This is a genomic window from Prevotella sp. 20925_1_30 (genome assembly GCF_041433025.1).
Lineage (GTDB): Bacteria > Bacteroidota > Bacteroidia > Bacteroidales > Bacteroidaceae > Prevotella > Prevotella vespertina.
This window is the reverse complement of sequence record NZ_JAPWAR010000015.1, coordinates 1-57,671: the sequence shown is the minus strand read 5'-3', so window position 1 is coordinate 57,671 and position 57,671 is coordinate 1. Positions and strand designations below refer to the sequence as shown.

At 43.5% G+C, this 57,671-nt stretch carries 53 protein-coding genes and 2 tRNA genes (1 of these 55 running past the window's edge); 43 read left to right on the top strand and 12 right to left on the bottom strand.

The genetic code is table 11. The features are described from left to right. From O3603_RS07915 to O3603_RS07885, 7 genes are all read left to right on the top strand, one after another. A protein-coding gene (locus O3603_RS07915) for a tetratricopeptide repeat protein (RefSeq protein ID WP_288954252.1) crosses the window boundary here: on the top strand, nt 1-1,465 show its 3' portion. Its footprint begins 272 nt before the window's first position; only the last 1,465 of its 1,737 coding nucleotides appear in the window; its start codon lies beyond the left edge, outside the window; it ends in the stop codon at nt 1,463-1,465. After that, entirely contained in the window at nt 1,462-2,370 is a 909-nt protein-coding gene (locus O3603_RS07910; RefSeq protein ID WP_371522024.1) for a DUF4292 domain-containing protein, read from the top strand. Before O3603_RS07915 ends, O3603_RS07910 begins: the two co-directional genes overlap by 4 nt. Then, nucleotides 2,371-4,398 (top strand): peptidoglycan DD-metalloendopeptidase family protein, encoded by a 2,028-nt coding sequence (locus O3603_RS07905; RefSeq protein ID WP_371522022.1) that lies wholly within the window; start codon nt 2,371-2,373, stop codon nt 4,396-4,398. A 287-nt stretch (nt 4,399-4,685) separates the two neighbouring features. Further along, nucleotides 4,686-6,494 carry a long-chain fatty acid--CoA ligase gene (locus tag O3603_RS07900; RefSeq protein ID WP_371522020.1) on the top strand — a complete coding sequence of 603 codons (1,809 nt, stop codon included), beginning with the start codon at nt 4,686-4,688 and terminating at the stop codon, nt 6,492-6,494. Between the two features lie 59 nt (nt 6,495-6,553). After that, complete coding sequence (gene prfB / locus O3603_RS07895) at nt 6,554-7,672, top strand: peptide chain release factor 2 (protein ID WP_371522018.1); 1,119 nt, start codon at nt 6,554-6,556, stop codon at nt 7,670-7,672. 105 nt (nt 7,673-7,777) lie between these two features. After that, entirely contained in the window at nt 7,778-7,918 is a 141-nt protein-coding gene (locus tag O3603_RS07890) for a hypothetical protein (protein WP_004384556.1), read from the top strand. Continuing rightward, nucleotides 7,918-8,415, top strand: coding sequence for a CYTH domain-containing protein (locus tag O3603_RS07885; protein ID WP_004384557.1), 498 nt, complete (start codon nt 7,918-7,920; stop codon nt 8,413-8,415). The genes O3603_RS07890 and O3603_RS07885 overlap by 1 nt, the downstream gene beginning before the upstream one ends. Here the strand turns inward: O3603_RS07885 and O3603_RS07880 are convergent. Next, nucleotides 8,375-8,758: a VanZ family protein gene (locus O3603_RS07880; protein ID WP_371522016.1), complete on the bottom strand. Its 384-nt coding sequence runs from the start codon at nt 8,756-8,758 to the stop codon at nt 8,375-8,377. The two genes, O3603_RS07885 and O3603_RS07880, sit on opposite strands and share 41 nt — an antisense overlap. 80 nt (nt 8,759-8,838) lie before the next feature. Here O3603_RS07880 and O3603_RS07875 point away from each other — a divergent pair, with 80 nt between their 5' ends. From O3603_RS07875 to O3603_RS07830, 10 genes are all read left to right on the top strand, one after another. Further along, the gene (locus O3603_RS07875) at nt 8,839-10,200 is read left to right on the top strand and encodes a sodium-dependent transporter (protein ID WP_371522014.1); all 1,362 of its coding nucleotides are present in this window, start codon (nt 8,839-8,841) and stop codon (nt 10,198-10,200) included. Nucleotides 10,201-10,254: 54 nt separating this feature from the next. After that, a complete protein-coding gene (locus tag O3603_RS07870; protein WP_371522011.1) occupies nt 10,255-11,226 on the top strand; it encodes a helix-hairpin-helix domain-containing protein in 972 nt (323 codons plus the stop codon). A gap of 504 nt (nt 11,227-11,730) precedes the next feature. Next, nucleotides 11,731-12,129 carry a hypothetical protein gene (locus O3603_RS07865; RefSeq protein ID WP_371522009.1) on the top strand — a complete coding sequence of 133 codons (399 nt, stop codon included), beginning with the start codon at nt 11,731-11,733 and terminating at the stop codon, nt 12,127-12,129. Nucleotides 12,130-12,426: 297 nt separating this feature from the next. Then, the gene (gene tnpA / locus O3603_RS07860) at nt 12,427-13,362 is read left to right on the top strand and encodes a transposon Tn4555 protein TnpA (RefSeq protein WP_004292844.1); all 936 of its coding nucleotides are present in this window, start codon (nt 12,427-12,429) and stop codon (nt 13,360-13,362) included. Nucleotides 13,363-13,503: 141 nt separating this feature from the next. Next, nucleotides 13,504-14,622, top strand: coding sequence for a site-specific integrase (locus O3603_RS07855; protein WP_004338318.1), 1,119 nt, complete (start codon nt 13,504-13,506; stop codon nt 14,620-14,622). A gap of 247 nt (nt 14,623-14,869) precedes the next feature. Beyond that, complete coding sequence (gene tnpC, locus O3603_RS07850) at nt 14,870-15,727, top strand: transposon Tn4555 protein TnpC (protein WP_004339687.1); 858 nt, start codon at nt 14,870-14,872, stop codon at nt 15,725-15,727. A gap of 199 nt (nt 15,728-15,926) precedes the next feature. Continuing rightward, nucleotides 15,927-16,301 (top strand): excisionase family DNA-binding protein, encoded by a 375-nt coding sequence (locus tag O3603_RS07845; protein ID WP_004338328.1) that lies wholly within the window; start codon nt 15,927-15,929, stop codon nt 16,299-16,301. 5 nt (nt 16,302-16,306) lie between these two features. Then, complete coding sequence (locus O3603_RS07840) at nt 16,307-17,404, top strand: AAA family ATPase (protein ID WP_004348225.1); 1,098 nt, start codon at nt 16,307-16,309, stop codon at nt 17,402-17,404. Nucleotides 17,405-17,407: 3 nt separating this feature from the next. After that, nucleotides 17,408-18,523, top strand: a complete 1,116-nt coding sequence (locus tag O3603_RS07835; protein ID WP_004292742.1) for a DUF6371 domain-containing protein — start codon at nt 17,408-17,410, stop codon at nt 18,521-18,523. A gap of 282 nt (nt 18,524-18,805) precedes the next feature. Then, nucleotides 18,806-20,209, top strand: coding sequence for a mobilization protein (locus O3603_RS07830; RefSeq protein ID WP_371522005.1), 1,404 nt, complete (start codon nt 18,806-18,808; stop codon nt 20,207-20,209). A gap of 92 nt (nt 20,210-20,301) precedes the next feature. Here the strand turns inward: O3603_RS07830 and O3603_RS07825 are convergent, their stop codons facing one another. Continuing rightward, a complete protein-coding gene (locus O3603_RS07825; RefSeq protein ID WP_004339683.1) occupies nt 20,302-21,267 on the bottom strand; it encodes a CfxA family broad-spectrum class A beta-lactamase in 966 nt (321 codons plus the stop codon). Nucleotides 21,268-22,110: 843 nt separating this feature from the next. Here O3603_RS07825 and O3603_RS07820 point away from each other — a divergent pair. The 3 genes from O3603_RS07820 (at nt 22,111) to O3603_RS07810 (ending at nt 24,203) form a co-directional block, all read left to right on the top strand. Continuing rightward, nucleotides 22,111-23,226, top strand: a complete 1,116-nt coding sequence (locus tag O3603_RS07820; RefSeq protein WP_371522044.1) for a leucine-rich repeat protein — start codon at nt 22,111-22,113, stop codon at nt 23,224-23,226. 14 nt (nt 23,227-23,240) lie between these two features. After that, a complete protein-coding gene (locus O3603_RS07815) occupies nt 23,241-23,435 on the top strand; it encodes a hypothetical protein (protein WP_371522003.1) in 195 nt (64 codons plus the stop codon). Nucleotides 23,436-23,726: 291 nt separating this feature from the next. After that, a complete protein-coding gene (locus O3603_RS07810; protein WP_371522001.1) occupies nt 23,727-24,203 on the top strand; it encodes an HU family DNA-binding protein in 477 nt (158 codons plus the stop codon). Nucleotides 24,204-24,424: 221 nt separating this feature from the next. Here O3603_RS07810 and efp read toward each other — a convergent pair whose 3' ends face one another. Further along, nucleotides 24,425-24,991, bottom strand: a complete 567-nt coding sequence (gene efp, locus O3603_RS07805; RefSeq protein WP_004384562.1) for an elongation factor P — start codon at nt 24,989-24,991, stop codon at nt 24,425-24,427. Nucleotides 24,992-25,207: 216 nt separating this feature from the next. On the opposite strand from efp, the gene rpmH reads away from it, so the two are divergent. The 4 genes from rpmH (at nt 25,208) to O3603_RS07785 (ending at nt 28,467) form a co-directional block, all read left to right on the top strand. Further along, a complete protein-coding gene (gene rpmH / locus O3603_RS07800; RefSeq protein WP_004354441.1) occupies nt 25,208-25,363 on the top strand; it encodes a 50S ribosomal protein L34 in 156 nt (51 codons plus the stop codon). Nucleotides 25,364-25,489: 126 nt separating this feature from the next. Further along, complete coding sequence (locus tag O3603_RS07795) at nt 25,490-26,269, top strand: PASTA domain-containing protein (protein ID WP_371522042.1); 780 nt, start codon at nt 25,490-25,492, stop codon at nt 26,267-26,269. 6 nt (nt 26,270-26,275) lie between these two features. Next, nucleotides 26,276-27,373, top strand: coding sequence for an RluA family pseudouridine synthase (locus tag O3603_RS07790; RefSeq protein WP_371522040.1), 1,098 nt, complete (start codon nt 26,276-26,278; stop codon nt 27,371-27,373). 95 nt (nt 27,374-27,468) lie between these two features. After that, the gene (locus O3603_RS07785) at nt 27,469-28,467 is read left to right on the top strand and encodes a D-alanine--D-alanine ligase (protein WP_009433968.1); all 999 of its coding nucleotides are present in this window, start codon (nt 27,469-27,471) and stop codon (nt 28,465-28,467) included. Between the two features lie 123 nt (nt 28,468-28,590). Here the strand turns inward: O3603_RS07785 and O3603_RS07780 are convergent, their stop codons facing one another. Beyond that, nucleotides 28,591-29,493 carry a hydrogen peroxide-inducible genes activator gene (locus tag O3603_RS07780; RefSeq protein ID WP_371521997.1) on the bottom strand — a complete coding sequence of 301 codons (903 nt, stop codon included), beginning with the start codon at nt 29,491-29,493 and terminating at the stop codon, nt 28,591-28,593. A gap of 297 nt (nt 29,494-29,790) precedes the next feature. Here O3603_RS07780 and ahpC point away from each other — a divergent pair, with 297 nt between their 5' ends. Further along, entirely contained in the window at nt 29,791-30,357 is a 567-nt protein-coding gene (gene ahpC / locus O3603_RS07775; protein WP_018910995.1) for an alkyl hydroperoxide reductase subunit C, read from the top strand. 283 nt (nt 30,358-30,640) lie between these two features. Here ahpC and O3603_RS07770 read toward each other — a convergent pair whose 3' ends face one another. The 7 genes from O3603_RS07770 to O3603_RS07740 form a co-directional block, all read right to left on the bottom strand. After that, the gene (locus O3603_RS07770) at nt 30,641-31,870 is read right to left on the bottom strand and encodes a glycoside hydrolase family 27 protein (protein WP_371521995.1); all 1,230 of its coding nucleotides are present in this window, start codon (nt 31,868-31,870) and stop codon (nt 30,641-30,643) included. Between the two features lie 74 nt (nt 31,871-31,944). Continuing rightward, a tRNA-Gln gene (locus O3603_RS07765) sits at nt 31,945-32,015 on the bottom strand. A gap of 73 nt (nt 32,016-32,088) precedes the next feature. Continuing rightward, nucleotides 32,089-33,321 (bottom strand): nucleoside recognition domain-containing protein, encoded by a 1,233-nt coding sequence (locus O3603_RS07760; RefSeq protein ID WP_371521993.1) that lies wholly within the window; start codon nt 33,319-33,321, stop codon nt 32,089-32,091. Nucleotides 33,322-33,326: 5 nt separating this feature from the next. Next, a complete protein-coding gene (locus tag O3603_RS07755) occupies nt 33,327-34,088 on the bottom strand; it encodes a L,D-transpeptidase (RefSeq protein WP_371521991.1) in 762 nt (253 codons plus the stop codon). A 4-nt stretch (nt 34,089-34,092) separates the two neighbouring features. Continuing rightward, nucleotides 34,093-35,085 (bottom strand): L,D-transpeptidase, encoded by a 993-nt coding sequence (locus tag O3603_RS07750; protein ID WP_371521989.1) that lies wholly within the window; start codon nt 35,083-35,085, stop codon nt 34,093-34,095. A 177-nt stretch (nt 35,086-35,262) separates the two neighbouring features. Continuing rightward, nucleotides 35,263-35,907, bottom strand: a complete 645-nt coding sequence (locus O3603_RS07745; RefSeq protein ID WP_371521987.1) for a zinc-ribbon domain-containing protein — start codon at nt 35,905-35,907, stop codon at nt 35,263-35,265. A 252-nt stretch (nt 35,908-36,159) separates the two neighbouring features. Next, nucleotides 36,160-36,230, bottom strand: a tRNA-Gln gene (locus O3603_RS07740). Between the two features lie 214 nt (nt 36,231-36,444). Between O3603_RS07740 and O3603_RS07735 the strand changes: the two genes are divergently transcribed. The 6 genes from O3603_RS07735 to O3603_RS07710 all read left to right on the top strand — a co-directional run bounded on the left by O3603_RS07735 (nt 36,445) and on the right by O3603_RS07710 (nt 43,402). Further along, nucleotides 36,445-37,176, top strand: a complete 732-nt coding sequence (locus O3603_RS07735) for a helix-turn-helix domain-containing protein (protein ID WP_371521985.1) — start codon at nt 36,445-36,447, stop codon at nt 37,174-37,176. A 120-nt stretch (nt 37,177-37,296) separates the two neighbouring features. Continuing rightward, a complete protein-coding gene (locus O3603_RS07730) occupies nt 37,297-39,360 on the top strand; it encodes a hypothetical protein (RefSeq protein WP_371521983.1) in 2,064 nt (687 codons plus the stop codon). A 450-nt stretch (nt 39,361-39,810) separates the two neighbouring features. Then, nucleotides 39,811-40,029 (top strand): hypothetical protein, encoded by a 219-nt coding sequence (locus tag O3603_RS07725; protein ID WP_371521981.1) that lies wholly within the window; start codon nt 39,811-39,813, stop codon nt 40,027-40,029. A 40-nt stretch (nt 40,030-40,069) separates the two neighbouring features. After that, nucleotides 40,070-41,680, top strand: a complete 1,611-nt coding sequence (locus O3603_RS07720; RefSeq protein WP_371521979.1) for a hypothetical protein — start codon at nt 40,070-40,072, stop codon at nt 41,678-41,680. 261 nt (nt 41,681-41,941) lie between these two features. Continuing rightward, on the top strand, nt 41,942-42,400 hold the full coding sequence (locus O3603_RS07715; protein ID WP_371521977.1) for an HU family DNA-binding protein: 459 nt from the start codon (nt 41,942-41,944) through the stop codon (nt 42,398-42,400). 537 nt (nt 42,401-42,937) lie between these two features. Then, nucleotides 42,938-43,402 carry an HU family DNA-binding protein gene (locus O3603_RS07710; protein WP_371521975.1) on the top strand — a complete coding sequence of 155 codons (465 nt, stop codon included), beginning with the start codon at nt 42,938-42,940 and terminating at the stop codon, nt 43,400-43,402. Nucleotides 43,403-43,551: 149 nt separating this feature from the next. On the opposite strand, the gene O3603_RS07705 is transcribed toward O3603_RS07710, so the two are convergent. Next, the gene (locus O3603_RS07705) at nt 43,552-43,827 is read right to left on the bottom strand and encodes an HU family DNA-binding protein (protein WP_009433913.1); all 276 of its coding nucleotides are present in this window, start codon (nt 43,825-43,827) and stop codon (nt 43,552-43,554) included. A 223-nt stretch (nt 43,828-44,050) separates the two neighbouring features. Here O3603_RS07705 and O3603_RS07700 point away from each other — a divergent pair, with 223 nt between their 5' ends. The 12 genes from O3603_RS07700 (at nt 44,051) to O3603_RS07645 (ending at nt 57,478) form a co-directional block, all read left to right on the top strand. Beyond that, on the top strand, nt 44,051-44,992 hold the full coding sequence (locus O3603_RS07700; RefSeq protein WP_371522038.1) for a rhomboid family intramembrane serine protease: 942 nt from the start codon (nt 44,051-44,053) through the stop codon (nt 44,990-44,992). A 57-nt stretch (nt 44,993-45,049) separates the two neighbouring features. Then, a complete protein-coding gene (locus O3603_RS07695) occupies nt 45,050-46,153 on the top strand; it encodes an endonuclease/exonuclease/phosphatase family protein (RefSeq protein WP_371521973.1) in 1,104 nt (367 codons plus the stop codon). 105 nt (nt 46,154-46,258) lie between these two features. Then, entirely contained in the window at nt 46,259-49,279 is a 3,021-nt protein-coding gene (secDF, locus tag O3603_RS07690) for a protein translocase subunit SecDF (protein WP_371521971.1), read from the top strand. Nucleotides 49,280-49,942: 663 nt separating this feature from the next. Further along, the gene (locus O3603_RS07685) at nt 49,943-50,599 is read left to right on the top strand and encodes a hypothetical protein (protein ID WP_371521969.1); all 657 of its coding nucleotides are present in this window, start codon (nt 49,943-49,945) and stop codon (nt 50,597-50,599) included. Between the two features lie 156 nt (nt 50,600-50,755). Next, on the top strand, nt 50,756-51,574 hold the full coding sequence (locus O3603_RS07680) for a bifunctional hydroxymethylpyrimidine kinase/phosphomethylpyrimidine kinase (RefSeq protein ID WP_018910983.1): 819 nt from the start codon (nt 50,756-50,758) through the stop codon (nt 51,572-51,574). 25 nt (nt 51,575-51,599) lie between these two features. Next, nucleotides 51,600-53,261 (top strand): putative transporter, encoded by a 1,662-nt coding sequence (locus O3603_RS07675; RefSeq protein ID WP_009433937.1) that lies wholly within the window; start codon nt 51,600-51,602, stop codon nt 53,259-53,261. 7 nt (nt 53,262-53,268) lie between these two features. Further along, on the top strand, nt 53,269-53,979 hold the full coding sequence (locus O3603_RS07670) for an ABC transporter ATP-binding protein (RefSeq protein WP_371521967.1): 711 nt from the start codon (nt 53,269-53,271) through the stop codon (nt 53,977-53,979). Nucleotides 53,980-54,039: 60 nt separating this feature from the next. After that, the gene (locus O3603_RS07665; protein WP_371521965.1) at nt 54,040-54,585 is read left to right on the top strand and encodes a hypothetical protein; all 546 of its coding nucleotides are present in this window, start codon (nt 54,040-54,042) and stop codon (nt 54,583-54,585) included. 379 nt (nt 54,586-54,964) lie between these two features. After that, entirely contained in the window at nt 54,965-55,174 is a 210-nt protein-coding gene (locus O3603_RS07660; protein ID WP_371521963.1) for a hypothetical protein, read from the top strand. Between the two features lie 33 nt (nt 55,175-55,207). Further along, nucleotides 55,208-56,779, top strand: coding sequence for a hypothetical protein (locus O3603_RS07655; RefSeq protein ID WP_371521961.1), 1,572 nt, complete (start codon nt 55,208-55,210; stop codon nt 56,777-56,779). Nucleotides 56,780-56,794: 15 nt separating this feature from the next. Next, the gene (locus O3603_RS07650) at nt 56,795-56,986 is read left to right on the top strand and encodes a hypothetical protein (RefSeq protein ID WP_371521959.1); all 192 of its coding nucleotides are present in this window, start codon (nt 56,795-56,797) and stop codon (nt 56,984-56,986) included. 24 nt (nt 56,987-57,010) lie between these two features. After that, entirely contained in the window at nt 57,011-57,478 is a 468-nt protein-coding gene (locus O3603_RS07645) for a DNA-binding protein (protein WP_371521957.1), read from the top strand. Nucleotides 57,479-57,671: the final 193 nt, after the last annotated feature.

Genomic DNA, 57,671 nt, shown 5'->3' with positions numbered 1-57,671 from the left:
AGCACGTACTTACTTTGAGAAGGCAGCGTCACTGGATCCAGAGAATGCCACTTATCAAGAGAAGCTCGGACAGTTATATATCACGCAGAAAGACTATCCGAATGCCATAAAGGCATATGAGCTTTTGTATTCCTCCAATAAGACTCGCGTTGATGTCTTGCAACTTCTCCTTCAGTTATACGGCTCTCAAAACGACTACAAGAAGATGATTAACGTCCTTGATCGTATAGAAGTTCTTGAGGGGAGTAGCGAGCAGATCTCATTGAGTAAGATGCAGATTTACGAGCAGATGGGCGATAAGAAGAAGGAGTATGAGTCGCTAAAGTCACTCGTTGATGAGCACCCGCTTGAGCTTGACTATCGTGTGATGTTCGGTAATTGGCTACTGCAGAATGGTAAGAAGAACGATGCTTTAAAGGAGTATAAGAGTGTTTTGAAGGAGGAACCCAATAATGCACTTGCAAAGCTATCAATGCTTGATTACTATCGTTCCATTAAAGATCAAGCAACCGTAGATGAGCTTACCAACGAATTACTACAGTCTCCTAAGACAGAGAAAGAGACGAAGATGACACTCCTAAGAGACATCATTTCGAGTGACCAACAAGCGAATATCTCTGATAGTGCAAAGGTCATGAATCTCTTCTCACTGGCACTTTCTACGAAACAGGAGGATGCTGACTTGATTATGATGAAGGCTGCCTATATGGCAATGAAGAACATGCCTAAAGCAGAGATTAATCATGTTTACGAGCAAGCCATTGAGGTGGAACCCGATAACTCTCGTGCTCGATTGGCATTGATACAGAATATCTGGGCAACAGAAGATTATGATAAGGTAATAGAGATATGCCGCCCTGCCATTGAATATAACCCTGATGAGATGGCTTTCTATTACTTCAAAGGCATGGCAGAGTTCCAAAAGCACGACATTGATGCGGCACTTGAAACATTTAAGAAAGGTGTAGGACAAATAAAAGAAGATAGTGATCCAGAGATTGTGTCAGACTTCTATGCAATCCTTGGAGATATCCTTCATGAGAAAGGAAAGGCGTCTGAAGCCTTCGCTGCATACGATAGTTGTTTAAAGTGGAAAGCGGATAACTATGGTGCTCTGAATAACTATGCTTACTATCTAAGTGTGGCGAATAAAGACCTTCCAAGGGCTGAACAGATGAGCTACAAGACGATAAAAGCAGAGCCCAATAATGCTACTTACCTTGATACCTACGCTTGGATTCTCTTCCAACAGCAACGTTATGAGGAGGCAAAGATATACATTGACCAGGTACTACGCAATGACAAAGACCCAAGCGGGGTTGTGCTTGAGCATGTGGGAGACATCTATATGAAAACTGGTGATACACAGAAAGCATTGGAGTATTGGCAGAAAGCAATAGAGAAAGGCAATGATAGCAAAGTATTGAAGGATAAGTTACAACAAAAGAAATACATAGCAGGATGAAAAGAACTAAGATATTACTAGCAAGCATGGCAACGTTAGTGTTGGCATCGTGCGGTACACATAAAGCCATAGTAAGGCAACAACCAGTCTTGAAGACGACTCCCAGTGAGACTCCTCATGCGTCGGTTGATTCCACGAAGTATAAGTTAGCCTTTGTGCAGAATATTGCTGACTTGGCTCTCTACCAAAAGAACGTGGTGTCAAACCTCTCTTTTACTATTAACAATGGGCGTAAGGACATCACAGTTCCTGGTATCTTGCACATGAGAAAGGATGAGGTTATACGCTTACAACTGCTTATTCCACTCCTTCGCAGTGAAGTGGGACGCATTGAGTTTACGAAAGATTACGTTCTTTTCATCGACCGCATCCATAAGCAATACGTAAAGGCTAGCTACGATGAAGTGGGCTTCTTGCGCGATAATGGTATTAACTTCTATACCCTCCAAGCGTTGTTTTGGAACCAATTATTCATTCCTCGTCAGCAAAGAGTTGCCGAAGCTGATATGTCGAAGTTCTCTGTTGATGCCAAAAGGTGGGAAGTTGATGGTAGTGCGCACATCCGTTTGAAGGATGGGAAGATGTCTTATGACTGGGTAATACCCGCTGAATACCGTTACATCTACACCACTCTTATAACGTATAAGAGCTCAACTCATGGAACATCAGAACTCTCTTGGCTTTATAGAGACTTCAAACCCTTTGGCTCAAAGATGTTCCCTGCTAGACATTCAGTCACAATCGAAACTCCAGCTATTGGTTCGCGACCAGCTAAGGAACTATCAGCTACATTTGAACTAAACGACTTTAGCGATGCAAGCGATTGGGAAGCTTTTACCCAACCATCAGATAAGTACACTAAAGTAAGCGTGGAAGAGATACTCGGCAAACTAATGAACTTTTAAATGAAACGTCTTTATCTTTTATTCTTATTATCGACAATGGGTATGTTGACAAGCTATGCGCAACATACTAAAAAGCATAAGGTGCAGCAGAAAACGGCTGTAACTCAACCCATACAAGCCAAACCTTCTGGTGTTAAAGAGCAGAAACAAGTTCCAGCGAAGGGGGGGCATCAGTCCGTGAAAACGCAACCTTCCCCTATGAAAGGGCAACAGGTACCAGCTAAGGGATATCAACTTCCCGTGAAAGGACAACATCCTATGCCTGTAAAAGGGCATCAAGCTGTACCAGCAAAGGGACATCAACCAACTCCTGTAAAGGGTCAACAGCCTGCTCAAGTACCAGCTAAACAACCTTTACATGGCAAGTTGAATCCTCGTAATGCACATGGTGCAAAGCGTGGAGCGAAGTCTCCTGGATATGTAACAACCGAAGAGATTAAAGGTTTGCAACAGCAGAATCAGAAGTTGCAGAATGAGATTAAGGAGCATGAAGAGGAGATGAAGGTCAAGCAAAAGGATGTTGATACACGATTGGAGAAGATAGTTCGCCTTGATACTGAGATTGGTCAGCACCAGAGAACGATTGATACTATCGCCACAGACATCAAAGGCTTGGATAGTAACATTGGTATATTGAAAGGTCAGTTGGCGTCTTTAGAGGCGCAACTAGGCGAGCGTCGCACTCGTTTCATCCGTTCCATGCGTTACATGGCACGCCATCGTAGCATTCAAGATAAGCTTATGTTCATCTTCTCTGCCAATAGTTTGACGCAAATGTATCGTCGTCTGCGTTTCGTTCGAGAGTATGCTGCTTATCAGAGGGCGCAAGGTGAGTTGATAAAAGCTAAACAACAACAAATTGATCAGAAGCATTCTCAGTTGAAGGAGGTACGTGTTGACAAGTCTACCTTACTCTATAAGGATAAGAAGATACATGCTCAAATGGAGCAGAAGCGTGTCGAACAGCAGACGGTTGTAGCCTCTCTTCAACAAGACCAAAAGGTTCTTGAAGGTGTGATAGCACAACGCCGCCAACAACAACAGGCGTTGAATGCACAGATAGACCGCCTTATTCAAGTAGAAATACAGAAGGCTAGGGCTCGTGCCATAGCAGAGGCTAAGGCGCAAGCTGCCGCTCGTGCTGCTGAAGCTAAGAAGCGGGCGGAGGAGATAGCACGCAGGAAAGCGGCGGCAGAAGCGGCTGCGCGTGAGAATGCAAAGCGTATAGCAGAAGCAAAAGCACGTGAAGCTGCAGCGAAGGCAGCGGCTAAGGTGGCTGCAGAAGCGGCTGAGAAAGCACGTCAAGAAGCTGCAGCAAAGGCCGAAGCAGTGCGTGCTGCAGCAGAAAAGGCTCGTCAGGAAGCCTTACAAAAGGAGCGTGCTGCTGCTCGTGAGCGGGCTTTGCGCAAGATTGAAGAGCGTGAGGCTGCGGCTCGTGAAGCACAGGCAAAGGCTGAGGCAAAGGCTGCTGCCGATAAAGCACGTGCTGACCAGGCTGCTCGTGAGGCTGAATCAAATCGTGCAGCTGCCGAACGTAAGGCTGCAGCCGACCACGATCGAGCAGAGAGAGAGGCTGCTGCAGCAAGGGCTTCAGCTAATAATAACAATGATATGTTGAGCTCTGCTGACCGTGCGATGACTGGTAACTTTGCCAATAACCGTGGTCGTTTGCCTATGCCACTATCGGGTCACATCGTTAGTCACTTCGGTCAATACAATGTATCGGGGATGTCAAATATACGCTTGAATAACGATGGTATCAATATTAAGGGTGCTCCTGGAAGTGCTGTGCGCAGTGTCTTTATGGGCGAAGTGAGCGGTATCTTCATGGCAGGAGGAATGAGTGTTGTGATGATCAGACATGGTATTTACATCTCAGTATATGCTAATTTAGGTTCTGTAAGCGTCAGCAAAGGACAGAAAGTGGGTACTGGTCAGACAATCGGAACGGTCGGGTCAAGTGGTATCCTCCAATTCCAATTGCGTAAGGAAACTGCTAAGTTGAATCCAGAGCAATGGTTGAGATAATCTGAAATGATACCCTTATCATTTTGAAGAGAGCCTCTCTTTGTGGCAAGGAAAGGCTCTCTTGTTAACAAGGAAACGCCCTTTTCAATTAGAGAAGGGCGTTTCTTTCGTTTTAATAGGGTTTAGTTTGTATTTGAGGTGTAGCCTTATTACGAATTTTATTGTTCTATTCTTTCCCTTAATCAAGCGATAGAAGCAAAGGTGGAAAATGTAATTTATTATCTAATTTATTTCCTTCTTTGCGGATAAATGTCTATCTTTGCGAATATAAAAAAATACCAATAGCGATGCAAACAAACTGTCATCTCTCCGTTCTTATACATGAGCAAGCTAAGAAATACGGCTCTAAACCAGTGTTGACATTCCGTAACTTCGGTAGTCTAGAGTGGAAATCGGTTTCATGGAATCAGTTTTCTATGCGTGTAAAGCAAGTCTCTAACGCACTACTTAATCTAGGAATGAATCCGCAGGAGACGATTGGCGTGTTTGCACAGAATTGTGTTCAGTATCTGTATACAGACTTTGGTGCCTATGGCGTGAGGGTGACTAGTATTCCTTTCTACGCTACTAGCTCCGAGCAGCAGATACAGTATATGATTCAAGATGCAGCAGTTAAGTATCTTTTCGTTGGTGAGCAAGAGCAGTACGACAAGGCACATCGAATCGCAACGTTGTGCCCTACACTTGAAAAGATAATCATCTTTGATCCGAGTGTACGCATTAGTTCGCATGACCCAAATAGTATCTACTTTGAAGACTTCCTTAGATTAGGTGAAGGTTTACCACGTCAATCGGAGGTAGAAGAGCGTTGGCAACAGGCTAACTACGATGATATTTGTAACATACTATACACTAGTGGAACCACAGGAGAGAGTAAGGGCGTAGTCTTGACATATAAGATGTATCACGCAGCTTTGGTCGCTAATAACAAGTGTGTGCCTGTTACTGAGAAAGATCGAGTGATCAATTTCCTTCCATTGACGCATGTCTTTGAACGAGGATGGGCTTATCTGTGTTTGTCGGAAGGTGCACAACTGATTGTGAATACCTATCCGAAGGAGATACAAGATAGTATGCGAGAGACCCACCCAACGTGTATGTCGGCTGTACCACGCTTCTGGGAGAAGGTTTATGTTGCTGTTAAAGCTCGCATGGACAGCTCAAGTGCAATGCAGCGAAAGCTCTTTTATCATGCACTGAACGTTGGTAGGAAGCGTAATATCACTTATCTAGCCCGTGGAAAGCGTGTTCCTCTAGCATTAGAGATGGAATATAAAGTGCTAAACAGAACTGTTCTCAGTTTGGTGCGTAAGCAGTTAGGATTGGAAAATCCTAATATCTTCCCAACAGCAGGTGCTTATGTATCACCAGAGGTAGAGGAGTTTGTGCACAGCATTGGTATTGATATGATAGTAGGATACGGACTGACAGAGAGCCTTGCTACTGTAAGTTGCGATCATAAGGGCGAACCTTTCACGGTTGGTTCAGTAGGTCGTCCTATTGAGGGCATACAGATTAAGATTAGTGAAGAGGGTGAGGTGATGCTCAAAGGAGACACGATTACACCAGGATACTTCCGTCGTGAAGCCCTAAATGCTGATGCCTTTGATGCAGATGGATACTTCCACACAGGTGACTCGGGCTATTTGAAAGATGGAGAGTTGTTCTTGAAAGAGAGAATAAAGGATCTTTTCAAGACATCTAATGGTAAGTATGTGGCACCACAGATGATAGAATCAATGCTATTAGTTGATAAGTTTATCGAACAAGTGGCTGTTATTGCAGACCAACGGAAGTTTGTTTCTGCTCTTATCGTCCCTGAATTTACCGTCTTAGAAGACTGGGCAAAGCAACAGAATATACCATTTGAGAGTCGTGAAGAGTTGTGCTCAAATAAGAAGGTACGTGATATGATGTCTGAGCGTATCGAAACATTACAACAGAGGTTAGCGCCCTATGAACAAATCAAACGCTTCACCTTGTTGGCACATCACTTCTCTATGGAGAATGGTGAATTGACAAACACGTTGAAACTGAGACGTGGCGTTGTTAATAAAAACTATCAAGCTGTGATAGATAAGATGTATGAGGAGTAGTGCAAACACTTGATAGTAGTGAATGAGAAGTTGATAGTTGAGAGGAGAAAAGATAAACGATGATAACAGCAGAACAGCTTAAAGACATAACAGAACGTACCGAATCACTGCATAGATACTTATGTATTGATGAGAAGCGAATCGAATTCGAAGAGGAGCAACTACGCACACAAGCACCCGACTTTTGGGATGATCCGAAGCGTGCGCAGGAGCAGATGAAGAAGGTAAAGGACATAGAGAAGTGGATAAAAGGCTATGATGAGGCTCGCAGTTTGACTGATGAAGTACAGCTAACATTCGACTTCTATAAGGATGAATTAGTAACAGAAGAGGAGGTTGATTCCGCTTATAACAAAGCGTTAAAAGCGATAGAGGACCTTGAATTAAAGAATATGCTCCGTCAAGAGGAAGACCCGATGGAGTGCGTAATGAAGATTAACTCTGGTGCTGGAGGTACTGAGAGCCAGGACTGGGCATCAATGCTCATGCGTATGTATATGCGTTGGGGAGAGGCTCACGGGTACAAAGTTACCATCTCAGATATACAAGAAGGAGATGAAGCCGGTATAAAGAGTGTGACCATGAAGTTCGAAGGTGGTGAGTATGCCTATGGGTATTTAAAGAGCGAGAATGGCGTCCATCGCCTCGTTCGTGTTAGCCCATTTAATGCACAGGGAAAGCGTATGACGAGCTTTGCCAGTGTATTTGTTACGCCACTGGTGGACGATACTATAGAGGTATATGTCGATCCCGCACGTGTTAGCTGGGACACTTTTAGATCGAGTGGAGCCGGTGGGCAGAATGTCAATAAGGTTGAGTCTGGTGTCCGCCTACGCTATCAGTACGAGGATCCCGATACTGGAGAACAAGAAGAGATCCTTATCGAGAATACAGAGACAAGAGACCAACCTAAGAACCGCGCAAAGGCTATGCAGCTCTTAAAGTCGCAACTCTATGACCGCGCAATGAAGAAGCGTATGGAGGAGCAAGCCAAGATTGAGGCTGGAAAGAAGAAGATAGAGTGGGGCAGTCAGATACGTAGTTACGTCTTTGATGATCGACGAGTAAAGGACCATCGAACCAACTATCAAACCTCTGATGTGGATGGTGTTATGGATGGAAAGATCGATGATTTCATTAAAGCCTACTTGATGGAGTTCCCCGTTGAAGAGCAATGATGAGTGAAAAAATTATCCTATATAATATGAACCTTTGACCGCTTGCTGTTCGATAAACCGAATAGGTCGTGTCGACAAAAGTAGGTCTTTTAAAATTGAATACCTATGAGTGAAAGAAGTAAAGTGAACCGTAAGGCTCGTGAAGCGAAGCAAGAAAAGCAAGCAAAGCGTGTTGTCTTTTGGATTGGTGCAGTCTTGATTCTTCTTACGTTAGCGTATGTAATTGTCGTAACAGTTAATAGTTGATGAGCGGACTGGAGATAGAAAGAAAGTTCTTAGTGCATAAGCGGATGGATTGGAAGTCCCTTGCAAGCAGTTGTAGTCATATACAACAAGGCTATTTTGCGGCTGTCAATACTGTTCGTGTGCGTATTCGAGACAATAAGGGATACCTTACTATAAAAGGACCATCGCGTGATGGAGGCTTATCTCGTTATGAATTTGAGAAAGAAATAAGCTATCAAGAGGCTCAACAACTTATGGCTCTATGCGAACCAGGCGTTATTGATAAGCATAGATACCTTATTGAATATGCTGGACACACGTTTGAAGTGGACGAGTTCCACGGAGATAATGAAGGACTTGTTATGGCGGAGGTGGAATTGAAGCGTGAGGATGAAGCCTTTGAAAAACCCGACTTCATTGGAAAAGAGGTTACGGGCGATCGTAGATTCTATAATTCTCACATGCGGAGAGCTCCTTTTATCCTTTGGCGTAATACTTTGCCAGAAGAATACCGATAAGCAATGCGAGGGTAGAACCAATCCCATCAGCGACAAAATCGAGCCATTCTCCACTGCGTCTACCGCCTGTGCAGGTGGCTTGCAACACTTCTATAATGCCTCCCATGGCTATTGGAAAGAGCCAGATCCAGTAAATAAGGCTGCTGAGTTTGGCTTTTTTCATTGCTCGGAGCTGTTCCGTCAATATGAGCAGACCTAATACTATATACAAGGCAGCGTGTGTCCACTTGTCGATTAACGTCACATGGCTTAATGGACTATCGGGGATTGGTATGAAGCAAAGAATCCAGATAATCACAATAAACGCACAACTGAATCGGTAATGAGTTAGTAAATTCTTCATAAAAAGCATATTTTACTTATAGATTGATACAAAGGTAGAGAATTATTAGTAATTTTGTACAATCTAAAAGAGAAAGTTTTATGTCACAACAAAATAGAGTTAAGTTTGCAAGTAAGTTAGGAATGATCCTTGCAACAGCAGGAGGTGCAGTTGGGTTAGGTAATGTCTGGCGTTTTCCCTATATGACAGGGCAGAATGGTGGAGCCGCTTTTATCCTTATATATTTGGCTTGCATCCTTCTATTAGGGCTTCCTTGTATGATTAGTGAGTTCATCATTGGGCGTCATGCGGCATCTAATACGGCTCGTGCCTATAGTAAGTTGGCAAATGGAACAGCGTGGAAATGGGTTGGATTCTTAGGTGTTCTTACAGGCTTTCTAATAACAGGTTATTATGCAGTAGTGGCTGGTTGGTGCTTACAATACAGTGCGGCATCAGTAATGAATAGCCTTCATGGAACGCCAGAGTTCTTTAAGTCTTACTTTGCAGACTTCTCCACAAGTGGATGGAAGCCTCTCTTGTGGGTTATAGTCATCCTTTTTATAACGCATTATGTGATTATTCATGGTGTAAGAAATGGTATTGAGCGAGCTTCAAAGATTATGATGCCAGTGCTATTCATTCTTTTGTTGGTGATAGTAGTGGCTGCTTGCTTGCTACCAGGAGCCTGGAAAGGTATTGACTTCCTGTTGCGTCCAGACTTTACAAAGGTTACGAAGGATGTATTTCTTGGTGCGCTTGGGCAGTCGTTCTACTCTTTAAGTATTGCCATGGGCTGTATTTGTACCTATGCTTCATATTATAGTAGGCAGACAAAGCTGTTAAATTCGGCAGTACAAATAGCTTCTATAGATACATTGGTGGCTATTTTAGCAGGTTTAATCATCTTTCCTGCGGCTTTCTCTGTAGGTGTCAATCCTGGTAGTGGCTCTTCGCTCGTCTTTATCACCTTACCCAATGTTTTTGAACAGGCGTTTAGTGGATTGCCAATAATAGGATATTTCGTTTCATTCTCCTTTTATATCCTACTCTCATTAGCAGCTCTTACATCGCTGATATCGCTCCATGAAGTGAGTACCGCATTCTTTCAAGAGGAGTTACACATATCCCGTTCGCGCGCAGCAATGATCGTTACAGGCTGTTGCATATTGATTGGAGTTCTCTGTTCGATGTCTTTAGGACAATGGAAGTTCCTTAATATTGCTGGTCGTGACCTCTTTGATGTGTTCGACTTTGTGACTGGACAAATCTTCTTACCCGTTGGAGGCTTGTTAACTTGCCTGTTCTTGGGTTGGTATGTACCGAAGAAGGTTGTAAAAGATGAGTTCACGAACTGGGGCACAATACGTGGAACTTTCTTTGGAGTGTATTACTTCTTAGTGCGTTATGTATGTCCTTTAGCTATATTGATGATCTTCTTACACCAATTTAATGTGGTGTAAGAAGACATTAATAGACAACCTTTACCTTGATTGAAAACCTATAATAAATACGCTATGAGCCTTAAATCATTCTTTTATTTACAACGGTCTGACAGGAAAGTCATTCTTAGTTTGGTCATATTAATTATGCTCTGCCTTATCACATCCGTCTTTATTGGTGAGCAAGTGACTGAAACTTCAGCTGTAGACGGAGATAGTTTGGTGCGGAAAGGATATTCTGCTCGTTCGCAACAAGGCATTTCTTATGAAGTAGTGACAGAATCAGGAAAGAGACTTTTTGCCTTTGATCCAAATACAGCAACAGCCGAGGAATTGCTACAACTGGGATTATCTGAGTTTCAGGTACGTAATATCTTGAAATATAGAAGTAAGGGCGGTGTATATCGAGCACCGATGGATTTCGCCCGTCTCTATGGTCTTACACGCAAGCAGTATCGTGAGTTAGAACCTTATATAAGAATAGGTGACGATTATCAACCTGCTTCAACGCTTGCTTCTGTACAATCTTATATTGCGCAAAAGGAGGCAGATAAGCAAGCGGCACATGAGGCTTACGAACAATATAAGGCAACGAATACGTACAAGCCGTATGTCCATTCTACTCGAGATACAGTCCTTTACCCTTTGAAAATAAAGTTGGGCGAGCATATAAACTTAGTCTCTGCAGATACAAATCAGTTGAAGAAAGTGCCAGGGATAGGCTCTGGGTGGGCAAAGGCAATCGTTAATTATGGCAAGCGATTAGGTGGTTATGTTGCAACCGGACAACTGCTTGAGATTGAGGGATTCCCCGAAGAGGCGTTACCCTACTTCTCTGTGGTCAATCCTAAGCCTGAAAAGCTAAACTTGAACACGCTTTCTTTGGGCAAGCTACGCAGTCATCCGTATATAAACTTCTATCAGGCACGGGCTATCTGTGACTATCGTCGATTAAAAGGAAAGCTCACCAGTCTGTCACAGCTCCAACTCTTAAAGGACTTCAATGCCGAAGCTATTGATCATCTTCGCCCTTATGTGGAGTTTTAATAATGGATAAATCCATGCGGAGCCAAACCTTGTAATCCTCCTTCTAACTCCCCACAACCTCTCCACACTTCCCCATAAACCCCTAGCAAACAGTACTATTCACTCCCCTCTCCATTCGGAGAGGGGCGGGGGTGAGGCTTTTTTTCTTCTTTTCCTTGCTCATTCCATTTTATCTTCTTACCTTTGCCGCCATGAAAGAATTAGCAATGACATATCAAGTGAACGAAGTACTGCAAAGAATTATTCGATTCTTTGCATCTTTTTGCACTTTATCTTTGGTCAATCCAAATAATTTGCTAACACACACACACACACACACACACAATATGCGCACCTAGCGTCTAATAACACATTTTTTCTTCTCGCATACGCGCGCGCGAAGCGTGCCGTAACCCCTGTAAACAAAGGACTTTCAAGAGTTTCCTTTGTTCGCTTTTTCATGTCCATTGGGCAGGTCATAGGAAAGGGAAATAAAGGAATAAAACAATTCAAATAATAATAAAGATGAAAAGAAAATTACTATTTTTCAGCTTCCTCTTGTTAGCATTAACGGGGAAAGCACAAACGACTTTTGATGTAAACAGTATTGAAGGTTATCCATTGCGTTATACGATTATTGATGCAGTTAACCGCTATGTATCTGTAAAGTCTGCGAACACTTATTATGTCCCTCCATTTACCACTGTCACAGTTCCTGCAACAGTCAATAAGGTGGGAGAAACGGAACCTTATAAAGTCACAGAAGTAGCAGAAGAGGGATTCCGTTTGGGATATGGTAATCACTTGAAACATGTCATTTTACCTGAAGGGATAAAGCGAATAAGTAAAGGAGCTTTCATTTGGTGTATTTATAACCATAGAACAACCAAAACTAATCAGAAATATCCGAGTGTAAATCTTTAATTACCAGCATATTCTAAAATTTAACACTTTTCGGTTGCCATTTGTCGCTTCCCAAATTTCCACATATTTTTGAGACGTATTTCTGACGTGGAGAATTTGCGGGGCTTGTTTTTTGTCACACCGTGCAGACAGTTGACAAGGGTTTACAACCGTTTACGACAAGCGACAATAACCGCCCCGATATGCGGAAACAGTCACACTGTGTAGAAAAGCGACAATGGTTGACTTCCGTTCACATCCGTTTACCATTTCAGAGATATAGGATTGAAGAAATGAACCATTAAACGATAAAACGGTATGAAAGCAACCAGAAAATGCAGTTTTTGCGGCAAGTCCTTTGTAACCCGAAGCGGTATGCAAAGATATTGCAGTGAGGCTTGTCAGGCAGAAGCCAAACGAGCCAGAGTGATGCAGAAGAACAACCTCTTCAAAGTCGCCCAACCCTTGATGGAGATACAGCATCAGGAGTATCTCACCTTTTCCAAAGCAGCCATCCTCATGGGCTGTTCCCGACAGTACATTTACAAACTTGTAGCCATCGGCAAGCTGAAAGCCTCACGCATCAGCAACCGCATGGCATTCATCCGCAGAGCCGACATCGAGCAGATGTTGGAGGGCAATCCCTATCACCGCATCCTGCCCGGCAACACCTCCACACCAAGGAAATCATCTTCATCTTCCTTACCTGCCAAAAGAGAAAAAAGGGAAAAGGAAAGCGAAGAAGTGTTGGACTTCTATTCGGGCGAGGAGGTGATGTCCCTTTTTAAGGTAAAGCAGTCATGGCTTTACACTTCCGCCAAGCGTAACCATATCCCCATCTGCCGTATCGCAGGAAAGAACTATTACAGCAAGAAGCATATTGACGAGTTTTTCGGTGTGGCAGTTGATATTAGCGAAATTACCGACTGGCTACTGACCGAGGAGGTGGAGGAACTGTTCGGCATGAAGCCGACCGCACTCCGTGCCTACACCTATCGCCATAAGATACCCACTAAAAGAGAGTACGGGCGTACCTATTACTCCAAATCACATTTGAACGAACTCCGCAGAACTGACCTTGTGAACGATGAACGCTACTATACCGTTGAGCAGGTGCAGCAAATCTATGGTCTTTCGTCAGCCAACATCTGCCATATCGTCAAGGTGAAGCACATCGAAAAGATAAAGGTGGGTGTGAAAAACCTGCTTTTGCGCTCAGATGTGGAGCGTGTCATGGCTGAAAGGAACAAATAACCGTGAAAAATCGGGATTATCGAAAATTATTTCAAAATGATGTATCGTGGAGGTATTCACGGATATTTCACGTTGTTCCTTTGCCATCGGAAACATGGATACAACTCCAAAATGTATACAACCAATTAAAACATAATTATTATGAGTAAATGCAAAACAGTTACCTTGCGTAAGCGCAAGATTAAGAACGGGACACAGTATTCACTATGCCTTGACTACTATCCCGGCTACCGTGACAATGTCACCATGAGAGTGATTACACGTGAAGCCTTAGGAATTTACATCTTCGCCAAACCTGCAAACCAGCAGGAACGGGACTTCAACGCACGCATGATGAAGAAAGCGGTCATCCTGCGCAACCAGCGCTACGAAGCCATTTTCAATGAAAACAACGGCTTTTTTGACAAGACCAAGATGAAGGGCGATTTCCTTGCCTATTTCAAAGGACTGGCTGACCGCAAGAATATCAAGTGGCAGCACGTATACAAGCATTTCCAGCGGTTCGTGAACGGCAAATGCACCTTTGAGGAGGTGGATGTGGATTTGTGCCGCAAGTTCATGGAATACCTGCTTGATGCACCCCAATCCATCCACACCAACCAAAAGCTGCACATCAACTCCGCAGCAGGCTATTGGTCAACTTTCCGTGCCGTGCTGCACACCGCTTACCGTGACAGGAAGATAAAGGAGAACCCAAACGGCTTCTTAGACCGCATCGAGTGCATTCCCACCATCAGGGAGCATTTGAGCCAAGAGGAACTGATACGGCTTGCCGAAACACCCTGTGAGGAGGAGGTCTTGAAAAAAGCTTTTCTTTTCGCCTGTCTTACGGGACTGAGAAAGAGCGACATCAGACAGCTCACGTGGCAGCAGATACAACCATACACCAACGGCAGGATGTTCGTTACCACCCGTATGCAGAAAACCAAAGAAATAGTGCATAACCCCATCAGTGATGAAGCCTATGGACTGCTGGGAGAACGGGGCGAGGGACTTATCTTTGAGGATTTCAAGGACAAGATGCTGCAAGGACCACTCCAACGGTGGCTCACGGCAGCAGGGATAACCAAGAAAATCACCTTTCACTGTACCCGCCACAGCTTCGGAAGCCTGCACGTGGAAATGGGAACGGACATGGCTGTCATCCAAGCCTATCTCGGACATAAGAACATTACCACCACACAAATCTATTCCAAGATAGCAGCGCAGCAGATGTGTCAGGTGGTGGACAAGATAACCTTGAAGCGCAAGGAGGCATAAATGTCTCACATTGACAGGTATTCAGAGGGGCGGTTATGGCTACAAGGCTATAATCGCCCCTCTATGTTTTTGGCTTGATGCCACCATTTATAAGCCCCTCAGAGTATGAAACAGAGTATGATATGATGACATTTCGTGAAATACATTGAAAAAGACCGTTCTAACCGCAAATAACGGGCAGTAATTGGGAAAAATAGCATTAACTTTGCACAAAATAATACAGGAACATTCAATCTCTCAACGAAATATGGAATCATCAATCAAGGACAAATACATCATCTTGGGCTTTGTCGGCTTCGCCATCGTCCTAATATCTTCCATTGCCACGCTGGTAATAGCGGACAGCTTCAACCAAGACAACTTTGTCAGGTGGATAGTATTCGTATGCTGTAACCTGTTGGGATGGTTGCTCTATCTCTCCTTTCAGACACTTATCTTTGATACATACGAAATCTACAAAATCAAGTTCGGCAAGAAAGAAACGATTGCCGAAGCCATAGAGGTGCAGGAAGAACTGTCACAAAATACACTTGAAGAAGCCACATCTGTGCCTGGACCTACATCAGTCCCTGAGCCTGTACCCGAATCATCCCCGACAAAAGAAGAGACACTTATCCAAACACAACCGATAGAGCTTACTATCGCCCCGGATCTTCACGAAAAGAACCGTGCCAATTACGCAAGCAGAGAGCAACGGGAAAAGGAAGAGCGCATCCGCATGGTCATGGAGTATTGCCATTATTACCTGCCTCGCATTGCCGACCAAGAAACCGTGAACCACATCTGTACTGAGGTGGACAAATGGATGAATCTTAACACTTATACCCCGAAGCCCATACAAAGACCGTTTACCAAAGACATCAACAACATTCCACTCCGTCACTTCGTATGGAATATCTCTGAGCGTTTCCTGTACAAGAGATACTACAATGGGGATAACCGTGCCAAGTTCATCAAAGCCCTTTTCCCGAAATCGTTTGCTGATACAGACTTATCAACCATCAAGAATTTCAAGGTAGAGCCGTTAAAGACGGAAATTCCCATTGATGAACCCGAAAACGGCAAACTTGATTTCCACTATCCCGAGGATTATGTGCGGAATTAGGATAATCACGACACCAACGACAACCATCCGGTAACTCATAACCGCCTGTTTTACATCGTTTCCCGAGTAATTTTACCCGTCATTTATGGCTGGGCTTAATTATTCGGGAATTATTTTGCAATGACGTGTCGTGGAGATATTCACGGATATATCATTTCAGTCCTTTGCGCCAAGTCTTACAAAAGAGACGAGTACGCGAATGGAAAAATCAATTCTTACCTTCAACGACCTCCCCGAGGTTGTCGCTCAGCTTCGAGACGAAGTGATGAGCCTGAAAAGCCTGCTCGCCGAGCAGCGCAGTGTGAACAATGCCAAAACGGTGGACACCCACGTGCCCATGTCTGTGGACGAGGCAGCAGAGTATTTAGGTATCCCTAAGGGTACGCTCTACATGAAACTGTCAGAAGGGACAATCCCTGCCACCAAGCCCGGCAAACGCTATTGCCTTTACCGTGACGAACTGGACAAGTGGCTGGAAACCGCCCGAAAGAATCCCATACCGTTGTCAGACGAGGAACTGAACAAGTCCTTATCCTCTTCCCACCGTCGCAAGCCCAACCCACGTAACTGGTGAATGATATGGAAGAGGATAAGAACTATATCAACCTGATACGTGGCGACCTCACAAAAGCATCCCAAGCGCATAACGGTATGCCCGACAGTGTAGGCATGATGAATATCAAGACGGCAAACCAAACCATTCTTGAAGCATCGTTATTGCCTACGCCCCGTGCGCTGTGGGACAGCTTTTGGTACGAGGGGGAACTCTCCTGCTTGTTTGCCGATTCCAACGTGGGCAAGTCCATCCTTGCCGTGCAGATAGCCGACCGCATCGCCCGAACCGACAATGTGCTGTATCTGGACTTTGAACTGTCCGAAAAGCAGTTCCAGCTCCGCTATACCAACGAGCATGGAGAGCTCTACACCTTTCCCGACAAACTCTATCGGGTGTCTATTGACTGCAACCAGCTTTTGGATGCCAACTTTGAGGAAGCTATCATAGGCGGCATTGAACAGATGGCTGTGCAGACCGACTGCAAGATTTTCATCATTGACAATCTTACCTACCTGTGTTGCGCCATGGAGAAAGGCGATGCCGCAGGACGGCTGATGATTCAGCTGAACAATCTCAAAAAGAGATATGCGCTCTCTATCCTTGTCCTAGCACATACGCCCAAACGCTCTTTGGATTGTCCCATCACATCCAACGACCTTGCCGGAAGCAAACGGCTCTACAATTTCTTTGACAGCGTGTTCACCATTGGAAAAAGTGCCCAAGACGGAGGGCTTCGCTATGTGAAGCAGCTTAAAGTGCGCTATGGCACGTTCTCTCATGATGCGGATAATGTAATCGTTTACGAGATTGACAAGGTGGATGCTTTCTTGCAGTTCGTGTTCAGGGGCTATTCCACGGAAAAGGAACACTTGAAAAAATTGGGCGACAATGAATCAAGCCAAAGGGATTGCCAAATTCTGCAACTCTCCCAATCGGGCAAGTCCGTCAGGGAGATAGCCTCACAGGTGAATTGTGGCAAGTCCACCGTAAACCGTATCATCCAGCGCAGCAAAGAGAGTAAAAACGCAGGTGTCCCAAGTGTCCCACTGTCCCAACCCTTAGAGTGTGGGACAATGGGACAGGATGGGACAGCCGACAATCAACCATCAAAAACGGACTAAGCTATGGGCAATTATTCATTACAGAAGTATAAAGGAACGGCAACACGGCATACCTGCCCCAAATGCGGAGACAGGCATTCTTTCGTCTATTACGTGGACGAAAATAATGTGCCGTTGCATCCATCGGTCGGCAGATGTAACCACGAAAGCGGTTGTGGGTATCACTACACTCCGAAAGAGTATTTTCAAGAGCATCCTGAACACAGAACTACCAATGATTTCTCTTTTGACAGGCAAAGAGCAGAGCAGAAGAAAGTGAAGCAGCAAAGTAAGCCGACAGCCATCGGCTATATTCCCCCTCACTATGTGGAGAAGTCGCAAAGCGAGCGTAGCAATTTCTTCCGTTTCCTCTTCACACTCCTTACTTCCTACTATGGCGACAAGGCGAAAGAGGTGTTGAAGCGGTTGTTGGAGGAATACCGTTTGGGGGCTACCCGTGACGGCTCTGTTATCTTTTGGCAGATAGACAGGACGGGCAAGGTACGCACGGGAAAGGTGATGCAGTACAATCCCGAAGACGGACACCGTATCAAGGGAGGACAGACATCGGCAGTGAACTGGATACACAGCATATTGAAAAAGCAGCGTGTGTTGGCAGAGGATTGGCAACTATCCCAATGCCTTTTCGGGGAACACTTGTTGAAAACGCATCCCGACAAGGTGGTGGTCTTGGTGGAATCCGAGAAGAGTGCCGTTATCGGTTCTGCTATCTTCCCCGATTATGTATGGCTGGCTACGGGTGGTAAGAGTCAGATGAGAGAAGAGAAACTCCGTGTACTGTCAGGGCGAACCGTGCTTCTCTTTCCCGATGCCGATGCTTATGCCGAGTGGAAACAGCGAGCCGAGAGCATGTACTTTTGTAAGGTGGTGGTTTCGGACATCATCGAAAGGAATGCCACCCCGAAACAAAAAGAAGCCCATATCGACATAGCCGATTGGATTATCTTTCAGATACGGGAGGGCAAGGTGATGAGTACAGCCAACCACTTGGTCGAGGCTGAGAGAATCCTCCAGCGGATGATAGAGAAGAATCCCGTCCTGCAAAAACTGATAGACGATTTAGACCTTGTGCTGGTCGGTGCATCTCCAATCGGCAACGATGATGAAAAACCTCCCTGACGGAGGAGAGCGGAAGCCGTAGGCTGGAGTTTGCAGACAATGGCTTGCCATTGATATAGCCCACTATAACTACACGCTCCGCTTACGTAGTTGTGGGCTCTCCCGAGGGGATTAGGGTTTTACCCTAATGACCCACTCAGGGCGTTTCTCCCCTGAGAACCCAGAGCAAAGAGTGACCCTCTCTTTGCAATCTCCGCTTATGGGTTGCACCCCTAAGAACCCCATGCGTTTACGGACAGCGGAAAAGCAAACAATAAAGTACAAACCAAAAAACAAGTATCTATGGCAACAAAATCAAGCATACATATCAAGCCCTGCAACATCGCATCGAGCGAGGCTCACAACAGGAGGACTGCCGAATACATGCGCCACATCGGAGAGTCCAGAATCTATGTCGTTCCTGAACTATCCACCGATAACGAACAGTGGATAAATCCCGACTTCGGCAGTCCGAATTTGCGGATGCATTATGACAATATCAGACAGATGGTAAAGGAAAAGACCGGACGTGCCATGCAGGAAAAGGAGCGTGAACGCAAAGGCAAGAACGGTAAAATAGTCAAGATTGCGGGATGCTCCCCCATACGTGAAGGAGTGCTGCTTGTCAGGTCGGACACCACACTGGCAGACGTGCGTAAATTCGGTGAGGAGTGTCAAAGACGCTGGGGAATCACACCGCTGCAAATCTTCCTGCACAAGGATGAAGGGCATTGGCTGAACGGTCAGCCGGAAGCGGAAGACAGGGAAAGCTTCAAAGTCGGGGACAGATGGTTCAAGCCGAACTATCATGCCCATATCGTTTTCGACTGGATGAACCACGAAACAGGAAAGAGCCGAAAGCTCAATGACGATGACATGATGCAGATGCAGACCCTTGCATCCGACATCCTGCTGATGGAACGCGGGCAGTCAAAGGCTGTCACTGGTAAGGAGCATCTGGAACGGAACGACTTTATCATTGAGAAGCAGAAAGCTGAACTGCAACGCATGGATGCAGCCAAACGGCACAAAGAAGAACAGATAAATCTTGCCGAGCAGGAACTGAAACAGGTGAAATCAGAAATACGCACTGACAAGTTAAAGAAGACAGCCACCACGGCAGCGACAGCCATAACTAGTGGAGTTGCTTCTCTTTTCGGGAGTGGAAAACTGAAAGAACTGGAACGTGCCAACGAAAAACTGCAAGACGAGGTTTCAAAACGGAACACCAATATTGAAAAATTGCAGAGCCAAGTACAGCAGATGCAGAAACAGCATGATACGCAAATCCACAATCTCAGAGAAATGCACAGGCAGGAACTTGACATGAAAGAAAAAGAACTGTCACGGCTCGCCAGAATCATAGACAAGGCTTTCAGGTGGTTTCCGATGTTCAGGGAAATGCTGCGCATGGAAAAGTTTTGTGCCATGCTGGGATTCTCTAAAGAAATGACTGAAAGTCTTATAGTCAAAAAAGAAGCCCTGAAATGTAGCGGTAAAATCTATTCCGAGCAACACAGGCGGAACTTTGATATAAAGGATGATATTTTAAGGGTGGAAAATGACCCTGACGATGAAAGCAGGCTGAACCTGACAATAAACAGGAAGCCGATTGCCGACTGGTTCAGGGAGCAATGGCACAGGCTTAGATATGGAGCAAGAGTGCCGCAACAGGAAGAAAGAAAAAGTAGAGGATTCAAATTATAATAGAAGCAATTTGATTAGTAATCTAAAAGCACTCCGATAACGATTAGAGTGCTTTTAGATTGTTTATCATTAATTATCAAAGCAAGTGCAGTTTAAGATTTTACTGAAGTTTGCATTAATAAAGAATATACTACAGCTGATATATGCGCAACATATTGTGACGCTTGTGATTCATTTCCCTTGAAATCCTTAACAAATACCGCTAAGGTATAACTGATATTATTAGGCAGACATATATAGGCAACATCATTGTGAGCTGCAAGAACACCATTTTCATTAACATAACCTGAACCTGTCTTATGCGCTATAACAACCCCTTCTTTATCAAGAAGTGGAGCTGCTATCCTATCTACACCTGTTTTGCATTCTTTTAACGTATTCTTAATGAAACTTTGTTTCTCATCATCGATAAGACCTTCAGTAAACAAACGATTCATCAACATTGCAGCACCAAGAGGAGATGTATAGTTAGAGTAAGCCTTGTTATGGTCAGCCGACATTTCCTCTTCCGTATAAGCTATCTGAAAACTTGAACGAGGAATGAGTGTGGCTATAAAACTATCTGTTTGAGCGACATTAACCATATCCTTAAACATAAGGTTGCTTGCATTGTTGTCACTCTGAGTAAGAGTATAACGCAGCAAATCTCTCACTGTCAATGATATGACTGGCCCTGAATAATCTTTCAGCATAGGACTCCAAGTCTTTGGGTCAAGTTTATCCCTATTTATATTTACTAAGGTATCAAGTGAAATTCCTTTATTGTCAAAGTCATTACAAAGAGCTAATGCCTGATGAACCTTAAACACACTCATCATAGGATAAACACTCTTATTATTGACCTTAACCGTATCTCTGTTATTAACAATAACCGCCACACCAATTTCGCCAGGACAAGCTGAGACAATTTGAGAAATGCTATCAGTCAAAACATTTGTTAAAGGAGGATTTGCGCTATCTTTTGTCGCTGATTTATGGAACAATGAAAATACCAAGATGAAAATGCAAACTAAAGCTATACTCAAAACTACGATTTGTTTTTTTCTGTTTTTTTCCATGTTTATATTATTTATATTTGTTTGACGAGAATATCTTTATTTGCCGACAAAGGTACATAACTTTACGGAAAAATATGTTTCTAAAATATATAAATAGACAGCTGTGGGGAAAATGTGGGGAAAAATTAGATAATTAAAAAGGCTAAATGACTGGAAATAATCACTTAGCCTTTTAATCCGTACCCAGACCCGTACTTCGTAATTGCTGCGCCCATCATTCAAGACTGTCAAATCGGGTCTTTCCTGTCAAGCCAATGATGCCTATGCGTATGCCAAACACATGGATTACGGATTTCTCGTTCCGTGAACAAACACTTTATCCGCAACTCTGCTATGTGGTGTATTGGCTTAACTCCATTTCTATGGGCAACACTTTTGTTGCAGATTTCAAGCAGCTTTTATCGAAATACCCATCAGTAAGAACTCGTTTATTAGGCTTTCCTCATAATTGGGAACAAGAGCCTTTGTGGAGATAAAATAATTGCCCTGTTTCTTAAAAAGCACTGGGGCAAACCAGCTCCGTCTTTAATTGTTTCCAATAAATGGATTGTTTCAAGCCCCTATAGAAAGAGAACAAAAATTCCTGTGTGAAAATTAATCTACGACAAGGAGCAAGCAAGGAGCAATATCAAACAAAAATCAATACCTTTGCAGTACATATGAGATAGACCAAAACAAAAGTGGAATATCGGAAACGAATAGCAAGGAAAAGAGAAGAAACGACCCAAGTTGATGTCCTTTTTGAGTTAATAATCAATAAAAGCGTTAAATCTTCACCTTTTAGAATGTGCAATTAAAAATAACAACCATATTTCTGACTTATTATCTATAAAATATTGAGTAATAATCGGTTGTAAATACGATGGTTGTATCTGGATGGAAGATTTTTATTACCCATCTACCTTGGAAGAAATTGGGGAAAATGCTTTTCAGTTTGCTAGACACTTGACACAGCCAAATTTGGATATATCAAATACCAAAATCACAGCATTAAATGATTATGTATTCTGGAACAATGACAATTCACGATGGACGAAAGAAGCTAAACTCCCCCAGACACTGCAAACAATCGGTAGTAATGTTTTTGGGCATGCCTACATTAAAACTCTTGAAGTCCCAAGTGGTGTACATACTATATCTTGCAGAGCATTTGACTATATGGAAGATTTGGAGGAAATAACATTTATGAATCCAACACCTGCTACCTTAACTAATCCACCATTGTCTGGATTCCTAAATAACAGCAATGACAAACTGGTTACAATATATGTTCCGGTTGATGCAACAAATGCTTATCAAGCAACAGCAGGATGGGCTAACCATGCTAGTAAATACCGTGAGAAAGTTAATATCGGCACAACCGGCTACATAACCTACTATCTCGAGAACGAGAACTTCAAGGTACCTACTGGCTGCACGGCCTACATCATTACGGGAGTCACCCCAAGCGGAAGCGTCACCACTCCCGACCAGGCTGTGGTAAAGGCATTCACAGCAGGCAAGATTATCCCGAAGCAGACGGGATTTGTTCTGCAAGGTCCAGCCAATAGCACCGTAACCTACGAAGCAAACGTGACAGGTACAGAAGAGAACGTGGCAGGCAACTTGCTTATCGGCACCGCTACAGAGCAGCAGTTCTCGGCTACAGGCAAGCGGTTCTACGTCCTCGCCAACGGCGACCAGGGAATGGGATTCTATAAGCAAGGCACACGTAGTGGAATGTCAATCAAATTGAAAGCTCACCGTGCAGGTCTGCGTCTGGACGAGTCAGTGGCACGTGCTAAGTCAATTGTTTTCGACTTCGATGCCGCTCGTGAAGAGGCAGAGACAACAGGTATTCAGAATGTGCCAACGAATGGCGAGCAGCAGGACGATGTCGTTTATGATCTCCAAGGTCGCCGCGTAACGAATCCTACCCACGGCATTTATATCATCAATGGAAAGAAAGTAATCAAGTAAAAATGAAGACAACAATGAAAAAGGAGTATATCACACCGAAAACAGCATCCATAGAGATGATAACCCACGATAATATCGCCCAGTTCATCATCAGTTCCCACTCAGTAGGTGAGGATGAGGGGCTCGCTAAGCCTGGCTTCTTCGATGAAGAGGATGAGGAAAAGGCTGCCAGTTCCGAATCGTCAGCCTCTCATTGGGAGGACGATTAAGGGTTTCCCAATATCATTCACTTCCGATGTCCAATAGGAATACTTTGGTATTCCCAATAGGATTCCTTGAGGATGTCCAATAGCAAGCCTATTGTATTCCCAATATCAATCCTTTAGGATGTCTTAAAGGAATAGGAGAGGACTTGTTAAAGAAAGATGCGAGGACTTGTTAAAGGAATCATTAGGGACTTGTTAAAGAAAGGGTGATGGAGGAAAAGAAGATATGAAATTCATGGAGTTGTGCCTGTATCGGCACACTCCTTTTTATTAACAACAATCTAATTTTTTATCATGATTAGTTTTAAAGTAATAGAAAATGTCCTACGTATAGGACCTCGTCAAGGACAGAAGGCTTATAGTGCTGTACCGAAGTCAGTAAACAAGTTTTCATCGTCGTGGCTCGTAGAGCGTATTGTACGTGAGACTTCGTTGAGTGAAGGCGACGTGCGTAACGTGCTTATCACGTTGAAGAACATCACCAAAGAGGTGGTTTCGTTGGGTGGTTCGCTCGACTTGGGCGACATCTTTTCATTCCGGACATCTATCCCATCAAAGATGGAGAAGAATGAAAAGGATGTCTGTGCTGAATCGCTTAAGTATCCTCGCATCATTGTTACCTGGAAAGAGCCTATTCGGAAAGCTCTAAAGGATATTCAGATTGAGGTGGACAACCCTGCTAGGAGGAAACAGAAAGAGAAAAGTCCATCCCCTGACCCCGAGCCGAAAGAAAAGGAGAATAAAGAGGAGGGTGGACCGGTAGTAGGGTAGAAAGCCCCCAAAGAAGCCTCCCCAAGCCCCTCCGAAGGAGGGGATGTGCCTTAGCCTCTTACATACTTTCAGGCGTTTCAAACTATATGCAATAAGGACATCCCCTCCTTCGGAGGGGCTTGGGGAGGCAGTACAAAAAGACCATTTCTTTACTCTAGGATGAGTATTGAAATGGTCTTTCTTATTGTTTCGTAGTTTATCTCTTGCGAGGCAGGAGAGGCTTAGGCGTTAACGCGTCCCAGGTAGCTACCATCGCGAGTATCAATCTGGATAACCTCACCCTCATTGATGAACAATGGAACACGAACGACTGCTCCTGTCTCAAGTGTTGCTGGCTTAGTTGCATTTGTTGCAGTGTTACCCTTTACACCTGGCTCACTGTGAGTGATAGTAAGCGTTGTCTTAACAGGCATTTCAGCAAGAAGGATTGTGCCATCAGAGGTATCAGTAACAACCTCAACAACGTCACCTTCTTTCATATAGTCAGAACCTGTAATCTGGTGCTTAGGGATAGGAATCTGCTCAAATGTTTCCTGATTCATGAAGATGTAACCAGTTGCATCCTGATAAAGGTACTGATATGGGCGACGTTCAACGCGTACATCCTCGAGCTTGAAACCTACCTGGAATGTGCGCTCAAGTACTCGACCATCAGCAACATTCTTCAGTTTGGTAATCATGACGGTGTTACCTTTACCTGGCTTACGATGTTGGAAGTCGATACAAGTCCAAATCTTGCCATCAAGACGGATACAAGTTCCAATCTTAATTTCCTGTGAATTAATCATAATTTACTAATATCTAATTTGTTACTTTTTGTTCTTTTTCATCTACTTAACGCGCTGCAAAGTTACAGAAATTATAGGAAAAACATAAATAAAAGGCGTAAAAAACATGGTTTCTTTGGTTAATTCAAAAAGATTAAGTAATTTTGCAACCCGTAACGACAGGTCTTATCCTGTCGAAAAGAGTTCGCATAATAACAATAAAATAGGATAAGAACAATGAAAAGAACATTTCAGCCTCACAATCGTCGTCGTGTAAACAAGCACGGTTTCCGTGAGAGAATGGCTACAAAGGACGGTCGCCGCGTATTAGCAGCACGTCGTGCCAAGGGTCGTAAGAAGTTAACTGTTTCTGACGAACATCACGGTAAGTAAGAACGAGACGCTGTCCCCCTAGGGAATTAGCGCAGAAGCGGAAAGAAGTAGAGGGTAATCTTTGCTTCTTTCCGTTTTTTTATCTACCTTTGCCGCATCTATTATTAAGGTCAGTTAATTAGATTGATGACATCAAGAGAGTTCTTCCATAAGTTTAATAGCACATATATCTGGGGCAATATCCTTGCTATCGTGATACTTGTTCTATTGTTGGCAATAGGAGTTAGGTTCGGTCTTGACTACTATACCTTACACGGTGAATCCATCGTGGTGCCGAACGTTATTCATAAACAATACGATGATGCGGTTGATATCATGGACAAGGTTGGACTAAAGATAGAGGTTACCGACACTGGATATGTTAAGGATCTTCCTCCTGATTGCATACTTGAGCAATCTCCAGTTGGTGGTAAGCGCGTTAAGTCCACACACGTTATCTATGTTACAATTAACGCTGCCAGTGCGCCTTCTTTGGTTATTCCTGACATCATAGACAATAACTCTTTGCGTGAGGCGCAAGCCCAGTTATTATCTATGGGATTCAAAGTTGGTGAGCCAGAATATATACCAGGTGAGAAAGACTGGATATATGGTATTCTTGTAAATGGCAAACATGTGCAAGCTGGCGATCGTGTACCTGCAGATGCTGTGATCGTCTTACAGGTAGGAGATGGTACACGAGAAATAACTGATACATCAGGTTTGAACGAGCCTGAATATGAAGATGTAGAAGTGGAGGAGAAGCGTCCGAAGTATGATGAAGTATATGAGTATGTGGAAGTGCCAGTAGATGAGAACGGCAATGAAATAAAGGATGAACGAGGGAAGTCAGGCTCTGGTAGTTCTAATTCTTCCTCTCATTCAGGTTTACCTGCAGATCCTTCATCAACGAAACCGACTGAATAAAGCATGATGAGAACGGACGAGGAAATGCTATATGACGATGAGCTTTCTGATGACTTACTGACTTCCACAGAGTCAGAAGAGGGTGATGGCGAGTTGTACGAACACTTCCGTGTAGAGGTTGATAAAGGTCAGGTGCCAGTGAGAATAGATAAGTTTCTATTCGAACGCATGCAACACTCCAGTCGTAATCGTATTCAGAAGGCAGCCGATGCGGGCTTCATTCATGTGAATGGAGCACCTGTTAAGAGCAATTACAAGGTACGCCCAGAGGATACAATTACACTGATGCTTGACAGACCGAAGCATGATAACTCTATTGAAGCAGAGGATATTCCATTGGATATCGTATATGAGGACAATGCTTTAATGGTGGTCAATAAGCCTGCAGGATTAGTCGTTCACCCAGGTGCAGGGAACTTTCATGGAACATTGATTAACGCTATTGCCTGGCACTTGAAGGACTTACCTTCATTCGACCCAAACGACCCAGAGGTTGGGTTAGTGCACCGAATTGACAAAGACACAAGCGGTTTATTGGTGATTGCGAAGACCCCTGATGCAAAGACAATATTAGGTAAACAGTTCTTTAATAAGACTACCCATCGCAGTTATAATGCCCTCGTTTGGGGTAATCTAACAGCTGATGAAGGGCGTATAGAAGGTAATATTGCACGTGATCCAAAGGACAGACTTCGCATGACAGTATTCCCTCCTGATTCAGAGATAGGCAAGCCTGCCGTCACTCATTACCGTGTTCTTGAGCGTTTCGGCTATACAACTCTCATCGAATGTATACTTGAAACGGGACGTACACATCAGATTCGTGCACACATGAAACATATCGGTCACCCCCTGTTTGGAGATGAACGTTATGGTGGAACAGAGATCCTTCGTGGTCAGAGATCAAGCTCTTATAAAGCCTTCATACGCAACTGCTTGACCCTTTGTAATCGTCAAGCACTCCATGCCCGAACACTTGGTTTCGTCCATCCGGTTACTGGTCAACAAATGGATTTCACGAGTGACTTGCCTCAAGACTTAGCCTCACTGATAACGAAGTGGCGTGAGTTTATCAATGGGCATACAGGTATTGACAATCAGTAATAGTACATGATAAGATAAGTAAAACAGGTTTCTATCTCTCAAGAACATAATGAGAACGACAGGAACAGTTAGATAGAACTAAATAAACAGGTATAATGAAAGATTTGAAGCGAACGATTGCCATCGTATGTGGTGGTGACTCATCAGAACATGATGTATCAATGCATTCAGCACAAGGATTGTATTCTTTCTTTGACAAGGAACGTTATAATATATATATCGTAGATGTTAAAGGCATTGATTGGCACGTTGAGTTAGAGGATGGGACATCTGCTCCTATTGATAAGAACGACTTTTCTTTTATCGAAAATGGTAAACACATAGAGTTCGACTATGCGTATATTACCATTCATGGAGCCCCTGGCGAGAATGGAATCATGCAAGGTTACTTCGATTTGATACACCTTCCTTATTCAACATCAGGCGTTTTAGTCGAGGCATTAACCTTTGACAAGTACGTTCTGAACAATTATCTCCGTGGCTTTGGGGTAAATGTTGCAGACAGCATATTGCTTCGTCGTGGTGAAGAATACAATGAGGAGGAAATCGAAAAACGTCTTGGTATGCCTTGTTTCGTTAAGCCCGCTGCTGATGGAAGTAGCTTTGGTGTATCAAAGGTAAAGAACATTGACCAGTTAGCACCAGCCCTTCGCGTTGCGTTTATGGAGAGTGATGAGGTCATGATAGAGGGTTTCTTGGATGGAACAGAGATCTCGCAAGGTGTTTATAAGACTAAAGATAAGTCCATTGTGTTCCCTGCTACGGAAGTAGTAACCAGCAATGAGTTCTTTGATTACAATGCGAAATACAACGGACAGGTGCAGGAAATAACCCCAGCACGTATCAATCCCGACACTGCAAAGCGTGTAGCAGCAGAAACCAGTCGCATTTATGACATCCTTCATGCCAATGGTATCATCCGCATTGACTATATCATCTCGAAGGATAAAGAGGGCAATGACGTTATCAATATGCTTGAGATTAACACCACACCAGGCATGACTGCCACCAGTTTCATCCCTCAACAGGTGCGTGCAGCAGGCTTAGATATCAAGGAAGTATTGAGTGAAATCGTTGAAAATCAGTTCAAGTAATTCACAAGAACGCATTTTCTATCTATAAAGAACAAGGCTGTATCAAATGTTTCCAATCGTTTGTTGGATATTTGATACAGCCTTTTTCGTTTCTAAAAGTCTATTTTCGCCAGTCCAAAATATCTATTTCTTCATCTCTTCAGGTATTGATTCTCGGATGCGATTCACCAACATCTCCAACAATGTATGCCGTATGAAATTAGGCGAAGTCATCATAACTATCTCACGCGAAGGCACAGGATGGGCAAAAGAACGCACCAGTTTGCGTTGCTCTTCATTGAGTTGTGGCAATGCTAATTGCGGTATAAAGGTCACCCCTTTACCATTTTCAACAATGCGCATAAAGGTTTCTATGCTCCCGAGATTGTAACTCTTCTTGCTCAATGAAGCCGATTTAAGATGGCAGAACTTAACAAGTTGATCTCGAAAACAGTGCCCTTCGTCCAATAACCATAGGTATTCTCCTGACAAATCGGCTGGTCGTATGAACTTACAAGCGTACAATGGATCCTCTTTCGCTACATAAGCCAGGAACTGTTCATGGTAGAGTGTGGTGCAATTCATCTCTTCCAAACCACTCACCTGTGCCAATATCCCTGCATCAATATTCCCCCTTCTAATCGCACGGCACATTTCATCCGTCTTCATCTCCGTTATTCTCACATCCATTTCAGGGTGTTCTTTCATCAACTGGGGGAAGAATCGTGGAATAAGATAAGGTGCTATCGTTGGCAAAACAGCCACTTCAAAGGTTCCTGTAAGCGTTTTCTGCTCCTCTTCTATCGTCTGTTTTAGTTTCTTTGCACGTGTGAGAACCTTCCACGCATGCTCTATCACCACCCTACCAGCCTTTGTTGGCTGTATGGGTTGCTGTTTTCTATCGAAGATCTTAACGCCCAACTCATTCTCTAACTTTTGTATCATCGAACTTAGAGTGGGCTGTGTTACATTGCACTCATCGGCTGCTTTGGCAAAATGTTTGAGCCGATACAGTGCCATAACATATTCTAATTGCTGTAGTGTCATCGTCTTATTGAGCTATAAAGAATGCAACAAATATAGGAATAAAAAGCTGAATTCAGATTGACTTAGCCTGTAATAAATCTAAAAACAAGTGATAATCATGATTTATAGGTATCAATATTCTCAATTATTATTGACGACTACTAACACGCTGTAAGTACTTCATTATCAATGCTCCTAACGTCCTTTATAGATTTTCTCTATCATCTGATAGAAATAATCAGTTGGTCATGACGAATATAAATTCTATCTTTGCATCACAAAACAAAACATTTTCTCATAATTAAAGTATATTCATATATGGAACCAATTATCAATTCATTAGCACCAGAATTTAGTGTTCAAGCCTTCCAAGACGGACAGTTCAAGAGCGTATCAAGCAAGGATATCGAAGGCAAGTGGGCTTTGTTCTTCTTCTATCCAGCTGACTTTACATTCGTATGTCCTACTGAGTTAGAGGATCTTGCTGATAAGTACGAGCAATTAAAGGCTATGGGTGTTGAGGTATTCTCGGTTAGTTGCGATACACACTTCGTCCACAAGGCATGGCATGACGCATCTGAAAGCATCAAGAAGATTAAGTACACCATGCTTGCTGACCCTACAGGCGTATTGAGCCGTGGCTTTGGTGTTTACAAAGAGGATGAGGGTGTGGCTTATCGTGGCACATTCTTAGTGGATCCAGAAGGCCGTATCAAGGTTGCAGAAATACAAGATAACAGCATAGGACGCAATGCAGAAGAGTTAGTGCGTAAGGTTGAAGCAGCTCAATTTGTCGCTACTCACGATGGAGAAGTTTGTCCAGCAAGATGGACGAGAGGCGCAAAGACATTGAAGCCAAGCATTGATCTCGTTGGTAAAATCTAATTCTCTCAGTTGCGATTATAGGTTGACTAAACATTATGAAATATGACAGTGGAGGGGTAAACATCGTGTTTATCCCTCCATTCCTTTATGTTCTCTGATCCAATTCATGCCTCTCCAGATTATTACAAGGCATCTGTAATACTTCTCCAAGTGCTTTGTAATACTTCTCCAAAGCACTTGTAATAATCCTGTAGATGGTTAAGACGGATTCTAAAGGAGTGTTTGTTGCAATAGAAAAAGGCTTGATACGAATTCGTATTAAGCCTTTCTTATGGTTAGAACATTACTTTTCTGTAATGATAAATACTTTTGTTTCGTGGGCTTCTAACTTACCTTCCCATGCTTTCTTAACCGATGTGTTCTTGTGTTCCCAAACATCTCTAAAGTCATATTTGGCACTCTTGCCAAGGAAAGATAAGGGCAAGCTAATGCGTTGAGCTTTGTCAGAAGGATTCATAATAGCTATTGCCTGTCGGTTATTCGTCAGTTGACGATGATAAACACGGCACTCTCCAATGCGCTGAACAAGCCGAGCAGCCTTGCCAAGAGTATCTTGATTGATGGCAATAATCTCTTTGTTGAGTAGGATTCGACGTGTTGCTGCATTCTCATTGAGTATATCGTGACTCATAGCCAAGGGCGAGGCGAACATGCACCACATAGACATTTGGGTCTGATACTCCGTATATGTACAGCCAATACCACCTAAATCGCTTGACGGACCGCCTTTCCCTTCAAGTCCAACAATCAGCATGTCCATGTCATTCCAGTGTCCTGGACCAGCAAAAGAGTAAAGAGGTTCGGTGATGTCGATGATGTCTAAAATGCCCATACCACCTTGTTTCACTATGTCCTTCCACATATCTCGCACGTCATAGCTTATTCTCCACAACGAACCACCAGCCTGTCTTGCCCATAGTTCGGGGTTGAGTTGTCCCCATTCGCACACTCCGAGAGCTATTTTTCGCCCTGATTTCTCCAGTGCATCACCCATTCGTTTGTATCTCTCGTGGGCAACTGCGCTATCAGAAGGAGCGTGACAATAGTCGTATTTCAGGTAGTCCATTCCCCACTCAGCGAAGGTCTTTGCGTCTTGTTCCTCAAAGTTATAACTAGCAGTATAGCCAGCACAGGTCAAAGGAGCCGCATCCGAATAGATACCGAGCTTTAATCTACGACTATGAACATAGTCAGCTAAAGCCTTCATACCGCTTGGGAACTTCACAGGATCAGGTATAATGTTATTGCGTTTGTCACGTCCTCCCTGCCAAGCATCGTCAATAAAGATGTATTGATAGCCTGCTTCTGCATAGCCATCAGCCGCCATCTTGTCTGCAATTTGTCGTATTAATTGCTCGTTAATATCCTCTCCATACTTGTTCCAAGTCATGAATCCCATTGGAGGAGTCAGTGCTAACGAGTCACGATTGCCTGCTGATGAGTTCAAACAACAGCCTAATAACATCGTTAAAAACAAAAAAGTCTTGTTGAGTTTACTTGTTAGGTAATTCATAAAAGATAGTAATTTAGGTTGTTAGTGTAATCAAAAAAATCCGCAGACTCAACCAGAATCAGCGGATTTCAACGTTGTCCCAGGCGGATTCGAACCACCACTGACAGAACCAAAAACTGTAGTGCTACCATTACACCATAGGACAATTGCGGTGCAAAGGTAATACTTTTGTATGTTATAATCAAATATTCTTCCTACTTTTTTGCCGTGTTCTTGCATTAAGCAAAGAAGAAGTAGCTGAAGAGAACGGCTGCTATCATACCTGCAATGTCCGCCATTACGCCACAAACAACTGAATATCTGTATTTCTTAATACCCACACTTCCAAAGTAAATAGCTAGGATATAGAAGGTTGTGTCCGTGCTTCCTTGTAAGATACTGGCTGTATGTCCGATGAAAGAGTCGACTCCGAATGAGTTAAAACACTCCAACATCATCCCTCGCGCACCTGGTCCACTGAGTGGCTTCATCAATGCTACAGGGAGAGTACTTACCCAATCGCTATTCATTCCGAGCATTTCTACACCTGCTTTGATGGTGTCTTGGAACATATCGAGTGCTCCTGATGCACGGAAAACGCCTACTGCTGCGAGGATGGCTATGCAATAAGGAATCAGAGTAACCGCCACTTTGAATCCGCCTTTGGCTCCTTCTATGAATGAGTTATAGACGTTCAACTTCTTCCGCCAGCCTGCATAGATGAAGAGAAGGATGGCTCCTAACATAATGCAACTGGTGAGGATTCGACAAAAATGTTGTGTTTGTTCGGTGTCCATACCATGAATTGCAGTGAAGAGTCCTGCTACCAATGCTGCAACAACAGCCGCTGCGGTGAGGATAGCCTTATTGAATAGATTGATTTTCTGGTATATAGACGTGACCAAAAGTCCCACGAGTGTGGAACACAAAGTGGCGAGTAACATTGGAATAAACACATCTGTCGGGTCGGCAGCACCTGCTTTTGCCCTGTAAGCCATGATAGATACGGGGATAATCGTTAGACCAGAAGTGTTCAAAACGAGGAACATTATCATCGGATTACTTGCTGTGTCCTTCTTCGGATTAAGGCTTTGTAACTCCTGCATAGCCTTCAATCCCACAGGAGTTGCCGCATTATCAAGTCCCAGCATATTGGCAGAGAAGTTCATAAATATCGATCCCAACGCAGGGTGCCCCTTAGGTATATCAGGGAAGAGTTTGGTGAGTACGGGACTAAGAAAGTTGGCTAAGCGTTGCACCAAGCCACTATCTTCGCCTATCTTCAGCATTCCCATCCATAGAGTAAGTGTGCCTGTCAGTCCTAATGTCATCTCAAAACCAACCTTCGAAGCCTCGAATGTGGAGTCCATCATTGCTGGTAAGGCATCGTAATCACCCATGAATATGAGTTTGATAACGCCCACGAGGACGCCAATTACAAATAATGCAATCCAGATATAGTTAAGAACCATTGTTGTTATTGTTTAATAAATACGCCTTGCGGAAGCTGACGTTGTGTGTTTGTTGTTGATGTCTTGATTGTTTGTGGACGGAAGTGTCGCAATCGGGGTTCGCCCAGTTGCTCCATCGCTCGTACCTCATAAGGATAGTCGTCGACATCTTCTGCCTTGATAATCACCTTCATCCCGACAAAAGCATATCGGTTTCGAAGGTCTCGAACATCCTCATCTTTCAGTCTTATACAGCCTTCGCTGGCTAATCCCGGTACACTCTCTCTGTTATTCGTACTGCCATGTATGCCTATACTTCGGTTTCCTGTCCCTATGTTCAAACGCAGGAAATAAGGTCCATAAGCCAATATGTTGCCTCGACCATCATGGAAGTCGTGCTTCCAAGAGGCTGCATTACATATCTGTGATATGCTGAAGGCAGGAATAGAAGGTGTGCAATGCGGAGTGCGCATGTCGCCTATTCGAGTCTTATTACCCCTGTTTACTGCAAAACAAGCATCGTATCTTGCAACAAGAACTGTGTCATCTAACCTCTTCTCATAAACATATAAGTAGTAATCCTTCTTCGATATAACAATGAAACAGTTGTTTTTATTCTCTGCGCCAAGCGATATGGAGACATCAGCTGGTGCCCGTGTCGTTTTCAGTCCATGCACAACCACCTGTTTCTCGCAGATGTTGTCGGGTGAATAAGGGAGTGTCTGCGCTTCGATACTAAGGCAGAAAGCAACAGAGAACAACGTGAAAATCTTTCTTAACAAGCCCATGTTCTTACTTTTTCTCTGGTGCAGTGAGTTTCCCACCACCAATGTGTACACCTTTCTCATTGGGAATCTTCCCCCCACCGATACGCAATTCTTCTTTTGAGACAGGCTTCTTGTCTTCCTTTACTTCTGTCTTATCTGAAGTCTTCACACGTCCAGTCTTTGCCGTGGCAGTTGCTATCTGTTCGTTGGTCAATGTTTTTGTTGCATCGAAGTGACGCTTACGTTCAATCTTCTGACGCTTCATTGCATGGATTTCAAAGGGGTAATCGTCTACGTTTTCAGCCTTGATAACAACCTTCATACCCTCTGTTGCATAGTTTTCGGCTAGGTCTTTTATGTCCTCATCCTTTAGTCTTATGCAGCCTTCACTAGCCCTTCCGGGTACACTCTCACGGTTATTTGTACTTCCATGGATACCAATTCCACTGTGCCCAGGCGTTTTCAGACGTAGAAAATAGTCCCCGTAACTCTTGATTTTACCACGACCATCACCGAAGTCGTGCTCCCAGTTAGAGGCAGGAACAATCTGTTGGACTTGGAAAGGGTTATCTATCGTACAATGCGGAGTACGCATGTCGCCTTCTTTCTCCTTTTGTCCTTTCTTCAAAGAGAAGGCACAATCATAGCGAGCAATGAGTGTTGTGTCCTTACCTTGTGGCTCGTAAACATAGAGATAATAGTCTTTCTTCGACATAACAATGAAGAGTTTCTTCTTGTCTTTGACCTTGTCTTTAAAGCTAAGGCTTGTGTCTGGCGTTGTACGAATAGTGCGATTGCCATAATCAAGTACTACTTCTTCCTTGATAGCATTGCCTGAATAAGGTAAACCTTCTGTTGCCGTCTTGTCGTCTTTAGCAACAGCAAGCCCATTGGCATTGACACTCATGGATGCACCTTGCTCTTCGTTATTGTTCTCTTTGTCTTTTTTCCCACCGCAAGAAACGATAGATACAGCTGTTAGAGCAGCTAAAAGACCCATAAACATTGACTTTCTCATTTTGTATAAAACCTTTTTTGAGTATGTTATTCATGCCTCCTAAGAATGGAAAGAAGCATGTTTTGATGATCTAATGATAACCTTTATTCCTGATAGATATATACTATAACGGTCGGAAAGAGCATCTTTTGTTCTTGCCGACCGCAGTTGTTTGATGGATAGATATCATGTTCTTTATTATCTAAGGTAGGCGAAGTCGGCTGAAACATAGTATTCACCGTCATCGAAGAGTACCTTATACCAGTTGCCGTATGCCCCTAAGAAGGGTAGAGAAGTTCCCTTTGATACTGTGTAAGCCTTGCCATTATAATACTGCAAAAAGCCATATTCCTTTCCAGGTCCTATGCGCATACGCACGCCAACACCATTGATAACGACGCGAGTAGCCTCTGATGGTGGAACAGAAGTTGGTTTCTGTTTTACGTATTGCACCTTTGCTGGCTCCTTACTCTTCTTTTCGATCTGCTTCTTCAGTTGGTCGTATGAAGCCTTCATAGAGTCGTTTGAAGCCTTCATCTCTTTGATAGTCTCTTGTTGTACATCGGTTTCTTGTGACACAGGTTCCTTACTCTTCCCTGCAAAAAGCCATATTCCAAGACCGATACCAGCCATGACAAGGACAATAAGAATACCAATTAAGACTTTAATCATGTCGTTATTGCCAGATGGCTGTGGAGTGTATTGTGGGCGTTGATACGCATCTTGTACAGGTGGATAAGGCTGTGCTGTGTTTTCTGAAGGTATAGCATTTCCACAGCTAGAGCAATGTTTTGCACCAGGAGAAAGAGGTGCTCCGCAATTAGAACAGAATCTTTGTGACATTGTTGTAGGTGTTTAAGGGTTATAAAAATGTGTGACTTAATTATTCAGAGAGCTTGTTATTTGTTTCTTTCTTATAGGTGTGAACAGTCTTATATGTGCTTATTTTGATTCAAGGAGATTAAGATGACCATATTACACAATAGTTGAGAGTTCACGAGTTATTACTTTAGGTAATTAATGGATTTAGTTAATTATGTTTGAGATAAGGCGCTTTGAAAGTACTGATATTCAAAGAACTCTTATCTAAAAGAGTTGTCCCAGGCGGATTCGAACCACCACTGACAGAACCAAAAACTGTAGTGCTACCATTACACCATAGGACAATCACACGTGCAAAGGTAATGTTTTTTTGTATTATCAGCAACTCTTACCGATTCTTTTTATTGGTGTTCTGCCCTTGCATGTGCTTGTTTGTTACACCTATTATATATATAGCGACATTTACTTTGGATAGATTTGGAGGTAAAGAAAAAAAGACTTATATTTGCGAATCACATGCTTTTATGCCTGTTATTCAGTTATTTAATTCCTTCACTTATGAAACCTATCTCTTCCGTAATAGTATTTCTTTTACTGGTGTTGTCAGCTGTTTGCACGAGCATAGACAGTTATTGTTGTGCAGAAACAGCTATTGTGCAGGACATGAATCAGGCTTTGGAGAAGACACTTGCAGCGAAGCGTGAAGCATGGATAACGCCTGATACGATACAAAACTACCGTGAGCATTTGCGAATAAAGGACTTGAAGAGTCGGTCATTTGTATCTTATGCACTCGAAAAGAACGATTATTCCTTGTGTAGTCAGCGTTATCAATGGCAGAAAGGACAGCATTCTTTTATGTTCCAAAGCTATGCTGATTGTTCATTTGGTACTATTTGGGGATTATCTGACCAACGTTTAGCTTTGTTCCTCACCTTATCTGCCATGTTATGGATGCTCTTTTCTGTTGTTTATTGGCATCGGAATGGGGCTGGGAGAATGGTTTTTGGAAGTATGACCTACCTCCCTTTGGAGCATTCCTTCCGTGATGTGCAGGGGAAAGAGATTCCTTTTACACCTATGCAACACCAGTTGATGGAGTTGTTTATGGCTTCTGGTGATATGAAATTATCAAAGATTACCATTTGTGAAAGCCTTTGGCCGAAGAAACCCGATGCCAGTGAGACACTTTACACACTGATTCGTCGCTTGAAGCCTGTTGTTTGTGAGCATTGTGGATTGACCATTACGGCAGAGAAGGGAGGCGGATATCGACTCAAACACTTATAAGGTGAATAATCCTTAGAAGCGTTAGGAGCAACAGAGAAAAGCTATTGTCAGACAGATGTCAGTCTTATTTTTTGCACTTGAACAGCGTTGGAATTACCTTTGCTTCAAAATATTCAAGCTATGAAGAAAGTATTATGTACATTGCTGTTAGTCTTCTTGGTGCTACCAGTTGGAGCCCAAGAAGAGGTGAAGAATGCAAAAGAACCGAAGGAGGTGCAGCTTAACGAGGTTACTGTTGAGGCTGCTCGAGTGGTAACAAAGGTGGATGGTCTGTTGATTATTCCGTCTGATACACAGCGTAAAGCATCCACGAATGGATATAGTTTGCTAAGTAAACTATCGTTACCACACGTTCGGGTAGATCCTGTGAGCCATGTTGTTACTGCTTTAATGAATAATGGTGCGGTGCAGCTAAGGCTGAATGGAGTTGTAATAGATAAGGAGGAAATGCTCTCCTTAGACCCTAAACTTGTGAAAAACATTGATTTCATCGATAATCCGGGTGTCAGATACGGGGAGAATATAGCTTATGTTATTGATATAAAAACGAAAAGGAACACAAGTGGATACGTCGTTGGCGTAGACTTAACACACACGCTAACAGCGTGGAATACGGATAATACCATCTATACAAAGCTAAATCATAAAAATTCGGAGCTGTCCTTTTCTTATAACTTCTCCTATCGGGACTTCCGTAATGGGCGTACTTCAGAGACGGCAGATTACCTATTAAATAATGGTAGTCATTATCTTGTTACACGTAAGCAAACGGCTGGTAGGGATAGAGCTTTGGGTAATCGACTTCAGATGAAGTATAGCCTTGCCGATTCAGCCTCCTATGTTTTCCAAGCCACGTTATCGACCTTTGGAATGAATACTCCTAGTTGTTTTTCTGATTATCAATTAATGGATGGGACGCTAACACAGGCTTATCAAGATGTGAATAGGTCGAGTCGTTTTACGCCAGTTATCGATCTTTACTTCTTTCACAAGCTAGGGAATCATCAGAGTGTAACGGCGAATGTTGTTGGAACAGCTATCTACACGGATAAGTACGTGAGGCAGGGTGAGGGAACACCCTATACTTATAATGTAGATGGAGATACTTGGTCGGTTCAGAGTGAGGCTATTTATGAAAACAAATTGAAGCCTTTCACGCTCTCTGCTGGCTTGCAACACATGCAGAAATACACGCGTAATCATTATACAGGGGATGTTGATGCACTGAATAAGATGCACCTTGGTGAACTCTATCTTTTCTCTGAGTTAAAAGGAAAGTGGCAGCAGTTGAGTTATTCTCTGGGCGTTGGAGTGGCAAACAAAACCTATTCTCAAGCCAGTTATGATTATAATTACTGGACGTTCCGACCGAAGGTTACATTAAAGTATATGCTTCTGAAAGGACTAAATGTGGGTTACGCTTTTCAAACTTATCGCCGAGTTTCGCCTTACGCAATGGTTTCTGATATGCGAATAAGGAATAATAGTCGTGAATGGACAGTGGGTAATCCTGCCTTGAAGCCCTCACGTGTCATTCAACATACGATGAGTTTGGATTATTATGGTGATCGGGTGTCGAACAGTATGTACATGGAGTATCGGCGAAACTTGCATTGTAACATGGCAAGATATGAGCGAACAGCATCGGATGAGTTCCTTTATTCGCAACAGAACATGGGGAGTATTAGCTTGTTCCATGTGCAAGATAATTTGAAGTATGAGCTTATTCCTGAACACTTATCAGTGACATTGACGGGTGGAATTAACCGTTATTTTAATGTTTGTAGTCTTTATCGTCATTATCTCACCAGCTACACTTATGGTGGGAGTGTGCAGGCTTACCTTGGTAAATGGACTTTGCAAGGATATGCTGATAATGGTTGGAGGTTCTTAGAAGGAGAGAGATTAGGGCATAATGGAGCGTTTAGTTATTTGGCAATAAGCTATAGTTGGGGGAATTGCAGTCTTTCACTCGATGTGCAACACGTCTTCCAACAGCATCCACGAATGTATAAGTCACAACTCCTCAACGAATATCTACATAAGAGTGAAATAGAACGTAATAGAGACTTGGGTAATATGATAGGGCTTAACTTTACGTGGCGATTATCGAAGGGTAAGGCTTATAAGCAGATTGAAAAGCGAATAGAACGTCAAGAAGATAAGCAGACTGGAATCATGTAAGGTTCTATGGCTAGTGATGCGTCTAGTTCCTCTAATTTCGCATAGTCTTCTCTAGGACTTCTAGTAAAATTTAGGTGTCCTAGAGAAGACTTTTCTTCTTTTCCTTGCTCCTTTAATTTATTCTTCTTACCTTTGCCGCCGTGAAACAGTTAGCAATGACATATCAAGTGAACGAAGTACTGCAAAGAATTATCAGATTCTTTGCATCTTTTTGCACTTTATCTTTGGTCAATCCAAATAATTTGCTAACACACACACACACACACACATTCGCACCTAGCGTCTAATAACACATTTTTTCTTCTCGCATACGCGCGCGCGAAGCGTGCCGTAACCCCTGTAAACAAAGGACTTTCAAGAGTTTCCTTTGTTCGCTTTTTTATGCCCTTTTGTGAACTCGATTTTGAGCAAAATAAGAACGAAATAACAACTATTTTAATCAATGAAGTAATGAGAAAAAAGCAAGTAAAGAAGAGTTATTCTGCACCAGCGTGTACGATAATTCAAGTTAACGAAGCCACTTATTTGATGGATACGTCTTTCCCTGGTCAACATAAGCCAGCAAATCATGCAACAGGTCCAACAGCTGCTGGAGGTGCAAAACCTGCTCCAGCATGGCAAGGAGAAGAAGCTGGCAGTGATGAAGAGAATACTTCTTGGGAAGACTAAGTAAAGAGAGTTATAAACAAGAATCAGAAAAAACAAAGTAATGATGAAAACAAAACAATTATTTAAGTCACATTTATTCTCCCTTGCGGCACTTTTCAGTATAGCACTGACAGCTGTCTCTTGTGCCAACGAAGACATTGCGCAGAATGGTAAAACTGGAGATAGTGGCAAAGGCTTTGCAACCTTTGTTGCAGACGTACCAACACAGACCCGTACCTCAATTGATTATGCAACAGGCAAGTTCTATTGGGAAGAGGGCGACAAGATATACGTGAAGGACGACGATGGCACGATGCAAGTTAGTAACACTGTAGATGCAGCCCACGCACATTCAGCTTCGTTCAAGTTCAAAGTTCCTGGGAAATTCGGAGGAAGCGCAAATTATAAGGTTTACTATCTCGGTAAGAATAGTAGTAGCAACCAAGTAACGATTCCAACAGCCCAGACCCAAACAACGCCAAACACAACCAATCACCTTGGCAATTCAGGTGACTACGGTACAGCCACGGCAACAGGTACTTTAGGTGGCAGCGTCTTTAGTTTCCAATTAGAGCATCAAGCAACTTATCTCGTTTTCCAGCCTTACACAAGCAATGCTGTATTGAAGAACTGCTACTTAACAAAAATCGAAGTAAATTCCGACGACGATATTGCGGAAACCTACACTATTAATTCTAGCACAGGAAACTTGAATGGTTCAGCAGGTAGCAAACAAATTGTCTTAACAACAAAAGACCCAGTTGCAGGCAGCACAAACGAGAAAGGTTTCTCTTTCACCAATGCTACCTCTATCTCTACAGCTGATAAGGTCTACATGCTTATCAAACCAGGTGCACATACGCTTAAGGTTCGTTATTGGGTGAAGGACTACGACACAAATGTAGAAGGAACTATCACGAAAGTTTTACCATCATTCAATTATGACAAGAACACCTACTACGATATGACTGCTAATCTTGACGTAAAGAATTACGATGGTGACCATTACTATATGTGGGACGCACAGGATCAATATTGGAAGGGACATGAATGGAATCACAGTGGTAGCCAGCCAACACTCAGCCAAGGTCTTACAGGCGCAACAACCTCAAACGATTACGCTAAGAATAACACAGACTCACGTTACTACAACGAGAGTTACCCAGGTAATGGCGTAAGTAATCCAGCTACTCACACTTCATGTAAAGACCTCCCCAACGCTAATGAGCTGTCTTGGTACTGCATGTATGGTGATCCACGTTGGGACGCAGACGAATTATGGACAACAATGGGTCGCTTATACAAAGGTGGCATGTGGTTTAAGAAGAAGTCTGTACTACTGGCAGAGGGTAATTACAATACAGAGAAGTCTGCCGATAATACAACCGACTTGCGTACAACATGGAAGAACTACGACAACAACAGCAGTAGCATCAACAACTCCGGCCTTCCTTCTGCAGCCGATGCAAACAAATATTTCTACCTGCCCGCCTTGGGTTACTACTACTCTGGTCAGCTGCACTACGTTGGCTACGGCGGCACCTATTGGTCGTCAAGTGCTGACCCATGGGGCAGTAGCGACGCGTACTACCTGGTCTTCTACAGTGGTTTCGTCGGCGTGCGCAACTACATCCGCTACTACGGGTACAGGGCGGAGGCGCTGTTCGAGTAGTCCTTGCGATAGCTCCTTTACAGGTGTTGCCCTCTAAAAGGCGACACCTTAAGAACCGCCGCAAGGTAATTAAAGTAGGACATAGAACAATGAGTTTCAAGGGTGTTAAACACCTACGGTCAAGGGTGTTAAACACCCTTAGGCAACAGTGTTAAACACCCTTGGCGAAGAGTCTTAAACACCCTTGAAACGAAGTGTTGAATACCAATGGAAGAGTTAGTTTTAACAACATATTTATCAACCATTTAAAAGTATAATGCTATGGTAGAATTCGAAGTAAAATCAAAGAAACAAACAATCGGGAAGAAGAAGGGGCAGACGGTGTACTATGCTGTGCCCAAGAGTAATCAACACATGACGCTTGATGCACTTTGCGACATGATTATGGACGAGACTTCGCTCTCACGCGGTGACGTGATGAATACGCTTATCACGTTGGGTAAGATGGCGTGCCGCTCATTGAAGATGGGTGCTAGTATTGACCTTGGCGACCTCGGTTCACTCCGTGTGTACTTCCCTCCAAAGATGATGGACAACATGAAGGACGTGACAGCTGCTACACTCAAAACTCCTAAGATTATCTTCACGCCTAAAGCTAAAATGCGTGAGGCTGCCCATGCTGCGGAGGTGTCGGTGGATAATCCTGCTAGGAAGAAAGAGCCAGCGAAAGAACCAGAGAAGAAGGAGAATAAAGAAGAGAATGGGCCAGTAGCAGGTTAGGAAAGAAATCCTCCCCAAGCCCCTCCGCAGGAGGGGATGTACCTACGGGGGCTAGTTAGGATATGTGCCACGGGAGCATTTATTAGATTGATTTAGGGTATCAATCGTTCTGTAATAAGACAATCGATTATATTAATTGTGAAATTAATGTCTTTCAAAACTAGTGTATTAATTTGGTTCTCTCGCTTCCGTGGTACGGCCTCACCCCCAGCCCCTCTCTAGGAGGGGATGTACCTACGGGGGCTAGTTAGGATATGTGCCACGGGAGCATTTTTTTAGATTGATTCAGGGCATCAATCGTTCTGTAATAAGACAACTCGATTATATTAATTGTGAAATTAATGTCTTTCAAAACTAGTGTATTAATTTGGTTCTCTCGCTTCCGTGGTATAGCCTCACCCCAACCTAACGGGGTGGGGCTTTTGTATGAGACAGAGGTACATAGGATTTTGAGACATAGTAACATACGAACAGTTGAATACTAATAGAAAAAGAGTTTTAATAACATAATTATCAACCATTTAAAAGAATGATACTATGGTAGAGTTCGAAGTAAAATCAAAGAAACAAACAATCGGGAAGAAAAAGGGGCAAACGGTGTACTATGCTGTGCCCAAGAGTAACCAACACATGACGCTTGATGCACTTTGCGACATGATTATGGACGAGACCTCGCTCTCGCGTGGTGACGTGATGAACACGCTTATCACATTGGGTAAGATGGCATGCCGTTCGTTGAAGATGGGTGCTAGTGTTGACCTTGGCGACCTCGGTTCGCTCCGTGTTTATTTCCCTCCAAAGATGATGGACAATCAGAAAGATGTAACAGCCGCCACGCTGAAGAAACCAAAGATTGTCTTTACTCCTAAGAATAGGATGCGCGATGCTGCAAATGCAGTGGAGGTGTCAGTGGATAATCCAGCTAGGAAAACAGGAAAAGAAAGCCTCACCCCCGCCCCCAAGCCGAAAGGAGAGGGTAGCTCTAGGAGGGGATGTGCCTAATGGGAAGCTAGTTAGGATATTGAGAGACGGGAATGATAAGCAATGAGGAATATGTCATTTCTTTTATTGTTTTGTCTTGAATAGTAAAACAATCAAAGAGGCGAACCTTGCAAGGCTCGCCTCTTATACTATTGTAAATAGTTTACAATTTATTTGTTTACAGCATCTGCCAATTCTGCACCAGCCTTGAACTTTGCAACCTTCTTTGCTGGAATCTGAATCTTCTGCTTTGTTGCAGGGTTGATACCTTCGTGAGCTGGACGCTCGTTGATAGAAAATGTGCCGAAGCCTACGAGCTGAACCTTATCTCCTTCAACAAGTGCACCCTTGATTGCTTCAGTTGTTGCATCTAATGCCTTCTTTGCGTCAGCCTTGCTTAGATTAGCAGAAGCCGCAATCTTCTCGATTAACTCTGTCTTGTTCATAATTCCGATTTATTTGTTGATTAATTTATAAATGATACTTTCGATTATGCTGCAAATATAGTTGTTTCCTTTTATATAACAAGTAAAATCGAAGGAAAAGTGTAGAAAAATATAAAAATAGGCTCTTATCCTTCCCTTTTCCTGCTAAATAACGGGATTATTTCGTATTTTTGCAACGTTTTAAAGATAATGGCTTACAATAAGAAACTAACAAATGCGTAATATACTGAATATTCCGATAGTCACAAGAAATCTCCTTATTATAAACGTCTTGGTGTTTTTTGCTTCTTATGTGTTTGGAGTTATAGGTATTGATTTTGATAATCTCTTTGGGTTATTCTATATTGGTTCTTCTAACTTCGGCGTCTGGCAGTTCTTTACCAGTATGTTTATGCATGGCAATATTATGCATATTGCCACGAACATGTTTATGTTGTGGATGTTTGGATCAGTCATAGAGCATGTATGGGGACCGAGGAAGTTCCTTTTTTATTACATTATCTGTGGTATTGGAGGCGGTATCCTTCAGGAATTAGCGTGGTATTGTATGCCTTTCGTAATGGATACGATTACTGTGACGAGGAATGGGGTGAGCATTGACATACCATCTGTTATATATATCCAACAAACAATGGCAATTGGAGCATCCGGTGCTGTTGTTGGTTTGTTACTAGCTTTTGGAATGTTATTCCCTAATGAGCGAATGTTCATTATACCGATTCCTGTTCCCATAAAAGCCAAATGGTTGGTAACAGGAATGATTGCTATTGAGATTTTCTCATCGTTCAGTCCTGGCTCTGATATTGCCCATGTAGTGCATGTGGGAGGTGCTTTGACGGGTTTCTTACTGATTATGTATTGGAAGAGACATCCGTATTCAGGATATGGAAATATGGGTATGCACAAAGGGCATCAGTTCTTTGATCGTATGAAAGATAGTTGGGAAAAGCATACTGGGAAGGTTGGAACAGGCGGAAGTAATGGCTCTTGGGGAGACTCCTCACAGCATAACTCGACAACACAGAATAGTGATTGGGATTATAATGCGCAGAAGCATAGAGAGCAAGAAGAGATAGATCGCATTTTAGACAAGATTCGCAAGAGCGGCTATGATAGCCTATCTAAATCAGAGAAGCAAAAGCTCTTCGATAGTAGCAAGAAGTAAGTGTTATTGTAATTAGCATGGGCAGATGTCCTGAACGAGACTTATGAGCGTATATTTATGATGCTTAAGAATTTCAAGAAGTTCACATTCAGAGCACTCTTTGTAGGTAATATCCTTGTTATATTGTTGATGTTGCTAATTGGCAATATCGACTGGTTGAATCCTGTTGATTATCCTCTGCTTGCTAATCTAGGATTGGGATATCCTATACTCCTTGCGTTTAACTTCGTTTTCCTTGTCTTTTGGGCATTTGTGAGATTGCGTACAATATGGCTTCCCATATTGGGCTTTATCCTTTGTTTTGCCTCTATCCGAATCTATTGCCCGTTTAATCTTCCAAAGGATAAGCCTCATGGTGCTATAAAAGTCCTGTCTTACAATGTCTATATGTTTGATTCTTGGGAAGAGACTAATCCTAAGACCAACCCCATTGTCAACTATATCATTGACAGCAAGGCTGATTTGGTTTGCTTGCAAGAAGCCCAAGGTGATGGTGATAAGAGTGGAGGAATCTATGAAAGACTGAAGGCACACTATCCATACTTCAAGTTGATGGTGAAGAAGAAGCCCGGTGCTGATTACATGGTACTGCTGAGTCGTTATCCAATTCTTTGGCAAGATACCATCCCGTATGGCTCTAGCTCTAACCAAAGTGTGGCTTATATGGTAGACATAAAAGGTACAAAGACGCTTGTTGTGAATAACCATTTTGAGAGTAATGGCTTATCCAATGATGATAAAGCGGGCTTTAAGTCACTTGTGAAAGGGAGCATGCAGACGGATAAGGCCAAGTCAGAGTCCGTGCACCTGTTGCGTAAGTTGGGAAAGGTGTCAATGCGTCGTGCTCCACAAGCAGATATGGTGGCACGTTATGTTAAGCAATATCTCGATAAGAATGTACCCGTAATACTCTGTGGCGACTTTAATGATAACCCATTAAGTTACACCCATCGAGTCATAGATAAGGGACTGATAGATTGCTTCGTAGCGAGTGGTAATGGTCCTGGGATCAGTTATCATCGTAGTGGGATGTACTTCCGTATAGACCACATATTCTGTTCTGACGACTTTGAGCCATACGATGCGCACGTCGACAATAGTGTGACTGCATCTGACCATTATCCCATTTATTGTTGGCTCAAATACCGCCCCAAACCTTAAAAAGCACACATTTATAAGGTGTAAATTTCCCAAAGTGTGAGAAAATGCTTATCTTTGCACGTCTATTAAGCGTAGCGAAACTATAATTAAATACAATCAAATAAAATGCAAAACAAAGGATTAGTAATTTGCGTATCAGTCTTGTTGACGCTCGCAAGTATCTTCTACCTGTCTTTCTCAGTGGCGACAAGCTACTACGATAGCAAGGCAGCGGAGATTAAAGACCCTATTGCACGACAGGATTATAAAGATTCTGTTAAGTACTTGGGTATCTACTCTTACCAGAAGTGCCTTGAAACACAGATCGGTCTAGGTCTTGACTTGAAAGGTGGTATGAACGTTGTACTTGAGATTTCAGTACCTGACGTTGTTGACGTATTGGCTGACCACAAGCAGGATGTTGCTTATCAGAAGGCTATGGCGGAGGCAAAGAAGGAAGAGATGACAAGTCAGAAGGACTTTATCAGTCTCTTCGTTGATGCTTACCACAAGGTAGCTCCAGGTCATAAGCTAGCAGAAGTCTTTGCAACACAACAGTTGAAAGGCAAGGTTACAACACAGAGTTCTGATGCAGATGTAGAGAAGGCTCTCCGTGAGGAAGTTGCTTCAGCCATCGATAACTCTTACAACGTTGTTACCAATCGTATTGACCAGTACGGCGTAGTTCAGCCTAACATCCAGAAGTTGGAAGGTCAGGAAGGTCGCTTGATGGTTGAGATGCCTGGTATTCGTGAGCCTGAGCGTATGCGTAAACTCCTTCAGGGTTCGGCTAATCTAGAGTTCTGGGAGACTTACAACAGCCAAGAGGTAGCTCCTTACTTAGCCCAGCTCGACCAGCGTTTAGCTAATGGTGATTCAAAGAGCGATGCTACAGCAAAGGATTCTACGAAAGCTGCAAAGCCTAACAAAGACGCTAAACTAACATTGAACGCAGGTAAGAACTCTGCCACATCAACAGAGTCTGCACAGATGGCTGCTGCTAAGAAGCAACACCCATTACTCTCAATGTTACAGACAGTGCCAGGCGAAGGCTTGAGTCTCGTAGGTTATGCAAATGTGCGTGATACAGCTGCTATCAATAAGCTCATCCATAGTCAGCTCGCAAAGCAAGTATTGCCTAGCAACTTGAAACTCCTTTGGAGTGCTAAGCCAGCTGAAGGCTTACAGCAGAAGAACGTATATGCACTTCACGCCTTGAAGGTCACAACCTCTGATGGTCGTGCACCATTGGAAGGTGACGTTGTTACAGATGCTAAAGACCAGTTCGACCAGTTCGGTCGCCCTGAGGTTAGCATGACAATGAACTCAGAAGGTGCTCGTGAGTGGGCAGCTCTCACGAAGGCAAATGTTGGTAAGGCTATTGCTATCGTATTGGATGGTGTAGTATATTCTGCTCCACGTGTAAATGGTGAGATTACAGGTGGTCAGTCATCTATCTCTGGTAACTTCACTATTGAGGATACAAAGGACTTAGCAAACACATTGGAGTCAGGTCGTATGCCTGCACCTGCTAAGATAGTACAGGAGGAAGTAGTTGGTCCTACATTGGGTGCACAGTCTATCCATCAAGGTCTTGTATCATTTGCAATCGCCTTTGTATTGCTCATGCTCTACATGATTCTGATGTATAACTTCATCCCAGGTATGATGGCTAACTTGGCATTGCTTGCCAACCTCTTCTTCACCTTGGGTGTCCTTGCATCCTTCCAGTCGGCATTGACCATGCCTGGTATTGCTGGTATCGTGTTGACTTTGGGTACAGCCGTGGATGCGAACGTGCTTATCTATGAGCGTATCAAGGAGGAGCTGAAGCTCGGCAAGGGTATGAAGCAAGCCTTGAAGGAAGGTTATAGTAACGCATTCTCTGCTATCTTCGACTCTAACCTCACCTCACTCATCACAGGTGTTATCCTCCTTGTTACAGGTACAGGTCCTATCCGTGGTTTCGCAACAACATGGATCATCGGTCTTGTAATCTCTTTCTTCACCGCCGTATTCCTCACACGTATCGTATTCGAGAACCGCGTTGGTAAGGATAAGTGGTTGAATCAGACATTTACAACCGCCTTCTCTAAGAACTTCATGCAGGATAAGAACTACCACTTCCTCTCAATGTATAAGACTACATTCGCTGTCTGGGGCATTGCAGTATTGGTATGTATTGGTAGTTTCGTAGTACGTGGTTTGAGCCGTAGTATCGACTTCACTGGTGGTCGCAACTATGTTGTCACACTGAATAAGCCAACACAGGTTGAGGATGTACGTAAGGTGATGACTAATGCATTCGTCAACACAGTGGGCGAGAACGCAGGTAAACCAGCTACAACCAGTGTTATCGCACTTGGTACAGATGGTAAGACTGTTCGTATCTCAACCAACTATAACATCGATTCTAACGACCCAATGGAAGACGACAAGGCAGAGACTATTCTCTACAATGCGTTGAAGAAGGGTGGCTTCGTTAGTCAGGCAAGTGTAGCGAACTTCAAGAATCCAGACATTCGTGAGGGTGGTTCTATCATCCAGAGCGCAAAGGTGGGTCCTTCTATCGCAAAGAACATTACCTACAATGCGTTCATGAGCGTCTTACTGGCTATCTTCTTCATCTTCCTCTACATCCTCTTACGATTCCGCAATATCGGTTTCTCTGTTGGTTCAATCGTAGGACTAGTCCTCGATACCACTATCGTTATCGGTTGCTTCTCGTTATGTTACGGATGGATAGGCTTCTCTCTCGAAATCGACCAGACATTTATTGGTGCCATCTTGACCGTTATCGGTTACGATATCAACGATACGGTGGTTGTATATGACCGTATCCGTGAGAACTTGCGCAAACATCAGCACACTCTCGGTAAGGCGGATATTCAGAAGATATTTAACGACTCTATCAACCAGACCCTCTCACGTACTATCAATACGTCAGTCTCTACATTGATCGTGCTCGTATCTATCTTCATCCTCGGTGGTGATAGCATCCGCAGCTTCTCATTCGCAATGATTATTGGTATCATCATCGGTACTTTGAGTTCAATCTTCATTGCATCTCCAGTTGCTTACCTCGTATTAGGTAAGAAGATTGAGAAGCGTTCACACGAACTTGCAGAAGCTCCTGTAGAGGCTTAATCAATAGGTCAAAAACAGATAAGATTTACACCTTATATATATATAAGCAGCCCGTTACCCTTTGGTAGCGGGCTGTTTCGTTTCCCGCAACCGCCTTGTTCCCTCTCGCTCGTTGCCCTTTCTTGTTGTTCTTTCTCCCTCGTATCCCTGCCTTGCGTAATACGATTCCCTTTCGTTTCTCGCCTGCCATCGATTGCTTTCTCCTATGCTTTGCATCTTTTTCTGACGTATGTTTTGTTATCTTCACCATGGTGAAGTCTTTGTCTCATCATGATGAAACTTGTGTCTCATCACGATGAAACTTGTGTCTCTTCATGATGAGACGAATAAAACACACGTATATAAGAGATGAAACATAGGCGTATAACGAATGAATCACACGTGTGTAACGAATGACTCATACGTGTATAACGAATAACTCATACGTGTATAGCGATTGAAACACACGTGCGTAACGAACGAAACACACGTGCGTGGCAACTCGGAGGTAGGGGAATAACAAGCTGAACGCATATAAGGAATCATCCTCGAAAGGGTTATAACCGAAGTGGAAACACGTTAGAAACGATGGGCAGGGCGGTTGTATGGTCATTAAGTAGGGTATAATGAAATAGAAATAGGTATTATTTGTTTACCTTTGCACCTGACTTAATTCGACAAAATATGATGAAGAAGATTCTAACGTTACTCTATTTGTTAGGCTCTGTGCTAGTTGCGAGTGCCCAAGGCGATGACTCGTTTAATAAGAATAGTATCGCATTAGGGGGCGAACTAACCTTACAAGGCACTTGGCAAGTGGATGTTTCCTATCATCGAATGTTTACCCCTTATGTGGGCGTAGGCGCATCGGTGGGAATGTGGAAGCAGGTTTCTTATGATGGAGTTCCCGAAGGCAATGGATGGATAGTCTCGTCAGACTATAGGGAAGCGGAGGACTTCTTCCTTCGCCCTTCGCTGCGTCTTATGTCTCCAACTGTATTGAAGATAGCTGATGCGAAGCTGAAGTTATTTGCCGAACCAGGCTTTATGATGAATATCCCTTTGGGTAATGTCTTTGTTGATTTGTTGGGTAATTACAACCTACCAAAGGATGTGGTGAATGTGCATACGAGTAAGGGTACGTGGTATGCCTTCGATTGCAAGCTGGGACTGAGCGTTGATGTTGGTGATATGAGCATTTGGACTGGCTATAAGTTCTCTACTCTTGATACGTATGCCCTGCGGCGCAATCTGGTCTATGATAACGTCCGATTCAATGACTTCTATCCGAAGAAGAAGTGCATGCATGGCGTCTTCTTAGCTGTTAGCTATAACTTTTAGGGGGCGTGTTGGGTAGCCTATCTAACGGAACTAACCACTTGTTCACTTGTCAGCTCATACACTTGTCAACTCGTACTAACACGTTATTTATGGGGTTTTTATTTTGCCGTTCATGCGGTTTACACTACCTTTGTAGTCCATTAACCAACATAATTAATGAGTAAGAAACATATACTTCTTATCAATGACATGGCAGGATATGGCAAAGTAGCTACAGCCGCAATGCTGCCTATCTTGTCTTATTTGGGGCATCCCGTGTATAACCTTCCTACGGCATTGGTCTCAAATACGCTCGACTATGGTAAGTTTAAGATCTTAGAGACAACTGATTATATCAAGGATGTATTCCCTGTTTGGAAGGAATTAGGTTTCAGTTTCGATGCGATAGCGACGGGCTTTATCGCATCAGAACGTCAGGCGCAATTAGTTTCAGCCTATTGTCGTGAGCAAGCTGCACGGGGCACAACCATCTTTGTTGACCCGATAATGGGCGATGAAGGGAAGCTCTATAATGGTGTGACGGCTGCCACTATCAACTCAATGCGTGAGATGATAAGCGTTGCCGACCTCACTTTCCCTAATTACACGGAGGCTTGTTACCTCACATCGAGCAAGTTTAATACAGATGGAGTAGACTTCGATGAGGCGAAGCGTTTGCTCGATGGCTTGCGTTTGATAGGAACGAAGTCGGCATTAATCACCTCCATTCTTATTGATGGTACGCCTTCCGTAGCGGGGTATAATCATGTAACAGATAAGTATTTCAGTCTCCCTTATACCGAAATCCCCGTCCATTTCCCAGGGACAGGCGATATCTTCTCTGCTATTCTTATTGGTCACTTGCTGGATGGCGAACTGCTCATCCCGAGTACACAAAAGGCGATGGACGGCGTTTACGCACTGATAGATCGTAATAAGGATAACGAGGATAAGAACAGGGGAATCCCTTTGGAGCAATACTTAGGATTATTATAAAGGATAACAACTAAACAACGATAATATGGATTGGATCAATGGACTCTTCTCCATTCCTTCAGCACTTCAAGGCGTAGTAGTTATATCGCTCATTTGTGCTGTTGGTCTCGGCTTGGGTAAGATAAAGTTTGCTGGTATCTCGTTAGGCGTTGCCTTTGTATTCTTCTTTGGTATCGCTGTGGGAAGTCTCGGCTTGAAGGTAGACGACCAAATGCTCAACTATTGTGAGACGTTCGGCTTGGTTATCTTCGTTTATACCTTAGGCTTGCACGTGGGACCTAACTTCTTTGGTTCCTTTAGGCATGAGGGAACCTCGTTTAATATCTGGTCTCTGGCGGTCATCATTCTTGGTACGGCAATGGCAATAGCCCTTACGTATATCATGAAGGTGCCCATGTCGGATATGATAGGTATTCTTTGCGGTGCAACCACGAATACGCCGGCTCTCGGTGCGGGTCAGCAAGCGTTGCAGCATGTGGGTGTGAGCGGTGCTAGAGCAGCTTTGGCAACGGCTGTTACCTATCCACTCGGTGTTGTAGGTGTTATCTTTGCAATGATATTCATCCGTAAGTTCTTTGTCAAGCCCAGCGATTTGGAGGTGAAGAGTAGCAGTAGCGACGACCATACCTTTATTGGTCAATTCGTTGTAGTCAACCCTGCTATCAATGGTAAGAACATTGCAGACATAGCACAGGGCACGCACCGCAAGTTTATTATCTCGCGCATTTGGCGTGGCGATGAAGTGATTGTGCCGAAGGGAACAACCGAACTCAAGACGAATGACAACCTCCTTGTGGCAACGAAGAAAGAGGAAGTGCCAGCGATGGAATTGCTCTTTGGTAAGCGTGTGGAGCGTGACTTGAATAAGGAACAAGTGGACTGGAACCACCTCGATTCTAAGGTGGAGAGCCGCGTGATAGTATTGTCAAAGAGCGTTCTTAATGGTAAGCGACTTGGTCAGTTGCACCTTCGTGATGCTTATAACGTCAATGTTAGTCGTGTTCTCCGTAGTGATATCAAGCTCTTGGCGACGGAAGATCTTGTCTTGCGCTATGGTGATCGCCTCACATTAGTGGGTCAGCCAGAAGCAATCGACCATGCAGAGAAGTTCTTGGGTAACTCTGTTAAGACGCTCAATGAGCCTAACTTGGCTATTATCTTCCTTGGTATGCTGCTCGGTTTGGCGTTAGGAACAATCCCATTCACGCTCCCTGGTATGGATTCTCCCATCCATTTAGGGATTGCAGGAGGTCCTATTATTATGGGAATCCTCATCGGTGCGTTCGGTCCTCGTTTCCACTTCATCGCTTACGCCACCCGAAGTGCATCGTTGATGTTGCGTAAGTTAGGACTAGCCCTTTATCTTGCATGCCTCGGTTTGGATGCAGGTAAGGACTTCTTAGCAACGGTTGTGCGTCCAGAAGGCTTACTTTGGATAGGCTTAGGATTTGTCCTTACGGTACTGCCAGTGATTATTGTGGGTGTTGTTGCGCTCCGCATGAAGAAGTTCGACTTTGGTACTATCTGCGGAATCCTATGTGGCTCGATGGCAAACCCTATGGCATTGGGTTATGCCAACGATACCGTTAATGGCGAAACAAGCAACATCAGTTATGCAACCGTTTATCCTTTGGGTATGTTTATTCGTGTGATCATAGCCCAAGTGCTGGTGATGTTCTTTGTCTGACGGCGTTATGAAGATCTCCCTGTCACATCTCTCAGTAGGCTATACGGCTTCGCAAGCACTCGTTTCTGATGTGAATGTAGAGTTGCAAAGCGGTCAATTACATTGCTTAATAGGGCGGAATGGTATCGGTAAGTCTACGCTTCTAAAGACGTTGACAGGCTTTCTTCCAAAGCTATCGGGCAACCTTCTATTAGATGGGCAAGGCATAGAGAGCTTTACACAGCAAGCATTGGCACGAAAGATAAGCATTGTCCTGACACAGAAACCTGATGTGCAGAATCTGACAGTGGCAGAAGTTATCGGATTGGGGCGTTCCCCTTACACAGGTTTCTTTGGTAAGTTGCGTGCTAAAGATTGTGCTGTTGTTGATGATGCTATCCGCTCTGTGGGGATAGAGCCACTTCGACATAGGATGATTCAGACGCTTTCTGATGGCGAGCGACAAAAGGTGATGATTGCAAAGGCACTTGCACAAGAGACACCCATCATACTCCTTGATGAGCCAACAGCCTTTCTTGATTTCCCTTCTAAGGCAGAGACCTTTCAGTTGTTACGCTCTATGGCGCATGAGAAAGATAAACTCATCGTGCTTTCTACACATGATTTGGAATTGGCCGTGCGCTTTGCTGATTGCCTGTTGGAGGTGGAAGAAGGTTCATTGCATACTGTTACAGCTACCGAGGTGAGGCAAGAAATGCAGGAGATAATTGGGAAATAGAATAGGTGTTTATCATCAGTTAAACATGAAAGAATCAATACGACAAAATAAGGAATGATTATGAAGAAGAATGTATGGATAGCAATTGCCCTTGTTGTGGCAGTCTTTAGTTTTAGTAGTTGTGGTACGCAGCAAAATGCAACGCAGCCCACTTCGAAGCCTGTAACTACTGATACGGTTGTAAGTGTTGAACCCATGAAGGACGTAATCAGTATAGCTGAGGCACTGGATATGTTCCAGAATCCAGATAAGACGGCTGCTATTACCAAGAAGTATGGTTATAAATTGAAGACTAATTATGAGGTTTATCGACTCGATAAGTTCTCTAAGATGTATTATAAGAATTGTGCTTTAGCAAAGCTCCTCACTGCTGATAAGTATGAGGACTATCCAAAGCCAATGCGCAAGGGTGTGTCTAGTTACATTGCTTTCAAGGATGGCGCAATGATTATCGCAGTATTCAATCAGCCTGCATACGATAACCTTGTAGCTCAAGTCAAGGCTGCTGGCTTCACGTTGGATATGCCCGGCAATGAGGATATATATAAGAAAGGTAACCGCACCATCGCTTGTTATAAGGATGGAAAGAGTGTGAGGATTGAGTAAAAGTACGTAGGGGTAAGGCAACTTTCTCCCTACTTTCCTTGCCCCTTTAATTATTTCTTCTTACCTTTGCCGCCGTGAAACAATTAGCAATGACATATCAAGTGAATGAAGTACTGCAAAGAATTATTCGATTCTTTGCATCTTTTTGCACTTTATCTTTGGTCAATCCAAATAATTTGCTAACACACACACACACTATGCGCACCTAGCGTCTAATAACACATTTTTTCTTCTCGCATACGCGCGCGCGAAGCGTGCCGTAACCCCTGTAAACAAAGGACTTTCAAGAGTTTCCTTTGTTCGCTTTTTTATGCCCTTTTTTGAACTCCGTTTTAAGCAAAATAAGAACGAAATAACAACTATTTTAATCAATGAAGTAATGAGAAAAAAGCAAGTAAAGAAGAGTTATTCTGCACCAGCGTGTATGATAATTCAAGTCAACGAAGCCACTTATTTGATGGATACGTCTTTCCCCAGTCAGCACAAAAAGGCAAACCATGCTACTGGTCCAGCTGCAACTGCCAAATCAGCAGGTTTATGGAATGATGAAGACTTAGAAGATGAAAAAACATCTTCATGGGAAGACTAACAGAGAGTTATTAACAAAGAGAACAAAGAAAACATGAAGCAAACAATGAAACAACATTCATTTACATCACAACTAAAGTCCTTGGCTGTTGTATTCGGCATAGCAATGACTTTTACATCCTGCGCTAATGAAGATGTAGCACAGAACCCAACGAACCCCAATGAAGATAACGACGAGAACCTAACCACTTTCGTAGCAGGTGACGAGACAAAGACCCGCACATCACTAAATTATAACAGCAGCGACTTCTATTGGGAAGCAGGCGATTATATCTACGTAAAGGATGATAATAACGTATTGCGGAAGAGCACGAATGCCCCAACAAGTAAGGTAGCTTCTTTTAAGTATAAAGTACCAGGCAAGTTTACAGGAAATAGCTATAAGGTTTATTACTTGGGTAAGAATAGTAACGGCAGCCAAGTAACGATCTCTACTGCTCAAACACAAACAAAGCCAGACAACACCGAGCACTTCGGCACAGCAGGCGACTATGGTACTGCAACAGCAACTAAGGTAACAGGCAAGCAACAATTTGCTTTTGAATTAGAGCATCAGCCAGCTTACTTAGTCTTCCAGCCTTACACAAGTAACACAATTCTACATGACTGTTACTTAACAAAGGTGGAGGTAAGCTCTGACAATGATATTGCAGAGACTTATACAGTCAACACAAGCACGGGAGTCCTTACAGGCTCAGCAGGAAGCAAACAAATCGTTTTGACTACAAGGGGCAGTAGTAGCAATCCAAACGGCTTCCCACTGACCAACAACAGCGCCAGCGTAACCATTAACGGTGCTTATATGATTATTAAGCCAGGAACTCATATTTTAAGGGTACGTTACTGGGTAAAGGACGTGGCAACAAATGTAGAGGGAACAATAACCAAGATATATCCATCTACAGCATACGCTTCGAACACTTACTACGACATGACTGCTAACCTTGACGTAAAGAACTACGATGGCGACCATTATTACATGTGGGACGCACAGGAACAATATTGGAAGGGGCACGAATGGTGGTCAGCCAATAAAGACCAGCCAGTGTTGAACTGGACCAGTAACAGCAACTACGCCCAGAGCAACACTGACCCACGTTATTGGAACGAAAGTTACCCAGGTTCCGGCATAAGTACCCCTGCTACCCACACACCATGCAAAGACCTTCCAAATGCCAACGAGATGACGTGGTATGCTGCTTATGGCGATCCTCGTAGGGACGCAGACGAATTATGGACTACTATGGGTCATTTATATAAAGGCGGCATATGGTTTAAGAAGAAGTCACAGATAAGCGGATATAACGCTAACACCGCCTACGACGGCAGAGATTGGCGTACAAACTTACACGATGAGCACTGGTCCATATCTAATACCCTTCCTTCCGCCGCCGCCGCCGGTAATTATTTCTACCTGCCCGCCTTGGGTTACTACTACGGTGGTCAGCTGCACGACGTTGGCATCAACGGCTACTATTGGTCGTCAAGTGCTTACCCATGGTACAGCAGCTACTTCGCGTACTACCTGTACTTCATCAGTGGTAACGTCTACGTGGGCGGCGGCACCCGCCGCGACGGGTACAGGGTCGAGCCAACATTCGAGTAGTCCTTACGATTGTTTGTGGTCTGTTTTGTACCCAGCGAATGGGTAGAGTTGTACCCAGCGAAGAAGTACGATCGTACCCAGCGAATAGGTCGGGGTCTACCCAACGGCAGGGTACGACGCTACCCAGCAGCTGGGTACAAGGCTACCCAACCGCTGGGTATAAAATACATGAAAAAGATTAATGTAATGTTGATATATAGTATCTAATGTTTAATTAAAAACTTAAAGAAAATGCTAGAATTCAAAGTTGCGCCTCGTAAGGCGACAATGGGAAAAATGAAGGGTAAAACGGTGTATATCGCCGTACCGAAAGGTCAACAAAAGATCTCACCTGAAATGGTGTTGGAACGTATTGTTCGTGAGACCTCATTAACAGAGGGTGATGCACGGAATGTTATTATCACGTTACGTAACATTATCTCGGACTGTGCACGCATGGGAACAGGCTTAGACCTCGGCGACATCTTCTCTTTGCGTGTGAACGTGCCCTCAAAGATGGAGGAGAACGAGAAGGACGTATGTGCCAAGAGCCTTAAAGCTCCGAAGCTAACATTGACATGGAAGGAGTCGGTGCGTAAGGCATTGAAGGAGTTGCAGGTGGATGTGGATAATCCTGCTAGGAAAAAGAAAAGCCTCACCCCCGCCCCCTCTCCGAATGGAGAGGGGAGTGAAGACCACACTGGACCACAGGCAGGGTAAGAAGCCCCACCCCCAAAAGAAAGCCTCCCCAAGCCCCTCCAAAGGAGGGGATGTCCTTATTGGATATAGTTTGAAACGAATGAAAGCATGTAAGTAGAGTTATGGACATCCCCTCCTTTGGAGGGGCTTGGGGAGGCAATACCACGGGAGCATTTAAGATTGATTCAGGGTATCAATCGTTCTGTAATAGACA

What these genes read in the sequence shown, in the direction of transcription:
- O3603_RS07840 (WP_004348225.1), top strand. Translation starts at nt 16,307, where the DNA reads ATGGAAGAGGATAAGAACTATATCAACCTGATACGTGGCGACCTCACA.
- O3603_RS07785 (WP_009433968.1), top strand. Translation starts at nt 27,469, where the DNA reads ATGAAAGATTTGAAGCGAACGATTGCCATCGTATGTGGTGGTGACTCA.
- O3603_RS07675 (WP_009433937.1), top strand. Translation starts at nt 51,600, where the DNA reads ATGGATTGGATCAATGGACTCTTCTCCATTCCTTCAGCACTTCAAGGC.
- O3603_RS07725 (WP_371521981.1), top strand. Translation starts at nt 39,811, where the DNA reads ATGAGAAAAAAGCAAGTAAAGAAGAGTTATTCTGCACCAGCGTGTACG.
- O3603_RS07660 (WP_371521963.1), top strand. Translation starts at nt 54,965, where the DNA reads ATGAGAAAAAAGCAAGTAAAGAAGAGTTATTCTGCACCAGCGTGTATG.
- O3603_RS07810 (WP_371522001.1), top strand. Translation starts at nt 23,727, where the DNA reads ATGATTAGTTTTAAAGTAATAGAAAATGTCCTACGTATAGGACCTCGT.
- O3603_RS07795 (WP_371522042.1), top strand. Translation starts at nt 25,490, where the DNA reads ATGACATCAAGAGAGTTCTTCCATAAGTTTAATAGCACATATATCTGG.
- O3603_RS07695 (WP_371521973.1), top strand. Translation starts at nt 45,050, where the DNA reads ATGATGCTTAAGAATTTCAAGAAGTTCACATTCAGAGCACTCTTTGTA.
- O3603_RS07730 (WP_371521983.1), top strand. Translation starts at nt 37,297, where the DNA reads ATGAAGAAAGTATTATGTACATTGCTGTTAGTCTTCTTGGTGCTACCA.
- secDF (WP_371521971.1), top strand. Translation starts at nt 46,259, where the DNA reads ATGCAAAACAAAGGATTAGTAATTTGCGTATCAGTCTTGTTGACGCTC.
- O3603_RS07735 (WP_371521985.1), top strand. Translation starts at nt 36,445, where the DNA reads ATGAAACCTATCTCTTCCGTAATAGTATTTCTTTTACTGGTGTTGTCA.
- rpmH (WP_004354441.1), top strand. Translation starts at nt 25,208, where the DNA reads ATGAAAAGAACATTTCAGCCTCACAATCGTCGTCGTGTAAACAAGCAC.
- O3603_RS07680 (WP_018910983.1), top strand. Translation starts at nt 50,756, where the DNA reads ATGAGTAAGAAACATATACTTCTTATCAATGACATGGCAGGATATGGC.
- O3603_RS07900 (WP_371522020.1), top strand. Translation starts at nt 4,686, where the DNA reads ATGCAAACAAACTGTCATCTCTCCGTTCTTATACATGAGCAAGCTAAG.
- O3603_RS07875 (WP_371522014.1), top strand. Translation starts at nt 8,839, where the DNA reads ATGTCACAACAAAATAGAGTTAAGTTTGCAAGTAAGTTAGGAATGATC.
- prfB (WP_371522018.1), top strand. Translation starts at nt 6,554, where the DNA reads ATGATAACAGCAGAACAGCTTAAAGACATAACAGAACGTACCGAATCA.
- O3603_RS07855 (WP_004338318.1), top strand. Translation starts at nt 13,504, where the DNA reads ATGAGTAAATGCAAAACAGTTACCTTGCGTAAGCGCAAGATTAAGAAC.
- O3603_RS07710 (WP_371521975.1), top strand. Translation starts at nt 42,938, where the DNA reads ATGGTAGAGTTCGAAGTAAAATCAAAGAAACAAACAATCGGGAAGAAA.
- O3603_RS07770 (WP_371521995.1), bottom strand. Translation starts at nt 31,870, where the DNA reads ATGAATTACCTAACAAGTAAACTCAACAAGACTTTTTTGTTTTTAACG.
- O3603_RS07905 (WP_371522022.1), top strand. Translation starts at nt 2,371, where the DNA reads ATGAAACGTCTTTATCTTTTATTCTTATTATCGACAATGGGTATGTTG.
- O3603_RS07645 (WP_371521957.1), top strand. Translation starts at nt 57,011, where the DNA reads ATGCTAGAATTCAAAGTTGCGCCTCGTAAGGCGACAATGGGAAAAATG.
- O3603_RS07665 (WP_371521965.1), top strand. Translation starts at nt 54,040, where the DNA reads ATGAAGAAGAATGTATGGATAGCAATTGCCCTTGTTGTGGCAGTCTTT.
- O3603_RS07880 (WP_371522016.1), bottom strand. Translation starts at nt 8,758, where the DNA reads ATGAAGAATTTACTAACTCATTACCGATTCAGTTGTGCGTTTATTGTG.
- O3603_RS07865 (WP_371522009.1), top strand. Translation starts at nt 11,731, where the DNA reads ATGAAAAGAAAATTACTATTTTTCAGCTTCCTCTTGTTAGCATTAACG.
- O3603_RS07685 (WP_371521969.1), top strand. Translation starts at nt 49,943, where the DNA reads ATGATGAAGAAGATTCTAACGTTACTCTATTTGTTAGGCTCTGTGCTA.
- O3603_RS07780 (WP_371521997.1), bottom strand. Translation starts at nt 29,493, where the DNA reads ATGACACTACAGCAATTAGAATATGTTATGGCACTGTATCGGCTCAAA.
- O3603_RS07910 (WP_371522024.1), top strand. Translation starts at nt 1,462, where the DNA reads ATGAAAAGAACTAAGATATTACTAGCAAGCATGGCAACGTTAGTGTTG.
- O3603_RS07835 (WP_004292742.1), top strand. Translation starts at nt 17,408, where the DNA reads ATGGGCAATTATTCATTACAGAAGTATAAAGGAACGGCAACACGGCAT.
- O3603_RS07750 (WP_371521989.1), bottom strand. Translation starts at nt 35,085, where the DNA reads ATGAGAAAGTCAATGTTTATGGGTCTTTTAGCTGCTCTAACAGCTGTA.
- O3603_RS07890 (WP_004384556.1), top strand. Translation starts at nt 7,778, where the DNA reads ATGAGTGAAAGAAGTAAAGTGAACCGTAAGGCTCGTGAAGCGAAGCAA.
- tnpA (WP_004292844.1), top strand. Translation starts at nt 12,427, where the DNA reads ATGAAAGCAACCAGAAAATGCAGTTTTTGCGGCAAGTCCTTTGTAACC.
- O3603_RS07720 (WP_371521979.1), top strand. Translation starts at nt 40,070, where the DNA reads ATGATGAAAACAAAACAATTATTTAAGTCACATTTATTCTCCCTTGCG.
- ahpC (WP_018910995.1), top strand. Translation starts at nt 29,791, where the DNA reads ATGGAACCAATTATCAATTCATTAGCACCAGAATTTAGTGTTCAAGCC.
- O3603_RS07670 (WP_371521967.1), top strand. Translation starts at nt 53,269, where the DNA reads ATGAAGATCTCCCTGTCACATCTCTCAGTAGGCTATACGGCTTCGCAA.
- O3603_RS07755 (WP_371521991.1), bottom strand. Translation starts at nt 34,088, where the DNA reads ATGGGCTTGTTAAGAAAGATTTTCACGTTGTTCTCTGTTGCTTTCTGC.
- O3603_RS07705 (WP_009433913.1), bottom strand. Translation starts at nt 43,827, where the DNA reads ATGAACAAGACAGAGTTAATCGAGAAGATTGCGGCTTCTGCTAATCTA.
- O3603_RS07885 (WP_004384557.1), top strand. Translation starts at nt 7,918, where the DNA reads ATGAGCGGACTGGAGATAGAAAGAAAGTTCTTAGTGCATAAGCGGATG.
- O3603_RS07830 (WP_371522005.1), top strand. Translation starts at nt 18,806, where the DNA reads ATGGCAACAAAATCAAGCATACATATCAAGCCCTGCAACATCGCATCG.
- O3603_RS07825 (WP_004339683.1), bottom strand. Translation starts at nt 21,267, where the DNA reads ATGGAAAAAAACAGAAAAAAACAAATCGTAGTTTTGAGTATAGCTTTA.
- O3603_RS07760 (WP_371521993.1), bottom strand. Translation starts at nt 33,321, where the DNA reads ATGGTTCTTAACTATATCTGGATTGCATTATTTGTAATTGGCGTCCTC.
- O3603_RS07815 (WP_371522003.1), top strand. Translation starts at nt 23,241, where the DNA reads ATGAAAAAGGAGTATATCACACCGAAAACAGCATCCATAGAGATGATA.
- efp (WP_004384562.1), bottom strand. Translation starts at nt 24,991, where the DNA reads ATGATTAATTCACAGGAAATTAAGATTGGAACTTGTATCCGTCTTGAT.
- tnpC (WP_004339687.1), top strand. Translation starts at nt 14,870, where the DNA reads ATGGAATCATCAATCAAGGACAAATACATCATCTTGGGCTTTGTCGGC.
- O3603_RS07845 (WP_004338328.1), top strand. Translation starts at nt 15,927, where the DNA reads ATGGAAAAATCAATTCTTACCTTCAACGACCTCCCCGAGGTTGTCGCT.
- O3603_RS07655 (WP_371521961.1), top strand. Translation starts at nt 55,208, where the DNA reads ATGAAGCAAACAATGAAACAACATTCATTTACATCACAACTAAAGTCC.
- O3603_RS07870 (WP_371522011.1), top strand. Translation starts at nt 10,255, where the DNA reads ATGAGCCTTAAATCATTCTTTTATTTACAACGGTCTGACAGGAAAGTC.
- O3603_RS07715 (WP_371521977.1), top strand. Translation starts at nt 41,942, where the DNA reads ATGGTAGAATTCGAAGTAAAATCAAAGAAACAAACAATCGGGAAGAAG.
- O3603_RS07745 (WP_371521987.1), bottom strand. Translation starts at nt 35,907, where the DNA reads ATGTCACAAAGATTCTGTTCTAATTGCGGAGCACCTCTTTCTCCTGGT.
- O3603_RS07790 (WP_371522040.1), top strand. Translation starts at nt 26,276, where the DNA reads ATGAGAACGGACGAGGAAATGCTATATGACGATGAGCTTTCTGATGAC.